The 57671-nt window shown below is 42.0% G+C and carries 56 protein-coding genes (1 of these 56 cut by a window edge); 27 read left to right on the forward strand and 29 right to left on the reverse strand.

What is annotated here, in order from left to right; genetic code table 11:
* From WA1_RS37885 to WA1_RS57590, 3 genes are all read right to left on the reverse strand, one after another.
* Positions 1-486, reverse strand: partial view of a hypothetical protein gene (locus WA1_RS37885; RefSeq protein ID WP_017747981.1) — the 5' portion only. It extends 33 nt beyond the left edge of the window; the window shows 486 of its 519 coding nt (coding positions 1-486); it begins with the start codon at positions 484-486; the stop codon falls past the left edge of the window.
* A 19-nt stretch (positions 487-505) separates the two neighbouring features.
* Complete coding sequence (locus WA1_RS37890) at positions 506-1060, reverse strand: hypothetical protein (RefSeq protein WP_017747982.1); 555 nt, start codon at positions 1058-1060, stop codon at positions 506-508.
* A 68-nt stretch (positions 1061-1128) separates the two neighbouring features.
* Positions 1129-1281, reverse strand: coding sequence for a hypothetical protein (locus WA1_RS57590; protein ID WP_158516745.1), 153 nt, complete (start codon positions 1279-1281; stop codon positions 1129-1131).
* Positions 1282-1475: 194 nt separating this feature from the next.
* Here WA1_RS57590 and WA1_RS37895 point away from each other — a divergent pair, with 194 nt between their 5' ends.
* Positions 1476-1685: a hypothetical protein gene (locus WA1_RS37895; RefSeq protein WP_017747983.1), complete on the forward strand. Its 210-nt coding sequence runs from the start codon at positions 1476-1478 to the stop codon at positions 1683-1685.
* Between the two features lie 2 nt (positions 1686-1687).
* Here the strand turns inward: WA1_RS37895 and WA1_RS37900 are convergent, their stop codons facing one another.
* From WA1_RS37900 to WA1_RS37915, 5 genes are all read right to left on the reverse strand, one after another.
* Positions 1688-5365: a WD40 domain-containing protein gene (locus WA1_RS37900; protein ID WP_017747984.1), complete on the reverse strand. Its 3678-nt coding sequence runs from the start codon at positions 5363-5365 to the stop codon at positions 1688-1690.
* Positions 5366-5885: 520 nt separating this feature from the next.
* Positions 5886-7286, reverse strand: coding sequence for an RNA-guided endonuclease InsQ/TnpB family protein (locus WA1_RS37905; protein WP_017747986.1), 1401 nt, complete (start codon positions 7284-7286; stop codon positions 5886-5888).
* A 148-nt stretch (positions 7287-7434) separates the two neighbouring features.
* Complete coding sequence (locus tag WA1_RS57595) at positions 7435-7674, reverse strand: hypothetical protein (protein WP_158516746.1); 240 nt, start codon at positions 7672-7674, stop codon at positions 7435-7437.
* Between the two features lie 324 nt (positions 7675-7998).
* The gene (locus tag WA1_RS60675; RefSeq protein ID WP_272819318.1) at positions 7999-8127 is read right to left on the reverse strand and encodes a hypothetical protein; all 129 of its coding nucleotides are present in this window, start codon (positions 8125-8127) and stop codon (positions 7999-8001) included.
* A 23-nt stretch (positions 8128-8150) separates the two neighbouring features.
* Positions 8151-9044, reverse strand: a complete 894-nt coding sequence (locus WA1_RS37915) for an NmrA/HSCARG family protein (RefSeq protein ID WP_017747988.1) — start codon at positions 9042-9044, stop codon at positions 8151-8153.
* 171 nt (positions 9045-9215) lie between these two features.
* Here WA1_RS37915 and WA1_RS60680 point away from each other — a divergent pair, with 171 nt between their 5' ends.
* The 5 genes from WA1_RS60680 (at position 9216) to WA1_RS37940 (ending at position 14528) form a co-directional block, all read left to right on the forward strand.
* Positions 9216-9503 carry a FitA-like ribbon-helix-helix domain-containing protein gene (locus WA1_RS60680; protein WP_033336524.1) on the forward strand — a complete coding sequence of 96 codons (288 nt, stop codon included), beginning with the start codon at positions 9216-9218 and terminating at the stop codon, positions 9501-9503.
* Positions 9500-9907: a type II toxin-antitoxin system tRNA(fMet)-specific endonuclease VapC gene (gene vapC, locus WA1_RS37925; RefSeq protein ID WP_017747990.1), complete on the forward strand. Its 408-nt coding sequence runs from the start codon at positions 9500-9502 to the stop codon at positions 9905-9907. The genes WA1_RS60680 and vapC overlap by 4 nt, the downstream gene beginning before the upstream one ends.
* 625 nt (positions 9908-10532) lie before the next feature.
* Entirely contained in the window at positions 10533-11390 is an 858-nt protein-coding gene (locus tag WA1_RS37930; protein ID WP_026135165.1) for a PD-(D/E)XK nuclease family protein, read from the forward strand.
* Between the two features lie 30 nt (positions 11391-11420).
* Positions 11421-12059, forward strand: a complete 639-nt coding sequence (locus WA1_RS37935; protein ID WP_017747992.1) for a GNAT family N-acetyltransferase — start codon at positions 11421-11423, stop codon at positions 12057-12059.
* 90 nt (positions 12060-12149) lie between these two features.
* On the forward strand, positions 12150-14528 hold the full coding sequence (locus tag WA1_RS37940; RefSeq protein WP_017747993.1) for a single-stranded-DNA-specific exonuclease RecJ: 2379 nt from the start codon (positions 12150-12152) through the stop codon (positions 14526-14528).
* A 42-nt stretch (positions 14529-14570) separates the two neighbouring features.
* Here WA1_RS37940 and WA1_RS37945 read toward each other — a convergent pair whose 3' ends face one another.
* The gene (locus WA1_RS37945) at positions 14571-15278 is read right to left on the reverse strand and encodes a YdcF family protein (RefSeq protein WP_017747994.1); all 708 of its coding nucleotides are present in this window, start codon (positions 15276-15278) and stop codon (positions 14571-14573) included.
* 690 nt (positions 15279-15968) lie between these two features.
* Here WA1_RS37945 and ctpB point away from each other — a divergent pair.
* The 3 genes from ctpB (at position 15969) to WA1_RS37960 (ending at position 19444) form a co-directional block, all read left to right on the forward strand.
* A complete protein-coding gene (gene ctpB, locus WA1_RS37950; RefSeq protein WP_017747995.1) occupies positions 15969-17309 on the forward strand; it encodes a carboxyl-terminal processing protease CtpB in 1341 nt (446 codons plus the stop codon).
* Between the two features lie 119 nt (positions 17310-17428).
* Positions 17429-18391, forward strand: a complete 963-nt coding sequence (locus tag WA1_RS37955) for a glycosyltransferase family 2 protein (protein WP_017747996.1) — start codon at positions 17429-17431, stop codon at positions 18389-18391.
* Positions 18392-18748: 357 nt separating this feature from the next.
* Positions 18749-19444, forward strand: coding sequence for a response regulator transcription factor (locus tag WA1_RS37960; RefSeq protein ID WP_017747997.1), 696 nt, complete (start codon positions 18749-18751; stop codon positions 19442-19444).
* Between the two features lie 502 nt (positions 19445-19946).
* Here the strand turns inward: WA1_RS37960 and WA1_RS37965 are convergent.
* Positions 19947-20228, reverse strand: a complete 282-nt coding sequence (locus WA1_RS37965) for an Npun_R1517 family heterocyst differentiation transcriptional regulator (protein ID WP_017747998.1) — start codon at positions 20226-20228, stop codon at positions 19947-19949.
* 1502 nt (positions 20229-21730) lie between these two features.
* Between WA1_RS37965 and ndhM the strand changes: the two genes are divergently transcribed.
* The 5 genes from ndhM (at position 21731) to WA1_RS38000 (ending at position 28840) form a co-directional block, all read left to right on the forward strand.
* A complete protein-coding gene (gene ndhM, locus WA1_RS37975; RefSeq protein ID WP_017748001.1) occupies positions 21731-22081 on the forward strand; it encodes an NAD(P)H-quinone oxidoreductase subunit M in 351 nt (116 codons plus the stop codon).
* A 109-nt stretch (positions 22082-22190) separates the two neighbouring features.
* Positions 22191-23528, forward strand: coding sequence for an esterase-like activity of phytase family protein (locus tag WA1_RS37980; protein WP_017748002.1), 1338 nt, complete (start codon positions 22191-22193; stop codon positions 23526-23528).
* A 401-nt stretch (positions 23529-23929) separates the two neighbouring features.
* Positions 23930-26302, forward strand: coding sequence for a PP2C family protein-serine/threonine phosphatase (locus WA1_RS37990; RefSeq protein ID WP_081403166.1), 2373 nt, complete (start codon positions 23930-23932; stop codon positions 26300-26302).
* 157 nt (positions 26303-26459) lie between these two features.
* Positions 26460-28046: a CHAT domain-containing protein gene (locus WA1_RS37995; RefSeq protein ID WP_017748005.1), complete on the forward strand. Its 1587-nt coding sequence runs from the start codon at positions 26460-26462 to the stop codon at positions 28044-28046.
* 146 nt (positions 28047-28192) lie between these two features.
* A complete protein-coding gene (locus WA1_RS38000) occupies positions 28193-28840 on the forward strand; it encodes a hypothetical protein (protein WP_017748006.1) in 648 nt (215 codons plus the stop codon).
* Positions 28841-28882: 42 nt separating this feature from the next.
* On the opposite strand, the gene WA1_RS38005 is transcribed toward WA1_RS38000, so the two are convergent.
* The 6 genes from WA1_RS38005 to WA1_RS38025 all read right to left on the reverse strand — a co-directional run bounded on the left by WA1_RS38005 (position 28883) and on the right by WA1_RS38025 (position 33403).
* Positions 28883-30301: a PrsW family glutamic-type intramembrane protease gene (locus tag WA1_RS38005; RefSeq protein WP_017748007.1), complete on the reverse strand. Its 1419-nt coding sequence runs from the start codon at positions 30299-30301 to the stop codon at positions 28883-28885.
* 174 nt (positions 30302-30475) lie between these two features.
* The gene (locus WA1_RS38010; protein WP_017748008.1) at positions 30476-31078 is read right to left on the reverse strand and encodes a DJ-1/PfpI family protein; all 603 of its coding nucleotides are present in this window, start codon (positions 31076-31078) and stop codon (positions 30476-30478) included.
* A gap of 168 nt (positions 31079-31246) precedes the next feature.
* Positions 31247-31702: a phosphate-starvation-inducible PsiE family protein gene (locus WA1_RS38015; protein WP_017748009.1), complete on the reverse strand. Its 456-nt coding sequence runs from the start codon at positions 31700-31702 to the stop codon at positions 31247-31249.
* 557 nt (positions 31703-32259) lie between these two features.
* Positions 32260-32424 carry a DUF7689 domain-containing protein gene (locus tag WA1_RS57600; RefSeq protein WP_158516747.1) on the reverse strand — a complete coding sequence of 55 codons (165 nt, stop codon included), beginning with the start codon at positions 32422-32424 and terminating at the stop codon, positions 32260-32262.
* A gap of 87 nt (positions 32425-32511) precedes the next feature.
* Positions 32512-32814, reverse strand: a complete 303-nt coding sequence (locus WA1_RS38020) for a KGK domain-containing protein (protein WP_017748010.1) — start codon at positions 32812-32814, stop codon at positions 32512-32514.
* 169 nt (positions 32815-32983) lie between these two features.
* A complete protein-coding gene (locus tag WA1_RS38025; protein ID WP_017748011.1) occupies positions 32984-33403 on the reverse strand; it encodes a helix-turn-helix domain-containing protein in 420 nt (139 codons plus the stop codon).
* Between the two features lie 210 nt (positions 33404-33613).
* On the opposite strand from WA1_RS38025, the gene WA1_RS61435 reads away from it, so the two are divergent.
* The gene (locus WA1_RS61435) at positions 33614-34768 is read left to right on the forward strand and encodes a hypothetical protein (protein WP_017748012.1); all 1155 of its coding nucleotides are present in this window, start codon (positions 33614-33616) and stop codon (positions 34766-34768) included.
* 260 nt (positions 34769-35028) lie between these two features.
* Here the strand turns inward: WA1_RS61435 and WA1_RS61440 are convergent, their stop codons facing one another.
* A complete protein-coding gene (locus WA1_RS61440; protein ID WP_336389853.1) occupies positions 35029-35181 on the reverse strand; it encodes a DUF2326 domain-containing protein in 153 nt (50 codons plus the stop codon).
* Positions 35182-35927: 746 nt separating this feature from the next.
* On the opposite strand from WA1_RS61440, the gene WA1_RS38035 reads away from it, so the two are divergent.
* From WA1_RS38035 to WA1_RS38045, 3 genes are all read left to right on the forward strand, one after another.
* Positions 35928-36140: a hypothetical protein gene (locus tag WA1_RS38035; RefSeq protein ID WP_017748013.1), complete on the forward strand. Its 213-nt coding sequence runs from the start codon at positions 35928-35930 to the stop codon at positions 36138-36140.
* Positions 36130-36630 (forward strand): DUF3850 domain-containing protein, encoded by a 501-nt coding sequence (locus WA1_RS38040; RefSeq protein WP_017748014.1) that lies wholly within the window; start codon positions 36130-36132, stop codon positions 36628-36630. Before WA1_RS38035 ends, WA1_RS38040 begins: the two co-directional genes overlap by 11 nt.
* A 248-nt stretch (positions 36631-36878) precedes the next feature.
* Positions 36879-37430, forward strand: a complete 552-nt coding sequence (locus tag WA1_RS38045) for an ATP-binding protein (RefSeq protein ID WP_017748015.1) — start codon at positions 36879-36881, stop codon at positions 37428-37430.
* An 82-nt stretch (positions 37431-37512) separates the two neighbouring features.
* On the opposite strand, the gene WA1_RS38050 is transcribed toward WA1_RS38045, so the two are convergent.
* The 5 genes from WA1_RS38050 to WA1_RS38070 form a co-directional block, all read right to left on the reverse strand.
* Complete coding sequence (locus WA1_RS38050) at positions 37513-37737, reverse strand: hypothetical protein (RefSeq protein ID WP_017748016.1); 225 nt, start codon at positions 37735-37737, stop codon at positions 37513-37515.
* A 218-nt stretch (positions 37738-37955) separates the two neighbouring features.
* Complete coding sequence (locus tag WA1_RS38055) at positions 37956-40148, reverse strand: molybdopterin oxidoreductase family protein (RefSeq protein WP_017748017.1); 2193 nt, start codon at positions 40146-40148, stop codon at positions 37956-37958.
* 142 nt (positions 40149-40290) lie between these two features.
* Positions 40291-41805: a NarK family nitrate/nitrite MFS transporter gene (locus WA1_RS38060; RefSeq protein ID WP_017748018.1), complete on the reverse strand. Its 1515-nt coding sequence runs from the start codon at positions 41803-41805 to the stop codon at positions 40291-40293.
* Between the two features lie 59 nt (positions 41806-41864).
* Positions 41865-43505 carry a ferredoxin--nitrite reductase gene (locus tag WA1_RS38065; protein WP_017748019.1) on the reverse strand — a complete coding sequence of 547 codons (1641 nt, stop codon included), beginning with the start codon at positions 43503-43505 and terminating at the stop codon, positions 41865-41867.
* Positions 43506-44311: 806 nt separating this feature from the next.
* Positions 44312-44518, reverse strand: coding sequence for a hypothetical protein (locus tag WA1_RS38070; protein WP_017748021.1), 207 nt, complete (start codon positions 44516-44518; stop codon positions 44312-44314).
* Between the two features lie 276 nt (positions 44519-44794).
* Here WA1_RS38070 and WA1_RS38075 point away from each other — a divergent pair, with 276 nt between their 5' ends.
* From WA1_RS38075 to WA1_RS38085, 3 genes are all read left to right on the forward strand, one after another.
* Positions 44795-45142, forward strand: a complete 348-nt coding sequence (locus WA1_RS38075) for an STAS-like domain-containing protein (RefSeq protein WP_017748022.1) — start codon at positions 44795-44797, stop codon at positions 45140-45142.
* A 3-nt stretch (positions 45143-45145) separates the two neighbouring features.
* Positions 45146-45766 carry a hypothetical protein gene (locus tag WA1_RS38080; protein ID WP_017748023.1) on the forward strand — a complete coding sequence of 207 codons (621 nt, stop codon included), beginning with the start codon at positions 45146-45148 and terminating at the stop codon, positions 45764-45766.
* 254 nt (positions 45767-46020) lie between these two features.
* Positions 46021-47310, forward strand: coding sequence for a HEAT repeat domain-containing protein (locus WA1_RS38085; RefSeq protein ID WP_017748024.1), 1290 nt, complete (start codon positions 46021-46023; stop codon positions 47308-47310).
* 61 nt (positions 47311-47371) lie between these two features.
* Here WA1_RS38085 and WA1_RS57605 read toward each other — a convergent pair whose 3' ends face one another.
* Positions 47372-47512 (reverse strand): hypothetical protein, encoded by a 141-nt coding sequence (locus tag WA1_RS57605; RefSeq protein WP_158516748.1) that lies wholly within the window; start codon positions 47510-47512, stop codon positions 47372-47374.
* Position 47513: 1 nt separating this feature from the next.
* On the opposite strand from WA1_RS57605, the gene WA1_RS38090 reads away from it, so the two are divergent.
* From WA1_RS38090 to WA1_RS38100, 3 genes are all read left to right on the forward strand, one after another.
* Positions 47514-48071: a Uma2 family endonuclease gene (locus WA1_RS38090; protein ID WP_017748025.1), complete on the forward strand. Its 558-nt coding sequence runs from the start codon at positions 47514-47516 to the stop codon at positions 48069-48071.
* A gap of 256 nt (positions 48072-48327) precedes the next feature.
* On the forward strand, positions 48328-49278 hold the full coding sequence (locus WA1_RS38095) for a LysR family transcriptional regulator (RefSeq protein ID WP_017748026.1): 951 nt from the start codon (positions 48328-48330) through the stop codon (positions 49276-49278).
* Between the two features lie 58 nt (positions 49279-49336).
* The gene (locus WA1_RS38100) at positions 49337-50401 is read left to right on the forward strand and encodes an anthranilate phosphoribosyltransferase family protein (RefSeq protein WP_017748027.1); all 1065 of its coding nucleotides are present in this window, start codon (positions 49337-49339) and stop codon (positions 50399-50401) included.
* On the opposite strand, the gene WA1_RS38105 is transcribed toward WA1_RS38100, so the two are convergent.
* The 6 genes from WA1_RS38105 to WA1_RS38130 all read right to left on the reverse strand — a co-directional run bounded on the left by WA1_RS38105 (position 50395) and on the right by WA1_RS38130 (position 56100).
* Complete coding sequence (locus WA1_RS38105; protein WP_017748028.1) at positions 50395-51297, reverse strand: MBL fold metallo-hydrolase; 903 nt, start codon at positions 51295-51297, stop codon at positions 50395-50397. The two genes, WA1_RS38100 and WA1_RS38105, sit on opposite strands and share 7 nt — an antisense overlap.
* Positions 51298-51308: 11 nt before the next feature.
* Positions 51309-51692 carry an aspartate 1-decarboxylase gene (panD, locus tag WA1_RS38110; protein WP_017748029.1) on the reverse strand — a complete coding sequence of 128 codons (384 nt, stop codon included), beginning with the start codon at positions 51690-51692 and terminating at the stop codon, positions 51309-51311.
* 127 nt (positions 51693-51819) lie between these two features.
* Positions 51820-52362 carry an inorganic diphosphatase gene (locus WA1_RS38115; RefSeq protein WP_017748030.1) on the reverse strand — a complete coding sequence of 181 codons (543 nt, stop codon included), beginning with the start codon at positions 52360-52362 and terminating at the stop codon, positions 51820-51822.
* A gap of 243 nt (positions 52363-52605) precedes the next feature.
* Positions 52606-52785 carry a TLTLP motif-containing protein gene (locus WA1_RS38120; protein WP_017748031.1) on the reverse strand — a complete coding sequence of 60 codons (180 nt, stop codon included), beginning with the start codon at positions 52783-52785 and terminating at the stop codon, positions 52606-52608.
* Positions 52786-53623: 838 nt separating this feature from the next.
* Positions 53624-54592, reverse strand: coding sequence for an Npun_F2552 family protein (locus WA1_RS38125; protein WP_026135166.1), 969 nt, complete (start codon positions 54590-54592; stop codon positions 53624-53626).
* 71 nt (positions 54593-54663) lie between these two features.
* Positions 54664-56100, reverse strand: coding sequence for an aspartate ammonia-lyase (locus tag WA1_RS38130; protein ID WP_017748033.1), 1437 nt, complete (start codon positions 56098-56100; stop codon positions 54664-54666).
* Positions 56101-56152: 52 nt separating this feature from the next.
* On the opposite strand from WA1_RS38130, the gene WA1_RS38135 reads away from it, so the two are divergent.
* From WA1_RS38135 to pgsA, 3 genes are read left to right on the forward strand one after another with little or no spacing between them, the layout of a single operon-like run.
* Positions 56153-56377: a type II toxin-antitoxin system HicA family toxin gene (locus tag WA1_RS38135; RefSeq protein ID WP_017748034.1), complete on the forward strand. Its 225-nt coding sequence runs from the start codon at positions 56153-56155 to the stop codon at positions 56375-56377.
* A 4-nt stretch (positions 56378-56381) separates the two neighbouring features.
* Positions 56382-56606: a type II toxin-antitoxin system HicB family antitoxin gene (locus tag WA1_RS38140; protein WP_017748035.1), complete on the forward strand. Its 225-nt coding sequence runs from the start codon at positions 56382-56384 to the stop codon at positions 56604-56606.
* Positions 56607-56644: 38 nt separating this feature from the next.
* The gene (pgsA, locus tag WA1_RS38145; RefSeq protein ID WP_017748036.1) at positions 56645-57193 is read left to right on the forward strand and encodes a CDP-diacylglycerol--glycerol-3-phosphate 3-phosphatidyltransferase; all 549 of its coding nucleotides are present in this window, start codon (positions 56645-56647) and stop codon (positions 57191-57193) included.
* Positions 57194-57671: the final 478 nt, after the last annotated feature.

The raw sequence follows: 57671 nt of genomic DNA on the forward strand, positions 1-57671 counted from the left end.
CATAATTTGCTCTTTCAATGAGTCTGCTGCGACTGTTGCAATCGTTTCCCAGTCTTCAATGGTAAGCATTTGTGTAATCAATTCGCGCAGTACTTCGCAGTTAGAGATAAACTCCTCGCCGAAAAGTTCGTCCCTTTGTAAAACAGTTGTTAGTTTTTCGCGCATATCAGGTGTGGGTTGTTTTAATTTTTGAAGTAAAAGTGCTCGTGCGGTTTTTGTAGCAGAGGAAGTAATAGTTCCTAAATTCCAATCACTGAGTAGCAACCGCACTTCGCGGTTGAGGGAAATACGTAAGGTTATTAACCGACCAAAAAGTTCGGGATTGAACATAAGTTCGCCCAAAGCGCTACCCCAATCTAAGCCGACACTGATATTACCACCGACTTCATCCTCAAACTCGACAGATTTTCTTAACCAATCTTCATTGAGTAATAAATCCATTGGACTTGAGAACAGTTCTTGATTGTTATCTTCCTGGTGACTCATGATTTTACCTTCGTTTATTTTACCGACGAGAACGCCATACCTCATACTCAAAGTAAATTAAGTCCTCGTAATCGTTATCTTTACCTAAATCAAGCATTCCTTGATTATCGTAAAATTTTTCTGCTCTTGGTAAAGAGTGTAAGCCGACTCTGCCCTCATAACCTAGCTCTAAACTACGACTTCTCGCAAACATTAAAAGTGTAGAACCAACGCCTCTAAGTTTTGGTGGGTTCTGAATTTCTAGACGGTTCCACGGCGCGCTAGCTATCCCATCAACATACACCAGGCGTTTTCCTCTCATTATTTGTGAACCATGCATTTCTACTTCTATCATCATTAACCCTTGGGTTTCGCCTTCATACTCGATTGCATAACCTTCGCGGTTGCCTTGCTTACTGATTATTGACTGAAGTTTAAACTCCCAGTCCCACCATTTATCTTCTTGTAAGTATTGCCTTAGCAGGTCTTTCCACTGCAAAGCATAATCGGAGGCATGTTTTTGCGTTAGTTGTAACAGGTCAGCTTGGACTATGAGGTTATCCTGTCCACTAATTAGTAGTACCTTACTTTGCACAAACCCTCTTATTCGCTTTGGGAATATCTTTATAATCGCATTGTCTCAAATAAGTACAGCTAATCTTTCTACACTACTTGCCCATCTTGACTGTACCACCTTCCATCAAACTCATTAAATTTTACCTGAATTGAGAATTGGCAAGTCACTAGTTTGAAGTGTGCCATAATCAATCGATCTAGATAAGCGTTCCATTCAGCGTAAGTTACAGGAGGTTTCATAAACGGCGTATCCGACGAATAACAAAAGTGGCTGATGGTATTAATTCCCAGGAAGGCAGTTCGTAAATATACTCTGACTTATCGATCGCAGTGAGTGGACAAAATTTATCACCACACAATTTAGTCTAAAAACTGGCTTAGAATGTAAGACAACACTAGAACTAGGCAAAGAACTTTTTTTTGATTTACATGCCTTGCAAAAAGTCAATCAAGACATATCTATTGGAGCCTATCTCAAAAATTTTAGTCAAATTAACCTTGGTCTTGACAGTCGAGCTTCTAACCTTAACTACGGCATTATCGTAAAACAAAATTTTAGCAATAACAATAGATATTTAGAAGCTCAAATTGGGATGGGAGAAAAGGGATTTGACGCTCGATTACAAGGAGGATTGCAATTTTGAGACTATTCCCTTTCTTCCACCGCCCCCAAAGCTTTTAAAGTTGCTTTTTGAGCCATAGTTAAACCTATAACCCCAGTAATATTCATCCTCTCGTAAGGTCTCAATGTTCGCAAAGTTTTAATACATTCACCCGTTAATACATCCCAAAGCTTAATAGTCTCATCTTGACCGCCACTCACTAAAGTCAGACCATCAGGACTAAACGCAACCGATCTTACCCGATTAGTATGTCCCTGCAAAGTTTTAAGGCATTCACCCGTTTGGACATCCCATAACTTCACCATTAAGTCATCACTACCACTCGCTAAAATATGACCAAACCCCTGCGGAGACGCTTCGCGATCGCGAACAGGGCTAAAAGCAACTGACCTTATCCGATTGGTATGCCCTTGTAAAGTTCTTAGACACTCACCCGTGCGAACATCCCATAATTTCACTGTTTGGTCTTCACTGCTACTAGCAATCTGGCGACCATCAGGACTAAAAGCAACTGACCAAAGCCGATTGGTATGCCCTTGTAAAGTTCTCAGACACTCACCCGTGCGAACATCCCATAATTTCACTGTTTGGTCTTCACTGCTACTAGCAATCTGGCAACCATTAGGGCTAAAAGCAACTGACCATATGCGACTGGTATGTCCTTGGAAGGTTTTCAGGCATTGACCCGTGCTAGTATCCCATAACTTTACGGTTTGGTCTTCACTACTGGTAGCTAAAGTACAACCATTGGAACTGAAAGTAACTGACCATACGCGATCGGTATGCCCTTGGAAGGTTTTAAGACATTGACCCGTGCTAGTATCCCAAAATTTAACTGTTTTGTCGTCACTACTACTTGCTATCTGACGACTATCAGGACTGAAAGTAACTGACCTTACCCAACTGGTATGCCCTTGGAAGGTTTTCAAGCATTGACCCGTTTGGACATCCCATAATTTCACTGTTTTGTCTTCACTGCTACTTGCTATTTGGCAACCATCAGAACTGAAAGCAACTGACCTCACCCAACTGCTACTTCCCTGCAAAGTTTTGAGGCATTGACCGGTGCGAACATCCCACAACTTTACCGTTTGGTCATCACTGCCACTTGCTAAGATGTAACTCAACTCCTGGGAGGAGTCTTCTCTTGTCCTATCGGAGACGCTTCGCGAACGAGACGCTTCTCTGCGAGACGCTTCGCGAACGCGAACAGGACTAAAGGCAACCGACTTTACCCAGCTGGTACTTACCTGCAAAGTTTTAAGGCACTCACCCGTCTGGAAATTCCATATCTTCACGGTTTGGTCGTCACTGCTACTTGCTATCTGGCAACCAAACCCCTGCGGGGATGCTTCCAAAACAGGACTAAAAGTAACAGACCTAACGCGCTTGCTATGTCCTTGTAGGGTTTTAAGGCATTCACCCGTGCGAACGTTCCATAATTTCACTGTTTGGTCGTCACTACCACTCGCTAGAATGTCACCAAACTCCTGCAGGGAAGAACCAAAGGCAACTGACCTAACATGACCGGTGTGTCCTTGTAAGGTTTTAAGGCATTCACCCGTGCGGACATCCCATAATTTCACTGTTTGGTTTTCACTACCACTGGCTAGAATATTGCCCATGGGACTGAAAGCAACTGACCAGACTCGGCTACCTTTCTCCTGTAGGGTTTTGAGACATTCACCCGTGCGGACATCCCATAACTTTATTGTTTGGTCCTCACTCCCGCTTGCGATTTGAGAACCATCAGGGCTAAAGGCAACTGACCAGATTCGGCTGGTATGCCCTTGCAAGGTTTTAAAGCTTTCACCCGTGCGAACATCCCATAACTTTATTGTTTGGTCTTCACTCCCACTTGCCAAAGTCTCACCATCGGGACTGAAGGTTACTGACCTGATCCAACCGCTATGTTCTGCACAGGTAAAAAGTAGCTTTCCCCCTTCCACTTGCCATAAATGAGTTTTCCCATCAGCATCACCTGTAGCCAAAAATTTTCCGTTTGGGCTAAATGCAACTGATGAGATACTCACTAATTTTTCAAAAAAAACAGACTTTGATAAATCGGTATTGGCAAAATTTACATTATGTAAATTGACTCCTTGTAAATAGGCTTGCCAAACAGTGAGATTGGAAAAGTTATAGCCGCTTAAATTAGTCTGTAACTGACAAAGCATATTGAGAACATTTCCACCTGCATATCCTGCTTCTGGTGGCGAGCGATCTTGCAGTTTCGCTAAAATTTGAGTTAGCTTTTCTTCAAGATTTTTAGGCGTTCTAAAAAGAGTTAACACCCTATCTATAATTGGTTGAAGTATAAGTTGAGTTTGAGTGTTTCTAGTATAATCTTTTGTAGTCGCTTCAATGAGAGCATGGCTCATAAATAAAGCGATTTCACCAGTTTTGATTTCTTGACAAACCTGTTCAACTAATTTGTCAGTCATGTATTCCAGCACGACTGGTTGAAGCGTAAACAATGCAAGACTTTTTTCAATTAAAGAACGTCGCCGTAACGATTCTAGCGCTTCTAGTAATTCTCTTTTTGAGACGAGACGTATAATATCATCTAATAACTCTTCTAAAGAAATTGTTTCCCGCTTAATTGCCAGCCAGTACATGATTTCTTTTTCTTGCTCTGACAAGCGCTCGAACTGCTGATCTAATAAATTACGCGTATCACCAAAAATTATCTCTCCTTGCTGAATAAAAACGGCGATGTCACCGCCAAATAACTCGCGAATTGGCTCAGCAACTAACTTTAATGCCAATGGATTGCCAGAATATTTTTCAACCAGTTGTGTCCATTCTGGTTGGGAGCCAAATAAACCTTTATCTTTCAGAATTTTTTGCCCTTCTGTTTGTCCCAAGCCAGATAATGAGAGCGTTCTGACTGGTGATGTCTCTCCTTCAAGAGGTGCGAATTCTTTCGGTTTTTCTCGACTGGTTAATATCAAGCAACTTTGATGAGGTTCTTCCCCTACCCTTTTTAGCAGTTCACCGTAACCCTCATATCCTTCTCTATAGTCGCCCGCGCGATCGCCCCCTTGCAAAACTGTCTCAGCATTATCCAGTACTAAAAGGCTTTGGTGCTTTCGTAAATAATGAATCAGCAGCGAGAGTCTTCCATCTACGGTGTCTGGTAAATCAGTTTCTTGCTCATCTGATAAAAATCGGATCAGGTTGGCTAAAAGTTCTTTGACTGGGGGTGCGTTGCGTAGCGATCGCCAAATGAAGGACTCAAAATTATCTTTCACTTCATCTACTAATTTTACAGACAAAGCCGTTTTGCCAATTCCACCCATTCCCAATAGTGCTAGAAGTTGGCAATTATCCCTAACAACCCACTGCTTGAGCAGAGACAGTTCTGCTGTCCGTCCGTAAAAGACAGACAAACTCGGTGCTTCACCCCAATCCTGGCGCTTGTGGACAATAGATTCCTCAGTATCAGTGGATGCTTGATACTCACATTGCAGAACTTGTTGTAACTTAACTATCTTCCCAGGACCACCACCACCGACATTAAATTTCTTATACACCTCACTTAATCTTTTACGGACTGCTTCGGGGCTGATACCCAGTTCCTTGGCAATTAAGGTTGGCGATTTTCCATCCACGGAAAGAAAAAAAACTTCTAGTTCGCTGCTAGACAATCCTCGTTTAGCAGCCAAAGCTTCCAGAAACTCAGCAGAAAGTATATTCATAATCTGCATTCATCAAATTGATATCTGCCTATGCTTCGTTAAAAAACAGAAAAATGTTAAATTTGCATCTCTCTAAAGTTAGATAAACATTTTTTTCATCAGAAATCAACTCTTCTCAATCCCACACTCTTCAAAAATATCAAAATAATTGCTCTTTAGAGAATTGAATACATATTTTGCAAGTATAAGCAAAGATGGCATATTTGTTGCTTGACTTTGTAACTTAGTTACTTTAAAGTGAGAATTAAGACCTTGTTGGTAATTAAATTAGTCAGTAAAGAGTAACTACAAGAAACTTAGTGAGTTCAAGCTAGTTACTAGCATGATATTGGATGTCCATATTTTGGATGGAGATGAAACAGCAGTTGCTGGAAAGTTACCAAATGTCAAAGTTTTCAGACAAAGTTGCGTTCAATCGTAACAATTCATACTCCAGAGACACTTTCTCTCTATTTGAGAGATAGGCTGTAACTTAGTACCAGTTACTAACCTTAGTTTTCAATCTCAAATCGTGAACTACCTACACCGCCAGCAAGCTGGTCGGTGTAGGCTTCTGGCACGCTTTTAACGTTTCCAGAACTTCCTTTGAGGTACTATTGGTAGTAGAGTCACCTACTACTGGATTCCCTCTACGGCGTTTTATTGTTGGGAACAGTCCCAGCCCAACACGCTTTAAATTGAGAGCGGCATTAATGTCGCGGTCAACCCAAAGCAATTCAAATTCATCCCAGTACTCGCGGATATCGCAATCAGTGAAGATAAACTCGTCACGATATGCGAGTAACTGAGACGTGTATGCAGGTTTTACTGCTATTGTCCTAGCTCCAGCTTTTCCAGCTATGTATTCCAGGATTTTAAAAAACTGTCCAAATGCAGCGTCATTCCAAGATTTGTTTAATCCCGATTTGGCTGACTGACCATTTGGTAAATACTTGCCGTCCTCATCCTGTTTGGCTTTGTTCCTTTTTGACAAAGCCTTTAAGTTTAAATCTTCGTGTGCAAAAACTTTTTTATTTGTCCGAACTACTGCATGAGCGGTCTTAAATGCGTGGTCTTTTCTTGCTCTAGCAATACGTTGATGTTCGCGTGCTTCCCTCTTGGCAAGTTTACGACGTGCTTTGCTACCTTTTTTCTTGGCAGATTTACGATTAGAAACTCTAGCCAGACGTTTTTCCGACTTCCTGAAAGACTTTAAAGAAGGTAACTTGGTATTCTCTGAAGTTGCCAAATAATCATCTTCATGTAGTACTGCGTCCAATCCCAAAGTGTTATCCCATGTTGGGACTATTTCATCTGGTGTGAAAACAGGTACATTCGGGTCTTCTAGACAAATTGTGATGTACCAGCCATCAGCTTTCAAAGTTAACAAAGCGTTTCTCAATACAGAACCATTGGGTAAAGGTCGATGTAAACGCACTTTAACCCAACCATCAAGCTTTGAAATTGACAAGAATAACCAGTTTTTTTCAATTCGTTCAATCGTTATAGCTTGTCCCTCAATCCTCATAGTACGATAGCGTGCCGCATTCTTAAAACGTGGCTTTCCACTACGTTTTCCGTTACTATCTCCTTGAATAAAACGAGAAAAAGCTTTGTCTACTCGCTTAGATACATCTTGCAATGTTTGAGAGGGAACGCGAGAAAAGTCTAACAATTCTCCAGAATGCCCTACTTTAAACAAGTCCTCTTTAAAAATAGGAAGCTGCTTCTTTTGAGAAAATAAATCTGGTTTATCTCGTAGTTGAGGCAATGGACAACTGATTATTGAACAAGCATCAATGCGATTACGGTTATTCTCCCACCAATCAAATCTATCTCCTAGTTGCTTGTTGTACCAGTATTGACAAATTCGCAACCATTCGTTGAACTCTAGTTTTTGATTGGTATCCGGATAAGCACGATACTGATAGTTAAGCAACATTTTTTATCACCTCCTCTGTTCCATCTATGATAGCATATCTGTGACAACATTGGGTAAACAAATATGAAAACAACTAGATTGAATGTACGGATGTCAGAACGAAGATTAAATAAGTTGCGATTATATGCAGCAAGTAAAGAGAAAACAGTCACTTCAATAGTTGAGGACTGGGTGGATCGTCTCCCCAACACAGAGATAAGCAATCAGGTTGCTGTCCGGGAGACCAAGCTTTAAAAAATGGGGCAGCCTTGAAAACAACTTTTCCATCTGTATTAGGGATTGTATGACCTATGAAGGCTGCCCCATTTTTCTTGCCTAATTCCACCTCACTCCCGCGTTCATCGTAGATGAACATAGGTCGGAGGACGCAACCTGATTGCTCGGTCATTCATCCCACGCTTCCGCTTCGCGGTAAGACGTGGGGCTTCTGCCCGATTAAGCTAAATTTGGAAAATTCCAACCCAGGTTCAAACCTTATTGCATCAAAGCACAAACTCTAGCCTGTAAATAAAACGGCTCTCTTTTTCGTGTTCCCTCTAGGTTGAAATTCCGTAGCACTCTCAATAAATTCAACTTCCAACTTAGGACAAGGCTATGAAAACTAATCTGACAAACGAGAATAGTTTACTTTTCAAGTGGGCTTGTAAGGTACTCAGGTATTTTTTGCTGGTTATCCTCGGCTTTGCAATAGTCTACATTCTTTCTCACGTTTTTAGTGTTTTTTCAATTCTTGAGTTTTTGTTCTCAGCAAGTGTATGGCAATGGATAGGTCGTGCAACCGTTTTCGTCTTTTGCCTACTTGCGATCGCGATGATTTACGAATCGTCGCGATAACAGTCATTGAGCTTAATCATGAAAAATTCATCATAGGCTCTCATAGGTAAGTTCTTTATTTGCCCAGTTACTTTCTGCCAGAAATTCACTAAATGTAGTCAAAAGCCCAGGAAACTCTTCCCGTAAATGCTGAACATCGGCTTGATAACCCTTGGTGCGATACCACTGAATCAAATCAAACAGTTCCTTTCGCAAGAGGAGCAAAAATATCCAAGCTGGTGTCTCTCTGTAGATCACTGGAATCCCTTGCGCTTTTGAGAAAGCTTCTGTCATTTGCTTTGGAGTTAGTACGTCGCCAGCAAGCTCAATGTCTTGACTAATGTAGTTAGAGGGATTCTTAATAACATAGGCTGCAACGCGACCCATGTCCTTAGTTGTAATCAGATGTATGGGTTTATCTGGCTGAATAGAGAATGGGAAAACGCCTTTGAGAATAGACGGGCGGGTGTATTTCTTCCAAAATTCCTCCATGAATAAGCAAGCCCGCAACATGGTTGTTGGTAAACCCGCCTCTTTCAACACCTGCTCCACCTTGTACTTCTGTTCAATATGGCTGATTCCAGAATTTCTGTCTGCTCCACCTGCAGAGTTATACACAAAGTGCCTGATGTCATTTTTCTTTGCAACTCGTGCAACTCTCTTTGCCCGATCCACTTCTTGTAGATCGGGTTTAGCAGAATCTGTAGAGGTGGCGTGGCAGTAAATAGCCGAAATACCTGCAAAGGCAACTTCTAGTGAAGCTTCATCGTCTAAGCTAGCCTCCACAAGCTCAACTCCTGCATCATTCATCTTGACTAAGGAAGGACGCTCAAGGTCAATTTTCCTGGTCATAGCACATAGGTTAGTCATTCCCTGTTCGAGAAATCCCTTAACGACATTTGCGCCAGTGCCTCCAGTAACTCCAATCAGCAAGATCTTATCCATTTTTTACACCTTTATCAGGAAAAGTTAGTATTAAAATTTACATAAAAATGAAAACATTCACGGTTTATAGTCACTTAATGTACTTGAACGTTGTCCCCGCCAATTCTCATTTTGTTGGCTTTGCTCAGCTAGAATAAGTCATAAACCTATCTTAAATTGAGGATGGGAGACATGGTTGAAGTTGTTATTCACAATTTAGATCCTACGTTGCTTGAGAAATTGGAAGTGCTTGCTCAGAGACATGGGCGATCGCTGCAAGCTGAGTTAAAGCATATTTTAGAGGAAGCTGTTCAAGCTGAATCTTTCAATCAAAACGAGAAGAAGACAGTTAGCAAAACACCAGCAGAGCTAGGTTGGAGTCCTGGCTTTTTTGAGAGGACTGCTGGAAAGTGGGAAGGGGAACCACTGACACGAGGCGAACAAGGAGAATATGAACAAAGGCTTTGGGAACTTTTGTGATTTATTTATTAGATACCAATACTTGCATACTATACCTTACTCGTCGGAATTCAATAATTGTTGACAAATTAACAAGCGCACCACGCCAAGATGTAGTGTTATGCGATGTTGTGAAAGCTGAACTCTATTATGGTGCTTACAGAGGCACTCGTCTTGAGAGTAATTTGGTATTGTATCAGGAGTTTTTCCGCGAATTTATCAGTTTGCCATTTGATGGTAAGGCAGCAGCAGTTTATGGACGCATCCGGGCACAACTTGAAAGTTTAGGAACTCCAATTGGTCCTAATGACCTTCAGATTGCAGCAATTGCGATCGCGAACAATCTAATTTTAGTCACCCACAATACCCGTGAATTTAGCCGTGTTCCTGACTTGCGCTTTGAGGATTGGGAATTACCATTATAAAGTTTGGCATCTATAAAGCACAACGATTGAGTGCCGATTCATCTTTAATACTATGATTAAGCTGGCAAGTTTTTGTATTAGCTTAAGTCCTTTGTATTAAATTCTTGAGCAATATTGTTTAAGTTAGTAGGTTTGTTTGATGAATTATAAAAAACGCTAACAGGGCCTTTAACAAACCAGCTTGTGTGGGTTCGCGCATTTATACGTACTTGGCAATTTCCACTATTTGACGTAATCAACGTAGTATAAGCTGGTTATATACTTCGTTATATATTACATATCCAGTACAAGTCTTTAACGTATCAATAAGCGCAACCAGACTCAGGCATTGAGTCCTAATCGAGTCCTATATAAGTTTTTCTAACTTTGTAGACAGCGTTTACAGCGTGAAGTTCAAGCTATATAAGCTTTTTGGTGATTTATATGTTTTCAAGTACATATAAGTAGTGTGCGAACCTACAGCAGTATTGACTGTGACACACCCTGAAATTACTAATCCTTATTAGGAGTTAACCACATCGTGCTACTCTCGTTAACCAGCTTTGTTCGTATAGCCGCAACTACAGTTGTTGAGGCTACTAATACAGGTCTTACAAGAATTCCCGAAAGCAGCTATCCTAAAAGAATGCTGTCAACTTCAAAACAACTATTACGACTTTCACAAGGACAACTCAACTTACTCGAACGTTGTCCCCGCCAATTTCAACACACTTACTTAGAACAACTTCATTCTCCCTCTAACCCAGAGCATGAGGAACGGCAAACTTTAGGTAGTCGCTTTCACCTGCTCATGCAACAGCGAGAAATGGGGTTGCCTATTGATTCTTTCTTAAAAGAAGATGCTCAATTACAAAGCTGGATGACAGCTTTTGCTAATGCAGCACCAGAAATTTTGACACCCTCCTCTCATACCCAAACCTTTCGTGAAAGCGAACATTACCGGACACTCCAAGTTCAAAATTATTTACTGGCGGTTATCTACGATTTATTGATTGCAGATAAAGAGCAAGCACAAATTCATGACTGGAAAACTTATCCAAAACCACCAAATAAAAGCAAATTAGAACAAAACTGGCAAACACGGCTCTATATGTACGTTTTAGCTGAAACTAGCAATTATTTGCCAGAAAATATTTCTATGACTTACTGGTTTGTCCAATTTGAAGATCAATTACAAAGTGTTAAATTTGTTTACAGTACCTTTCAACACCAACAAACTGCCAACAGGCTGAATCAACTCCTAAATCGGTTAACATATTGGTTAGGACGTTATTATCAAGGAGAATTATTTCCCCAAGAATCTGACGGTAGCAAAGCCTGTAACTACTGTCAGTACACGACACGGTGCAATAGAACACAAGCTATATCCGAGCAAACATCTGCGTTCGCTCTTAGCGCAAGCCGTACCCGGCTTATCGCAACCCCTGCTCTAGCAGCTACAACCTTACTAAATCTAGAGACTATTCAAGAGGTTAGCTTGTAAACTGCAGATAACTTTTAAATTTATTATTTTATGCATTTTGATGATAGTGACGCGGTTTATGTCCGCGAATTAGGAATAGACGATATTGCTCCTGTTTACCACTTGGGCGAAGAGTTATTTACCAGCGATTTATATCCTTACTTATATCGTTGCTGGGATGAATGGGAGGTGATAGGACTTTACAACACCGATCCAGAATACTGCCTGGTTGCCGAAGCTGATGGGCATCTTGCAGGATTTATTTTAGGAACCATTATTACCAAAGCAAGTTGGACATACGGATACATTTTATGGTTGGGAGTTAGCCCCAGATTTCAACGTTGTGGCGTGGGAGACAAACTAGTTGACAAAGTTGTTTCCCGTATGATAGAGGATGGAGCGCGATTCATGCTAGTGGACACAGATCCTGCCAATGTTCCAGCCGTGAAATTCTTCACCCGCAAAGGTTTTGGTAATGTCCGCCAACATATTTTCCTATCTATGAATCTTAGTAGGCACGAGTACTATGGCAGACTGATTGACTACGAGCATCAAAAAGCTGAAAGAGCAGGTTATAAGCGTTCTCGTCCCGCCATGCGTCCCCGCAAATCTGATGGAATCGCTAGTGAAATCGCCCTTAATACTTTGGTAGCTGAACCGGAGATTGAGGGAGTCGGGAGTGGAGAGTAGGGAGTAGGGAGTAGGGAGTAGGGAGTAGGGAGCAGAGGTAATAACTAATACTCAATCCAAAATCCACGCATCCAAAATCCACGCATCCCCATGCCAACACCACAACAGCAATGGATTCTTGCACAAACTGAACAACCGCCAGAATCCTTCATTCAGGCGGTGAAACAATACGCGCCTGCTTTGGGAGGACACTTTGCAGCGCAGTTGTTATGGCAAAGAGGAATACAAAATGAGGCAAAATTAGCTGCTTTTGTCAGTCCTCAAGCTTATCAATCGGCAAGTCCTTTTGAGTTTGAGCAAGAAATGTACTTGGCTGTACAACGGTTACAGCAAGCATGGGAAGATAAAGAACAAGTTGCTATTTGGGGTGACTTTGACGCTGACGGTATTACCTCCACTGCTGTCTTATGGGATGGATTGGGACAATTTTTTCCTCAAAACGAACGGTTAATTTACTACATTCCCAATCGTCTTACTGAATCCCACGGATTGAACTGTCAAGGAATTGATAAACTAGCGAAGCAAAGGTTTCAGTTAATTGTAACTTGCGACACTGGTAGTACCAATATCCAAGAAATTATTTATGCAAAACAGTTAGGTATAGATATTATTGTTACCGACCACCACACTTTACCAGCAGAACGTCCATCGGTAACAGCGATTATTAACCCACGATATTTACCAAACACTCACCCACTGTTTCATCTTTCTGGCGTAGCTGTAGCTTATAAGTTGGTGGAAGCTCTTTATCAAACTTTGCCAAGTGTTCCACAAACGTCTTCACTGGAAGATTTACTCGATTTAGTAGCCGTTGGGCTAATTGCGGATTTAGTTCAGTTGAGTGGAGATTGTCGCTACTTAGCACAATTGGGAATTCAGCGACTGCAAGAAGATTTTAAGAAAACACCGGAAATGCGCCGCCGTCCTGGAGTGGGACGCTTGTTAGAATTGTGTCAAAAAAATGGCGATCGCCCCACAGATATTTCCTTTGGGCTAGGTCCGCGAATCAATGCCGTGAGTCGCATTCAAGGAGATGCCAGCTTTTGCGTGGAATTACTGACAAGTCGAGACCACAAAAGAGTCAGCGAACTTGCGGAGATGACAGAACTCGCTAACGCCCGTCGCAAATCTTTACAAAAAGATGTTACCCAGCAAGTAGAGCAAAAGCTAGCCAGAATGGACTTATCAACCACTAGCGTTATTGTGCTGGAAGACCCCCAATGGGCTGTAGGTGTTTTGGGATTAGTAGCCGGACAAGTCGCGCAGGACACAGGGCGACCGACTATTCTTTTGAGTACAGAGATGGTAAGTCAAGGAGAGAGGGAGGGAAATTCCCTCACTCCCTCACTCCCTCACTCCCTCACTCCCTCCCCTCTTCTCGCTCGTGGATCTGCCCGTTCGGTTAATTCAATCGATTTGTACCAACTCGTCAAAGAGCAGGCACATCTTTTATATCGCTTTGGAGGACATCCTTATGCAGCCGGATTAAGTCTTCCAGTAGAGAATATTCTTTTATTTACAGAAGCAATCAACCAACAGTTACGGCGATCTTTGGCAGGTACAAACCTCACACCAACTATACAAGCCGACATAGCGGTGACAGTAGCAGATTTGGGAAAAGAATTATTTTTAGAACTGAAACTGCTAGAACCCTGTGGAATGGGAAATCCGGTACCAAAACTATTGATTCAAAACTGTTGGTTCGAGAACGCTTGGCATCGCAATCAGCAAGATTCGCGAGGAAAAAAGGTACAGTATATCAAAGCCGAGTTTGACATTCGAGATGATTCCACAAAAAACCCTTTTCCTGGAGTGTGGTGGGGACATTATAAGGATGAACTACCTCTAGGAAGGTGTGACTGCATAGCCGAACTCGACTACAACACCTTTAAAAAACGTTACGAAATCAGAATTGTAGCAGTACGTTCTTTACAGGAATCAGCTTTTAGCCAGCGATCGGCACTTATACTCGATTGGCGTAACACCCCTCCTTCCCCCCCTCCCCCCCTCTCCCCCTCATCCCCTCCCCTCCTTATCGAAAAATGTCCCACCAGTTGGGACGATTTACGAGCCTGGTTGAAACGTTCCCTTTACAATCAACAACCACTAGCACTTGCTTGGAGCAAACCCAAGAACAAACCACCAGAACAAATTTGGTTAACTCTAGTAGGGCTTGCCAAATACCTCAGCCGTACACATCAGCCAGTCACTCGCATTCAGTTATTAGACAAACTTGGTATAGGTGACCACGCATTACTGTTAGGGTTAAGAGGTTTAAAACACTTAGGTTTTAGAATCACGCGCCAAGACCGTGCTTTAATTTTTACTCAACACTCAAACATTGAATCAACCCTTGCAGAGGCAGCCATTGCCCAATTTTTAGTCGCTCTCAGAGAAGAACAATTTCAGCAACAGTATTTTGCAGATGTGCCTTTATCTACCGTTGAAGCGATCGCTAGCAGTAGTTAGTCATTTGTCATTTGTCATTTGTCATTCGTGTCTCCCTACTCCCTACTCCCTACTCCCTACTTTCCCCTGACGTTCGCACTTAAAACCCTGCTGTTGCCAAACATCCATCTTCACCTCAGCCAGTTTTGTGACGGAAGAACATTGCGGTTGAATGATGGGGCTTAACCCCGCCCATAATAAGCTGCGCGTTATATCTAATCCTGTTTTCAACCAAGACTCTTGATTACCAGGGACACCTTGCTCTTGAACAACTTCTGTTTCTACCCAAATACCTCGAGCACCAAAGAAAATCTGTGCCATCCATTTAGCTCTGGGCAAATGAGTAGGTGATGTAATCATTTTTACTTTATGCACTTTCCAATGACGTAAAATTGGAATACCATAGTAAAAATTCCCAAAAGTAGAATCTGCACATTTTTCTAACCAAACGTTTTGGATTTGGTCTGCTGCCTCCTGCTGAAAAATCAACCAAATACAGGGGTCTTGGGAACCGTGAGAGATAAGGATGGGAATTTGGGGGTATTGTTTTGCCAATTTGGCAACATAAATTTCTCGTCTTATGCTTCCACCAAGTACAAAAAAGGCATCTACTGGCTTGGAGGACGCAGAAATTAGGGTTATAGTGTTAAAAACCAGCAGGCTGGCTAGTACAAGGCAAAGTCCAAGAACTAGCCTTTGTAAAAATTGCCACTTTCTCCCGGACAGTATTGTCTTTGGGTTGAATCTACTGTTTGTTACTTGGCGTTTCATTAAGTACTTGATATCACCCTTTTTAGGTGAATTCTACTACACCGATCTAATTAGCTAAATGCTATCTTAATAGAGTCAGCACCCCGCACTAAAGTGACGGGGCTTCATGCCCCACCATTTTAGTTAGTTGCACCAGACTATCAGCCTTAAACAAGCTGGGTTCACATTAAGTGTTAAAGTTCTCACCTTGGGATGCGTTGCTAGTTCCAAGCTCTGAAATTGAGTAATTAAACAGTTTTACGAGGGGTAAGACAGTGTTGCTTGAAGAGTACCGGATGTGAACAGAGTCGAAGCTAACATCACTCCCGAAAGGGAAGGCTCGTAAGGGCAAAACTCGTATGCGTACAGAGAGAAAGATATCAGTTCATAATTGTCTGAGCGAAAGTACAAAACAAAAGTACACGGTATCAATCTCTCCAAGGCGGTATGGGTAACGGCAGTTAAAACTGCCCGCGTCGTGTTTCCTCCGTGGTCTAAAGACACACGGTTTCCACACTCCCGAAAGCTTTTAGATGAAGCTTGCGGAAAACGTGAGTTATGTTATAAGAACTGGTTGAACGGTGACTCAGTGTTCTTAAAGAAACATCAAGGAAAATTAATGAAGAAGGTTTACATAAACAGAAAAATCTATAGTCCCTGAAAAACCTGATTGCTACACTGTCAACAACACAATTATTCCAGCTAGTATACATGAATCAATCTGCAAAACGTCACTCGCCGCTCCAAGCAGCCCTGATTGGTGGAGCTATAGCTTCAACTGCCTCTCTTTCTGTATTTGGTCCGGTCTGGTGTCATTCGGTGCGTGCTGCACTTCAAGACAGCCCGAAAGCGATAGTTGATGAAGTCTGGCAACTGGTGAATCGTGAATATGTCGATTCTTCGTTTAACAGACAGGACTGGTTAGCAATTCGCCAGAGTTTGCTAAATAAAGATTATACCTCCCGTGATGAAGCTTATGTTGCTATTCGCGAAGCTTTGGAAAAATTGGGCGATCCTTACACTCGCTTTATGGATCCTCGACAGTACGAAGCCCTGACTAGCCAAACATCCGGGGAAGTCTCTGGAATTGGTATCCGGATGGAATTTAATGAAAAAACCAAGCAGCTCACTGTTGTAGAAGCTATTGAGAATTCTCCGGCGCTAAAAGCCGGCGTAAAAGCCGGAGACCTGATCTTAGCAATTGATGGCAAACCCACTCAACAAATGAAAGCGGAAGATGCCTCTAAGCTCATTCGCGGCAAATCCGGCACTATGGTAACTTTGCGATTGGGACGTGAAGGGCAGCAATCTTTTGACGTAAAACTAACACGAGCAACTATTGAAGTGCCGACAGTAAATTATACCTTAAAGCAAGAAGGTAAGCGGCGAATTGGCTACATCCGTTTGCGGGAGTTTAGCGCTCACGCATCAAGTCAAATGCGGCGGGCTATCCGCAATTTGAATGCTCAAAAAGTTGATGGCTTTGTGTTAGATTTACGCAGCAATCCTGGTGGTTTGTTACAAGCTAGTATTGAAATTGCTCGGATGTGGCTCGACAACGGAGCAATTGTTAAGACTGTAGACCGTAAGGGCGGTAGTGAGGAAACTAAGGCAAATCACACTGCTATGACAAATCGCCCCCTAGTTATATTGGTGGATAATAATTCGGCAAGTGCTAGCGAAATTCTCACAGGAGCACTGAAAGACAATAACCGAGCAGTCATTGTTGGCAGTCAAACTTTTGGAAAAGCTCTAGTACAATCGGTTCACGAACTTACAGATGGTTCTGGTGTCGCTGTCACCATTGCTCATTATTATACACCTAAAGGAACAGATATTAATCACAAGGGAATTGCCCCAGATATTAAATTAGACTTAACAGCAGCACAGCAGCGTCAGTTAGCGGCAAATCCCAATTTGCTGGGAACTCAGAATGACCCCCATTATGCGCGAGCACTTTCCATTCTATCCACTAACAGCCTTGCTCTGCCCGTACCACCAAAACAACCGTTACAGTCGTTGAGTAATAGCGCGAACGATTTGAAATTTTAGTAGGGGCGCGGCAGCCTTGCGCCCTTACAGTGGTTAGGGGCGCGGCAGTCTTGCGCCCTTACAGTGGTTAGTGGTAAACAACTCATGACTTTTGACCAATGACCAATGACAAATGACAAATGACAAAAGTTAACACAGCAACCACTAACTCTTTTTTACCAAAAGCTTCAGTAATTATACCTATTTATAACGGGGAAGCGGATTTACCAGAGTTAATATCAAATCTAGTAGATCAAACTTACCCAAAGGAGAAAGTAGAATATTTATTGGTAGATAACAACAGTAGCGATCGCACGACCAGTCTACTGCAAGCTGCTGCTGACAATAGTCCAATTACAATTCGTCCTTTAAGCGAAACTAAAATTCAAAGTTCTTACGCGGCTCGTAACGCTGGTATTCGCGCTGCGACTGGTGAGATACTGGCTTTTACTGATGCTGATTGTCGTCCGCAATCGGGTTGGTTGGAGTTACTCATTGCACCTTTTGTGAATCCAGATGTAGCGATCGTTGCTGGTGAAGTCTTGGCGCTGCACGGAACAACATTACTAGAACAACACGCAGACCGTCAAGACACCTTATCGCAGAAACACACCCTTGCTCATCCTTTTTATCCCTACGGTCAAACTGCGAACTTGGCAATTCGACGGGAAGCTTTTGAAAAAATAGGTTTATTTCGTCCTTATCTGACGACTGGTGGAGATGCAGACATTTGTTGGCGTATCTTACAGCACAATATGGGACGTTTGGAATTTGCTCCCGAAGCAATTGTCAAACATCGTCACCGCGTAACATTGAAAGAACTGGAAAGTCAATGGCGACGCTACGGGCGTTCAAACCGCTATTTACACGAATTGCATGGCGTGGAGTTAATGAGGGATATGAAGCCCGCAGAATATTTTTATCGAATAGGACGCTGGGTATTCAAGGAACTGCCAAGAGACACCATAAAAGCTTTGGTAGGTAAAGCTAGCCTTGTGGATATGTTGGGGACTCCTATTGGGTTATTTACGGCTAAAGCACGTGCAGCTGGACAAAAACATGCCCGGTTACCAGAAAACGCCAAAACCATTGAGTGGCTTTAACAATTTTGGATTTTGGATGCGTGGATTTGCTTGTGTTAATTTTTTATGAAATTTTCCTTTATACTGAGTTACGGTTATAACTTAGCCTCTAACAGTTGCAGACATAGTAAATAAATATACACAGATTTTCTTCAACTAGAAAAATTCGTTAACATACTCAAACTTAAAAGTCAAAACAAAAGATTTCTTCGTTATACCAAATTGAAAAAAGAATGCCACAGAGTAGGAGTGTGAAATTTAGTCTGGGTAATGCTTGCTCAATCCAAAATCCAAAATCTAAAATCCAAAATGGTATGAGTAGCTGATTGTCATCAAACTTCGCTAAATTGGAGAAAAGTAGCGCTAAAGGTACCGTAGATGGCAGGACAATTGTTACTGGTAGATGATGAGCCGGGATTGCGTGAAGCAGTGAAAGATTATTTGCAAGAGAGCGGTTTCAGCGTTCAGGTTGCCAGTAACGCCCGAGAGGGGTGGGAGTTAGTGCAACAGAACCTACCAGATTTGGTCATCTCAGACATTATGATGCCACAGGTGGATGGCTACCAATTCCTCAAGCAACTGCGGGATGACCCTCGTTTTCGGTCACTCCCCGTGATATTTCTGACTGCAAAAGGAATGACGACTGACCGCATTCAAGGTTACCAGGCGGGTGTTGATGCCTATCTGCCAAAACCTTTCGATCCTGACGAATTAGTTGCTATTGTAGAGAACTTACTGGAACGCCGTTCCTCTCGTACTCCCACACCGACTGAAGAGGGCGAAGCACCCAATATTACAGAACTGGCTAATCAGATTGCCCAAATTAAAGCTTTGTTAACTCAAAAAAATGCCATTTCTCAATCGCCAGCACCTTTTGCTATTGACTTAACTCCTAGAGAACAAAGCGTTCTCAACCTAGTAGCTGAGGGGCTAATGAATAAAGAAATTGCTCGGCGCTTGGAAACTAGCGTCCGAAATGTAGAAAAGTATGTTAGCCGTTTGTTTAGTAAGACTGGAACTAACAGTCGCACAGAGTTGGTTCGTTTTGCTTTAGAACACGGTTTGGCAAAGTGACACCTGACCAGTGACCAGTAACCAGTGACCAATTAGTCCCCGTATTAGAAAGTCGGGGACTTGAATAGTTTTCATAAGTTAAGTCATGGTGGAAGCACGTGTATAGGTGACCAGTTACGTATACGGTAAAAACCCCTGAATTTGAAACTGATTCATTATTCAAATCCCTCTCTTTTGGAAATTGGGATTGACTGCTCACTGGTCACTGGTTACTGGTTACTGGTCACTGTTTACGGTAGAAATGATTACCCTGAAATTTAAATTATTAGAAACATAATTCCGCTAAAAGGTGCGGATAACTGATATATCAAGTCTAAGTAGGCACCCACTGGTTTCCGTAATGCTGAGGGTGAAGGTAACTACTAGCTCTAGTACTAAGGTTGGTAAGGGCAAATAAAATAAGCCAAGTCATTGAGAGAACAAGTAAGCTTAGTGGCAAACTTAAAAAATTCACCTTTCTACACCCAAGGATAAGATTAGCCATGACATGGGATGTCGTTGACTACTGAGTGACGTCAGCCGCATTGCGTAAACGCATAAGCTGACGTCTCATTTGTGGAGAAGCTTTTAATTCGGAGACTTCCTGCGCCTTTACAGAAGCTTGTAACGTTTCTAAAAAGTCGTCAGAACCTTCAGTTAAAGCGTCTAGCAGTACTTGTAAAAGCTGATCGCGATCGCCTAAAAGACTTTTTTCCTCAATCAACCTAAATTTGAGATGTATTTCACACTCATAAACACCTACGTCGATGCTATTGACTTGGCGTGGTAATGCTTTGGAGTTCATAAATTTTAGGAGTCCTTCGCTAGTTGGTTATTTGGTTGAAGAGTGCTTAAACGTAAGCAGGTGTTCTTTATAATTTTTTCGACATCCAAAATGTTTGAATTAACGGTTTTTGTGTCTCAACAAACTTGGTCTTGCATTTTTCTCTCCTGTGTATTTTCCAGCCTGACTTTTTTTGTCGGTTTTTTGGTTTCTGCCCTAGCTATGGTTCAAGGAGACCATAAACTATTATTCAGTTTTTATGATTCTATACAATAAAGTTTCTGTAAGAAGTGGTTCTATCTTTTTAAAGGTTTTTACATCAACTTTATCTAAACGTCAATAACAGTTTGAGTTTTTACTGGATGGGCAGTGTTAATACGTAAGTAAATTCGCTGACTATTTTCTATCTAATGAAAGCCAAACATTGCGTTGACAGAATTCCGTAGAAATAACTAAATGTACAATTTTTTCATTTGACAAAAACAAGAGACATAAAAGAACAAAGCGAGTGGGTAAAATTTTTTCTGCTAAGAAACAATATTGACACAGATCAAATTATTCCAGTTAAATATTTAACCCCTGTTCTTTCCCTGCCTAACGAGACGCTTATGCTTGGTAGTTACACTTGAGAAACTTACCAGTAAAAGAGTACTACTCCTTTTTGTTAGATTGCAACACGGTTACAAAATTCTATTGGGCTAGAGCATCGGTACAGAAATCACAAAAACCAGGTTTCTTTGTAGAGACTAAGCATGGCTAGTCTGTACGCATACAAGATATCAAGCTTTGCAGGAGGGAGAAACCGGGTTATTTGCTCCCTTTTTAAATACTGTACCGATGCTCTAGGGGTTAAGGGCATTGGGCATTGAGAATAGGACATTGGGTATGGGAAAAGAATTATTCTCATGCTTGGCGGTGAAATTTTTGCCTTGGGACTGCTTTCACCTATCCCTCGCTGCCCTCTACTTCCTACCTTCTTCAAATGCCAGACCGCTACAACTCCTTTGTGGTTCCAAGCGAGACGAAAACAATCAATCCTCAAAAACTGACCAAGGGTCACTGCTCACTGCTCACTATCCTAAGTTTTGCGTTCAGCAATTCTGAGTTCTCCTCAAATCCTAGTTTAGAATGAGTGAGAGCAGATCACCGAATCATGAGGAGTACGTGAACTGGAGTAATGAGCGAGTAAAACGGAGTAATTCGTCTTACTGACTCCGCCATGACTCAACGAGTGAACCAGTTTCACTCGTTACCTGTAAGGGTTTCAGTCCGCTTAAAGGTCATGACTTAATAAGGTTAGCCAGCCTTAAGCGTCGGGGAAGGAACATGGCCACGTCACGATGGTGCAACACCGTAACCTACCAACAAGCCTTTAAGCAGTGTCGAGGCAAACAATACCCCGCTTTGGGTGCGCTCAAATGAGCAAACGGTGTAGTTTGGGGTGGCGGTTAAGTCCGATTCACCCCAGATCACTCCAAATAATCCCAAAATAATGAAACCTAGTAGCATGACTAAACAGATCCATGGACAATTCAATGCTAGTTAAGTCCACAACTCGGCACATCAAGATTTTTGCTGGTGAGATAGATCCGGAAGGGGAACTGGTTCCCAGTAGTCAGGTTTTAACCCTAGATGTTGACCCAGATAATGAATTTAATTGGAACGAAGATGCTCTTCAAAGAGTTTATCGGAAATTTGATGAATTGGTAGAAGCATATAGCGGTGCAGATCTGACGGACTACAACCTACGTCGCATTGGTTCGGATTTGGAACATTTTGTGCGAGGTCTTCTCCAGAAAGGCGAAATCAGCTACAGTCTCACCGGACGTGTTGTTAACTACAGCATGGGTCTTCCTCAAGTTGTAACTGACTAGAGGGATTAGGGAGTAGGGAGTAGGGAGTAGGGAGTAGGGAAATTACTAATTTCCAGTCCCTAACCCCTAACCCCTAACCCCTAACCCCTACCCCCTACCCCCATTCGCAATGTCCAAAATTCTCAGATTTGTGACTGTCCTGTTAATATTGCAGCCTGTATGGATATTTGTTGTTTCGCTTAACTCCTCGGTGAATGCGGCTGAACTTATCGGACGTGCTGTTTTAAGTGCTGATACTTTTGCCCCTGGACCAACTACGGGTCTTTTCAAGAAAACAAACCGCACGACTCCTTTTATCAACGCACAACCAGTACAGGGTTTTTCTGGTGCGATCGCTCTTGCCAAACAAGGTACATATCTGGTCATTTCAGATAACGGTTTTGGAGCAAAAGCGAATTCCCCCGACTACGTGTTGCGTATTTACGCAGTGGAACCGGATTTCGCGACAGGTAAAGTTTTTCCCGTCAATGTACAAACTGGTGAAAGACTTCAAAGCTTTAATCGTCAGAGTTTTATAGAATTAAATGACAGAAACAGAAAAGTTAACTTCTCTATTGTTGCCGATTTAACTTCTTATCCAAATAGTACAAATTCAGTCAGCAAGGTTATCAAAGATAATCGCTTACTGACTGGAGGTGATTTTGATACTGAATCTTTCCGTCAGCTTAACGATGGGACTTACTGGATTGGGGATGAGTTCGGTCCGTTTTTGCTACACGTGGGAAAAGATGGAGCACTTTTAGATTCGCCAGTTCCTTTGCCCATGCTTTTGAAAAATGATAAGTTAAATTATGTAAAATCTCCAGACCATCCCGATTTTGCTAATATATCAGATGATAAAGCAAGAGTAGCCGCCGCTAACCTTCCCGGTTCTAAAGGGTTTGAAGGCTTGGCACTAAACAGTAGCGGTACAAAACTTTATGCGATGCTAGAAGGGGCATTAGTGCAAGAGCCGCAAAAAAAACGCCTGTTAATATGTGAATTCGATCTAGCTAGCAAACAGTATTCTGGGAGAATTTTTCCATATCTTATGGAAGATGACCGTCACGCCATAGGAGATCTGACAGCTATCAACGATCAGGAGTTCATTGTTATAGAACGGGATAACAACCAAGGAGATCCTAACAACCCAGCATTTAAAACACCTGCCAAGTTCAAACGCCTCTACAAAATCAATATTACGAAGACGAATAAAGAAGGTTTTGTAGAGAAAGAGTTATTGGTAGATTTATTAAAAATTCGAGACCCTAAAGGAATCGGCGGTCAATACACTGTCAACGGTGTGTTTGCTTTTCCTTTTGTGACTATCGAGACTATACTGCCTGTAAATAACACAACATTATTAGTTGTTAATGACAATAATTATGCTGATACCAGGGGTCGGAATCCCAAACAGATAGATAACACAGAATTTATTTTAATCAAGATCGATCCTGTTAATTTTTGATGAAGTTTGTTGAATCGGTAACATTTGCTGAAGAAAATTTAGATAAACTTTCATTAAGAAAACTTACCACAGAAATGCGAAGTTTTTGATAATCTGGTAACAATAGCTTAATATCTTTATGTTTTTCAACTTACAATCATTAATGGAGAGGTGTCGAAATTAACTATATGCCTCAGACAACAGGGGTTATGCAAGTAAACTCAGTTCATATTGTTGCATACAGTCATGCAGACAGGGTATCTATTGCCATAGTAGGGCAAATTTTTCAGAACACTTTGCACCCTAGTTTTGTCCGCAAGTTAAAATCGCGATCCAAAATTGGATATATCAAAAGTGGTAAGAAGTACCGCTAAGTATATGCTGTTGAGAAAATGCCAATAGAGCCGATCGGTGCGAAGACTATGGAAAATGACGCGGCAATGCTCTGCCCAAATGAATCCTGTCAGACTCCAAACTCCCTGACATCAAAGTTCTGCCAAAAATGCTGTACACTTTTGCCCAAGCGCTATCTTTGGGCAGCAGCAGATGGTGTAAGCGTGGCTCAGCCAAAAGAGTTATTAGCCGATCGCTATTTAGTCATCAGCAAATCTGTTCTTTTAGATACTAAGCCTGGGAACCCGCCTCAAACACCAGATGTAGAAAGTTTGCCAGCAGTTAGACCATACCTAAGGTTATTTCCCTATCGGTTGTATCTACCGCAAGTGTATGGAGTATTACAACTAGAAGGAACGGCAAGCAGAGAAATCTTACTGCTAGAAAAACCACCACTCTGTACCAACGATACAGCCGACTTGTATGTTCAATTAGAAAGTGAGCTAACCACGGCTTGGCAAGCAGCAACCTCAATGCGCCAACTGAATTGGTTGTGGCAAATAGCTCATTTATGGCAACCTTTAGCGAGTGAGGGCGTAGCTTCAAGTTTATTGACCCCATTTGTGCTGAGAGCAGAAGGTCCGTTGGTGCGGTTGCTGGAACTGCGCTATGACAAAAAAAACCCCAGTTTGGCAGAATTGGGGGAATTTTGGCAGCAGCAATTAGGGGAAAAGACCAAACCGGCGATCGCGGAATATGTCAAGGACGTGTGTCGTTCTTTAATAGCTCAAGAGATTAAATCGGGAGAGCAACTCGTTGCAGTTTTAGACAAAGGGCTAGCAGAAGTTGGCAAGTGGCAAAAACCCACAATCAAAATTTCTACGAAAAGCGACATCGGACCCAATCGTCCGCGAAACGAAGATGCTTGCTACCCGCCTAGTGGAACTGTTGTCAGCAAACCACCACAACAAACAGCAATAGCGATCGTTTGCGATGGGATTGGCGGACACGAGGGAGGAAGTGTAGCGTCAAATTTGGCAATTGAAACAATCCACCAGCAGATGCACGATCTGGTCAACATTCCTCCCGACCACATCAGCCCTGCAAGTCTTCTAGAGGACTTAGAACGAGCCGCCGCCGTTGCCAACGACAAAATTAGCCAACGCAATGACAGCGAACACCGACAGGGACGTCAGCGCATGGGTACAACCCTAGTGATGGCATTGCCTGTTGCTCACGAAATGTACATTGCTCACGTTGGTGACAGCCGCGCTTATTGGATTACGCGAGCCGGTTGCTACCAGGTAACACTAGACGATGATGTTGCTTCGCGAGAAGTGCGGTTGGGCTATGCTACATACCGGGATGCCGTGCAACAGGGAGCATCTGGCTCATTGGTACAAGCTTTAGGCATGAGTGCCAGCAGTTCGTTACATCCAACTTCCCAGAGGTTTATCCTTGACGAAGATAGCGTTTTCTTATTGTGTTCGGATGGTTTGAGCGATTTTGACCGTGTAGAACAGTACTGGGAAACAGAAATTTTACCAATTTTAGAGAGAAATTTGGATATAGCCAGTGCTACAGGTAAATTAGTGGAAATCGCCAACAATCAAAATGGACATGATAATGTCACGATCGCTTTAGTCCACTGTCAAGTTCAATACTCAGAGCCGCAATCAGCGATCAAACCGGCGAGCGTGGATCTTTCTACTATAGGAGTCAACAATCGCCCCACTGTATTGCCACAAGAGCGCGACCACAATCAGAAAACTGAAGTAGCTACTGCCGAGCAGCATCCTAAATTCAATATTTCGCCACATCTGATAGTTCTTCCAATACTATTGTCGGTAGCTGCGTTATTAGGATTACTGGCATGGCAGCAAAATTGGTTTTCTCTTCTTGCGGGAAAAGTAAACATACCAAATTCTGGTGACATCTCACCACCATTCCCCGATCTTTCCAACAGCCCCTTAGGTGAGGATGCAAAAGTTATTATGACCAACCGCCAAGAGTCTTTCAAAACAATTACATCATCAGAGAGTAATATTAATCTTCCCTCAGGCAGTATTTTGCTAGAAATTCCGCCACGATTGGCAACAGCCAATAATCCAGCCAATCAAGCTTCGGATGACGTTTATCTTAAAGTTTGCTCTGTTGGCGGAACACCAAATCGGTCAAATTCCTCGGAAAGAGCGGATAACGATTTAGTGGTGAACTCCCCATCACCGCTTCCAAAAAACCAACTTTTGAAAGGGCAAACAGTCAAAATTGATGCCTCCAAATATAAAGATTTAAATTTTCCCCAAGCAACACAAACTCAACGGAAACAATGTCAGCCACAGTCATCCAAACCAAAAACGTCACCTGAAGGAGATTCATCTGGTGAAACGGAAGCTCCTGTACCTACGGCTTCCACTCAACCAAAACCAACTACAGGTGCGAAGAATTCATCAGAACAGTAGCACTGAGTCAAAAAATCGATAAACTGGTAGAAGCCTGAAAAATAAGGGTAATAACTTTAGATAAAAAACTTGAAGGGCATTCGTAAATTGCCTTTTAAAATTGTTATTTGAAATTATTGGACTTGACCTGTTTAGATTAGCGAAGATAAACGAATCCATGCCATCTTTAAACCTGGCGATCGCCCGCCTCGTTAGTACCGGCACCGACAGTTTTGCCATTTGGGTGGTGAATGCTCCCAACCCCAGTGGCTATGTTTTGCGTGACTGTCTGTGGCCTCCTCTTCTCTCCCAAGCTTGGCAAGAGTGGCAGGCGATGTTTTCCGGTCATAGTCGCTTGGATATTTCCCCAAGAACAACACCTCCACCAAAAACTCCACTTCCCCTTGATGCGATTACACCGCCTATCGGTCAAACCACCAGTTACAGCAGTCGTTTGATGCAATTCTTGGGCATTAGCTTGTGGAGTTGGGTGTTTGATGGAGCAATTCTCAATAGCTTTGAACACAGCCGTGGTTTGGCAGCTGGTCAACATACTCGGCTGCGAGTTCGGTTGGAAATTCGCGACCCGGATTTGATTGCCTTGCCTTGGGAAATTATGCAGCGCGAAGCAGGTCAATCAGCAATTTCACTTTCGCAACACATACTCTTTAGTCGCACCACCAGTCAAGTAGAATCTCTACCATATTTACGAGCCGACCAAGCACTTAACATACTTTTGGTTTTAGGTCAAGATGAAAAGCTGCAATTAGATAAAGAAGCAGCGATTTTAGAACAAACTCTTTCTAACGGTTCTCTCATAGGTAGTCATTACAGTGGCTATGCACCTTGCATGGTGACAACACTCCTGCAACCCACTCCACAAGAGTTGATTCAACAACTAGAAACGAAAGCATACAATATCTTGTTTTACGCGGGACACGGTCTACCAGGACCAGATGGAGGATTACTCTTTTTACGACAACAACCAGATTTAACCCTCAATGGTATGGAGTTGGCACAGGTTCTCAACAGTACAGGTGTAAAATTAGCAGTTTTGAATTCCTGTTGGGGAGCGCAACCCGCTCAAAGCAATCACCAGGCCATTCCTTACAGCAGTTTGTCAGAGGTACTCATACGTCAAGGGGTACCAGCCGTTTTGGCAATGCGAGACGAAATAGCAGACCGTGAAAGTCACACCTTTATTCAAGCCTTTGCCCATGCACTGCGATCGCGTAAACCCATTGATGAAGCTGTCGCAGAAGCCAGACAACAACTTCTGACAATTTACAAATTCAATCAACCCGCTTGGACTTTACCAGTCCTTTACCTACACCCAGACTACAACGGCGAATTGATTAGAAGTTTTGACGAAAGTATTACAGAACTCCCAGAAACCTCTATCCCCGGTATAGCTTCTATGCTTCCCAATGCTTCCTTAAGGTCGCTTTCTGTAGGAGGAAAAAGTTGGTCGCTTCGACCGGGAATCACTCGTATCGGTCGCACTACAGAAAATGATATTGTCATACCAGAACCTTCGGTTTCCAAACGGCATGCTGAAATTTTGTGTCGCAATACTTTTACAGGTGCTAGCCCAGTACGGACTTATTATCTGCAAGATTTATCCACTTATGGTACAACCTGGATTTTACGCACTAATGGTTGGCAACAAATCCACCGTCAGGAAGTCCCTCTACAATCTGGGATGCAGTTAAAGTTTGGAAGTACAAAAAGTCAACCTTGGGAATTTATTATTGACAATGCTTAACCTTAAATTGAAGTACGCATTCTCAACACAGCATCATTTGCCGGAAAAAAATTCATTTTTTCGGTAAATCTAATTCTTTTGCGGAAAACAGACTGAGGCAGCTGTAGCTGTCATTACCACAACATGCACAACAAGGAAGGCGACAAATGGTTAACAATATCAACAGTTCCAACACTTTCAAAACATCACCAGTAGAACTAGAACTCCTACATACACTCTTAGAAGATGAAGATGCTACATATCCTTGGAACCCCAGTGACGAACAATCTGATGACTACTATTTGCAAATAGAGCAGCAGTTCCAAATGGAGGATGTCCTTAATGAAGAACTGGCAATGCGCTCAAAAACTTTCTATAACAAATTAGATACACTCTGGTCTGGCTTATTTAATTCTGAACACTACAAGCATAATACAAAGTCTGCTTTTTTATCTGAACTTCAACAAACTTTACAAGCAAGTTTTGCCAATCGCATACCTCAAGACTGGCTCAAGAGTATTGCCCAAAAAGCAACCGAGATGTTTAATTCCACTCAACCCATTGGCGAACAACTCGTACAGTGCGTTCAAACTGTATTACCTCAATGGGATGCAGATGACCTGTTTGTTATGGCACGTCCCCTAGCATTTGCTATGAGAAGCGGCACAACTCAAAATGAAAACTCCGTAATTGATATGGTTGGAAACCGCGAATGGACAAATCTCTCAGAAATTGAAAAAGCCAAAGTTAGTATGGCGATCGCTTACTATGCGATCGACCAACTCAACAGCATTCAGGAAACACTTGACCAGTAACCAGTGACCAGTGACCAGTGACCAGTCAGTAAGAGAAGAGTATTACTTTCCGAGAAAACGTGTAGCAAAATTTTGCGATCGAGTTGGTGAAAGTGCGCGAGCCTTAAGAATTGCTGCCATCAAGAAGGCATAAGACAGCACACCAACAACAACTAATAGGAAGCCATTAAGCACGCCTGTTGCGTTCCATAAAGCGTGCAATCCAGATGCGGTCAAATAACCAACGAGTAGAATTTGCCAACTTTTAGAGGGTTTGAGAACTGCTAATCCAATAAAATAGCCAAAATAACCGCTATAAGCCATATGTCCGGCAACAGAACCTAAGATGCGTGGAATCAGGAGTTGTAAACCTACGAGTTGACCGGTATCTTGTCCTGATTCTTGTAGAACGGCTTGAGTAATTTGTGGCACGTATTGCCTGAGAGTTTCCGTCATAGTGAAACCAACAGCTGAAGCTGTTCCCAGCAAAATTCCATCAAGAGGTTCCGAAACACCTACACGTTCGCGCCATGGGGATGGTAAAACTTTGCCAATAAAATACGCTCCAAAAATCGGGATTGCTTTGAGCAATTCTTCCATCAAGCCAGCACCAAAAAACATCCGTACTAGCAATTCCGTAAAGGTAACAGATTCTTGTTCTGTAGGCAGGTTACCGGGCAAAATACCGCGAAACACAAATATAAATAAATCTAATATGGGAGTTCCCAAACGCTTCCAGGGATATCCCAAAACTTGTGCCGTAGTTAATGCCGAAATCATCAGCACCCACCAAGGCTTTTGCTTACCACACAACTGGTAGATAAAGTAGTAGGCAACAAAAGCTATGTAAGTTGCCACTACTTTTTGGTTCATGTTATTTGGTTGACCTACAGTCGCAAACATCAGTACCACGAATACAACCGTGATAATTCCTGGTATGAGGTAAGCTTTACGAGTTAGATCTTTCCCAGTAGAAATAATGGGAAACAGTTGTGTGAAACTAAGATAGTCTTGGCTGGGTGGGGGACTGGGATTGTAATGAGCTGTTAGCGATTGGTGCTGATTGGCAGGAGGAAGGGGGCTTGCACTTGTTTGAAAAACGACTGTAGTTTGGTAGTTGAGTTCGTACTCAAAAAAGAATTCTGGACCATCTGGACCTAGAGTGATGCGATCTCCTGACATCAATTGCTGACAACCCTGCAACCGTTGTCCGTTTAGATAAGTACCATTAGCACTACTTAAATCGCAGATTACCCAGCTACATTCTGCATCTGGCGATGAGGAGAGAGGACGAACAACTGCATGGCGACGTGACACCATGCGATACATCATGGCATCTAGAACAAGCTGGCAACTTGGGTCACGTCCAATGACTACTTCTTGAGTGGGAAGTAGCGAGTGTTGAACTTCTGACACAAAAGCAGCTCCTTTGCCAGTTACTTGCCGCAGAATTGCTTTCTGTCTTGCATTTTTGCCTGTCATCTAGTTACAGGGTATTTTAATCTATTATCTAAAATAATTCGCCAGTAAGACGAAACCATAACCACCTAATACCAAAATTTCTAAATACAATTTGGCTTACTTCATACAAAGATCGCAAGCCATAAAGTACAAATTTAAATGTGGACACCTCGATTGGGGATAAAGGTGGAAAAGCTAATCCACAGATGCTAGTTCTAAATGCTCGACTTTAGTCCCCAAAACCTTGAGAAATGCGGCTAACCAATGAGGATGAGCGGGCCAAGCTGGTGCTGTTACCAAATTACCATCAACAACCACTTCATCTACTGGAACATTTATATAAGTCCCACCAGCAAGGCGTATATCTGGGCTGCAAGCTGGATAAGCCGTGCATTTCTTACCTTGTAGAACATCAGCAGCAGCCAATAACTGCAAACCGTGACAAATGGCAGCAATTGGTTTATTTGCTTCAGCAAAGTGACGCGTTATCGCGATCGCCCTCGGATTCAGGCGGATATACTCTGGAGCGCGTCCTCCTGGAATAACCAGGGCATCATAAGTGCTGGGGTCTACTTCTGTAAAAGTGGCATTTAAGGTAAAGTTGTGACCCAGTTTTTCACTGTAAGTCTGGTCTCCTTCAAAATCGTGAACAGCAGTCCTGACTTTCTCACCAGCTTTTTTATCAGGGCAAACCGCATGAACCGTGTGTCCCACCATTTGCAACGCTTGAAAGGGAACCATTACCTCATAGTCTTCTACATAGTCTCCCACTAGCATCAGAAGTTTTTTGGCTGCCATGTCGGTATCCCCTGTGTCATGTTATTTGTCAATACTATGCTAAAGTGCATTTTATATGCAACTTGACAAATTGTTCAATCTTTTGTACGAAATGCATCCTATCCACAAAAGTTATGCGGGTAACTGTTGTTAACCCGCATAAATAGGTTTATCTAGACTCAATCATCTTTAATGTTTCGACTTACTGCTATTACGAATTATCCAATAACTGATAGACAAAGCCAGAATAGCAATTCCCAGACCTATAATATCAACACCCGTAACTTTTCCTAAATCCAGAATAATAATCTTCCTGGCAACAGCAATTAAAGAAGTCACAACGACTAATTCAACTTGAAAAATGTGCTTCCGAAGATAAGCAGTGATATTTTCTAAAATTTCTAAAGCAATTAAAATATTTAAGAATAAACCAAATATTTTATATAATGTAGCGTTAAACTTCCCGTAATCCGTAACAAACAGTTCGTCGAGAAGAAGTATTCCTAAATCCCCAACTGCTACCAGAATCACTATTACCAGTAAAAGAGATAAGACTTTAGATACTATCACTTCTATGTCTTCAACGAAGCGCACGAAATTATCTTCGCTTAAAGCTTCTTTGATCAGTTTAATAGCTCTCCTCATTTAAAAACTCCTGCAAGGTTGGAAACCACGCTTATTTAGAGCGCGGAGGTAAACCGAGTTCAAGGGTATTACACGTAGGGGGATAATGCGTTGTCAGATTGTTTGAACAAGTGTCACTTGGAGAGTGACGTGCAGCACTTATTTATATATATGATGGGCAATGCCCACCAAAAACCCTGTAGGGTAAGTGTTGCCTACTCTATACTACTTAAAATTTGTTATGACAAATTTAGGATTACTATAAACTTTTAGAGATGATTTATGAAGTACATTTAAAGACATCAATATTAAAGCACGAGATCGCATTAGGATGCAACGTGTGAGGGTGGATAAATAAGGTGGAAATGACATGAAAAACATATAAGACAGACTTAACAGATGCACAATTGCTAATTATTGAACCACTGATTCCACCAGCAAAACCATGTAGAAAACGAAGAACTATCAATATGCATGAAATAGTCCTAAAAAATTGGCCGCACTTAGGGTAAGATAAAGAGTTTTACCAAATGCGATTGCCCCTTCGCAAGCAACACCCCTCATTAATCTTGTCCAATTTAGTACTTTAGTAGCGATCGCTTTAAAATTTGCTTGACAGACTCGTACATTTCGCTTGTCAATCCATCTAGTTCATGCTCAATATCTTCCCATTGATCGAGTTTGCTCCACTTTCCGTTCGTGCAAATAAGAAGCAGTGGCGGTTGTTGGGAGTAAAGAGCCATGGTGTCAGAGAGCGATAAGCAAAGCTTAAGTCTTCGGCTATCGCATTGCTAGCAGTAGTTATGGCTCACCAATGACTAACGATCCCCCTACCCTTGCTCCCCATTGTGGATGATAGCTAACGACGGCTGTACTTCTAGTTGTTGCTCTGCCTTATCAGGAAAGAATTTCAAGCAAAACTGAATTTTTCCTTTACGCCAGCCACCGCCCGTCTGAGCAATTAGTACTTCACATTCCACCCCACCTTCAGAAAACCATTTTAACTGCTCGGGTGATACACGATCTTTTAGCGCTAGCTTAATTTCGCTGACTTTTGCCGTTATGCCTTTGGTAAAACCTTTTTCTGAAGGCATAGAAACGACATCATCACTGTTCAGGCTAACTTCACTCACAACTTTTCTCCATTAACGACATAGGCATCCAGACCAAGCCTGGTTACTTTAAGTCTTCCCCTAAGTGGTTGCTAACGTGTCACTTGGGATGAAAGCACTCTGAAAAAAGTTTTGTTATGCTCAAACCACTGCGATCGCACTTGAGTAGAACGAGTCCGTATGATGAAAATCAAGCTAACTCCTCACTAACCACTAACCATACAAGTTGAGCACTAGCTTTCGTTGTTCCATTGAAGTTAGATGATTGTTGGGTAGTGCTTGTATCTTCAGTAACCGAAGTCTCAGTTGAGATAGATGTTGGAGAAGGGCGATCTCCGTCAAAAGTGTACTCAAACAAGTCGTTAGGAGTGATGCTTCGGTTATCCCCTCTAGCTCGATAAGCAATTGTTAATGCATTGCACAAACTATTAATCACTCTGCCACTAATCTGCTCAATCTCATCAGTATTTTTGAGCTTAGAAATAGACGTGCGATGAATTCCTGAGATCTCGGACAGTTCTTTATTGCTAATTTTTTTCTCCGCCATCAGTATCCTAAGTCTCCATCGAATCATTTCTTGAGAGCCTTTTTGTCTTTTATCTACTCTCATAGTTTCTCTCCTTTATGCATTAATAGCTAGGTTGCCACTAGCTTCTCTAACAATTTATCATTTTTTGTAGTAAGCAAGATTCTTTTGCTGTAATATAAATTATATTGTAGCTTGCACGCTGCATAAAAAAACAAAACAAAAGGCGACCGCACTCATTCTTGATGAAAGGCGCGATCGCCTAGAAATCAAATTATATAACAGTTACTTATCATGCCACAACTTCAAGCTCTTGCGCCAAACGAACAAATTCTTGCTCAACGAGAATTAAACCAATACATCTTCGCCCAAGCCAATGCCATAGCCTCAGAAACCCCTGGTGATTCCTTTGATGCACTCGCATATGCCAGTCAAGACATCCTGACTCACGCCATAATGCTTGCTCAACAACAGGAGCATTTATCTAAGAAAGAGTATAAAAAGCTGCTTAAACAGTACGGTTGGAAAAATGAAGACCGAAAGTATTTGAAAGTGGCTGAAGTATTCAAGCACTTTGCGGCTCAAGATTTAGCGCAAATCGAGCCAGCAACGCTCTTCCGTTTGGCAAATAATCCCAAGAAGTATCAAAGCGTTATTGACCAGCTGCTCTCTTCACCAGAAATTACCCAACAAACAGTTCGAGACCTCATTGCCCTTTCTCGACAACCCAAGGAAGAAAAACCAGAACAACCGAGCATTTGGCGGCGGACGAAGAATGGGGAGCGTTACTGCCAAATTCCTCCAATTCACGAGACTGACGAACAGACTGGAACGACTTTACAAAAGATGATGGATGAAGAAGGCTTAACGGCACAGCGCATTATTGCTGAAGCGGTAGCTCTACGGCAGGCATACAAGGAAGGGCGGTTGGTGTTGGTGGAAAGCTCTGAGTTATCTGATGAAGAGGTTCGGGTTGAGAACTTTAACACGGACGCTAACACTGAGATGAGTGAGGACAACACGGAAGGTGAATGGACTTTCGAGCCAGAACCGGAAAAAGATGATTTTACGGAAGATTATGATACCGTCGTTGAACCCGAACCAGAACACTGCACCCAGTCTCCCGTTGAGCTGTTAATTGAAACGTTTCAAACTGCCAACATTTGGGAGGAAATAAGAGTTGCTGTGGCTGTTCGTGAAGATTACAAGCAAGAAGCATGGGCGGCTCTAACACCCTTGGAGAAGAAGCGGGTGAGAGAGTTAATGCCAATTGAGGTGAGGAAACTATCAGAGGCTAAGAAGGAGGGTTTGATTGTTAGTTTTAAAGAATTGAGAGAAGGAGTTTATCAGGTGCGGCGAATGGGAAACGAGCTTGGTGAAGTAGTAAGTACATCAAGGTTGGATGCTTTTTTGGCACAATTGAGAAGCAACGGGCAAAACTTTGCTTGAAGCTGAAACAAAAGTCAAGATGAGGACGATAATGATTGCAACTATGCGTGCGCTCATACATATTTATTCTGCGGTAAAAAATTGACTTAGGCTAGAATTAAAAGTTAGCGTTTTTGTATGACTCAACAGTCTTGCTTGGATTATAGTTGTAACTCTCAATATCTCCAATTGATTAGGATAGCTTTGGTTTGAGATAAAAGGCATACACGGGAGCACAGTTCTAGCATCTTCAACGCTTACACAGGTTTGGTTAACTGTGACTAAAAGCGAATGCTCAATAGTCCTCCCTCGTCATTATCATCGGTAAGTCTTAGCCTTACAAACGAATTAAAATCAAAGTCATCGGCAAATTCTGATGTGGGAATCATATCTGAGTTAAAAGTACAAATATTCTGTACTTTGAGAATATGCACCCTAACAAGATTTACGTGAAGAAATAGATAGATGGGCGATCGCAAACATTTATTTGTTTCTAGTGCTAATAGGACACGAAGAAAGAGTAGAAGGAAATCTGATAATTTTATAACGGAAAGGGAGTAGTTTATATATAATAGTAAAAGTTTTTATCGCCCTATGGCACTTTAGGAGTCGAAATATGGATAAATTTTATCTAAGCTAAATTCGTTTTCTTTCAGTTGGAAAGCTTAATATCTCATTGGCTTAATAAAAAAACTGGGTTTTTGGCATTACTGTACTGACGCTTTAGAGACTAGGGGTTGGGAACTGAGAAAGAGACATTTTCATCACCCTGTTGTTTTGATTTATCAGATGACATGACCGTCTATCTTGAAAATAAGAGTGTGGGATGTAGAGAAAGGTATTTTTATTTTTTTTGTAACCAATTTGTCATAATGGCTACTTAGTCAAGATTGTCAAATAATTTCTTAACGGCGTTTAGTTACAATAGTTAGCTTAACCCTTAGCTTACCTAGAGCGCCGGTCCACTAATATACGTTGACAAAAACGATATTATGTGTGATGGGAAAACGCTGATTTTGGACTAAATATTTGGGTTCGGTTTTTAGCGATCGCATTAAAACATAACGCTAAAATCGCCGATTTTAATAACCCCCATATTTTGCGTTTTACGTCAAGCACTTCTACTGGACCGGCGCTCTAGGCTTGGTAAAATTAATTAGTATACTTTTGAGCACAAACTATGGAAATTCAGACAGTCCTTTACATTTATTCATTTCCTACGTATCTACGGGAACAGCCACGAGTTAAAATTGGCAAAACTTCTGGGAGTATTGCTGCCGATCGTGACTTAATCAACAACGGTGTTCTTAATGGAACACCTCAAAGAATGCACAGCCTTCCTTTAGAACGTTGTAAAAAAGCTATTGAACTTGGAGGTCTTTATGCAGGCTAAATACATCAAAGTTCTAAGTATCAAGCGAGTTTATGCTGAACGTATTGTTGATGGTACTAAAAAACTTGAATTGCGAAAGCGTTCAATTGGAATAGAATTAGGGGATTTAATTCTTTTGTACGAAACTACACCTGATTCTGTCATTAAGGGAGGCTTTGTTGCTGATAAAACTATATCCTTACCTGTTTCTGAAATGTGGAGTAAGTATCATCCTATTCTAGGAGTAGACAAAGAGTTCTATGATATGTATTTTGAGAACTGTGAATTGGCATACGGTACTTTTATATATCAAAACTTTCTTTTCCCTGCACTGTCTCTGAAACAAATACAAGAACTTTGCCCTGGTTTTACACCACCACAAGCCACAATAAACTGGCGTAAGGATTGGTACATTCAGCCTGAATGGACTGATGCACTTAATCAGGGAAGAAATGGTTTAATGGAGGAAGGAAGACTATGTAAACAGTTAGATCTATTTGCCTTAAAGTAGATAAAGCTAATTAATATGATTCACTTTCATGGCTAAATAAAATGATGATGCACTCATTGTACTGTAAGGTCAAAAAGTAATAAAAAATCTTTATGGAAGTTAGAGTTATTTATTTAATTTAAGCTTATAGGCAGTATATTATAGGCAAAAATACCTTTGTTGATAGCTCTCATCTTATAAGTTTTTCAAGCCAAACATAAAATTGTTTTGAAATTTATCATTTCTATCAGCTTTAAAAAATAAACAACATGAGAAAACGTAAACTTATTTTTGTTGGTGGAGTACATGGTGTTGGGAAAACAACACTTTGTAAAGAGATAGAATCAAAATTTCATGTTGAGCATTTTTCAGCTAGCAATTTGATTTCAAGAGAGAAGCAAGAAGAACATCTTCTTAACAAACGAGTTGAGAAGATTGGTGAAAATCAAAATATTTTATTAACAGCAATAAATAAGTATTTAAAGAATGAAAATTGGTATTTACTGGATGGGCATTTTTGCTTATTAAATAAGGATAATGAAATTACTAAAATACCAGAATCAACATATGATGGCATTTGTCCCAATGCTATTCTTCTCTTAGTTGACAAACCAGAAGATATTTATGCTCGTTTAAGCTCAAGAGATAGTATTAAACATGATTTAGCTCTGCTTAAATATTTTCAAGAACAAGAAATTGGTTATGCTGAATACATTAGTGATAAATTAAATATTCCTTATCTAATTTATCACCTTACTGAAAGTAAAAACAAAGTATATACTTTTATTGAAAGTTTAGTGACTCAAGCAGTATCTGAATAAGAATTTTTCTGTCCTTTGTGATACGTCAGCAATCGCGTCCAAAACCTTCTCAATCAACTTTCCTGTGAACAACAACAAATGGCTAAAGCGATTTGCAACGCTCTTTATGCTCACTTAAAAAACCATCTATAAATACTAAAGCTTTAGAACTTTCTGCTGGATTCACATCAAGAGGTAACATAGCGTTGGCTCTGGTAGAAATGGGAGCATCTGGCGTAGTCACAAAAGGATTTTTCAGTCTGTTCCTATATCCACGTGGGTTGATGCTACCAAGCTTGCTAAAGCACTGCGAAATGCTACCGCTCATGGTGCTCTTTCACCTACCAAAGTTAAAGAATGGGGTTTTCGAGAGGTGTTTCTAACCCTACCCGATAATTTAGCGGAGATTGTCGTGGCTCGTTTGCGAAAATTAACGAGTCACTAAGTCTGCTGAGGTACAAATTTATCAGCGTCCATCTGCGTTCATCTGCGGTTAATTTTTCTTTCCATACCTCACGAAAGTGGGAATTGCCATATAATAAGCAATTACAAGTGTGCGGCTTGGCGTGATGGCTGACGTTGATAACTAGCAACTGTTAGATCGACAGTCACTGGAACAATCTGTACTGCACAAGCTTTTAATTCTGGTTGCAAGGAGTCAGGACAAGATTCTGGGTGAGTTAAAGCATTGGCTTCAGCATTATTCGCCCACAAAGCTCCCCAGTGCATGGGAACAAACACTGTACCAGGTGCGATCGCACGAGTCACTTTGACTGGAAACTTAGCTTTGCCACGACGCGATCGCACTTCCACCGATTGATTATCGTTCACGCGCAGAATCGCTGCATCGCGAGGATGAATCTCAATAAACGGTTCGGGATGCATTTGACGAATTTTTTCAATTCGACCTGTACGCGTTTGGGTATGCCAGTGTCCGTAAAGCCTTCCGGTTGTCAGCACAAAAGGATAATTGGGATCTGGGGGTTCAGCCAAACCTCGCGAGTGATACGCTGCAAATCGGGCGCGTCCATCTGGAGTGTGGAAACGTAAATCGGTGTAGAGCCTTTTAGAGGGAGTAGGGTTAGTACTGGAACACGGCCATTGAAGTGGACCTTGCACTTGAAGTCGTTCGTGAGTGATAGCTGTCATATCACAAGGGCGATCGCGAGTCAATTTGACAAACTCAGAGTAAACTTCACTTGAGTTAGCAAAAGCAAACTCTTTCACATAGCCCAGCCTGCGTCCAACTTCTGCAAAAATTTCCCAATCTGCTTTGGCTTCTCCCGGTGGCTGACGAAATGCCGGACATAAGGTCACTCTCCGCTCGGAATTGGTCATGACACCAGTTTTTTCACTCCACTGAGCTGCTGGTAACAAGACATGAGCATAAGCTGCAGTTTCCGTTGGATAGTAAGCATCCTGGTAAACAGTGAAAGGCGATCGCAACAACGCTGCTTTTGTTCGTTCTAAATCTGGCATACTCACAGCCGGATTGGTAGCAGCAATCCACAACATCCCTACAGCACCATTTTCCAGCCCAGTTATCATATCCCAAGCCGTTAAACCGGGTGTAGGTGAAATTCGTCCTGATGGAAGTCCCCACAGTTCCTCAACTTCTGCTCTATGCTGGGGATTTTTTACCAATCGGTAACCAGGTAACAAATGCGCTAAACCTCCCGCTTCGCGCCCCCCCATTGCGTTAGGTTGACCTGTCAGAGAAAATGGTCCCGCCCCTAGTTTCCCAATTTGCCCGGTCATCAAGTGGAGGTTAATAATTGTTCTGACCTTAGCCGTTCCTTCTGAGGATTGATTCACACCCATTGACCACAAAGACAGGACTCTCTGAGATTCACCCCAGTAACGAGCGGCTGTTTCTAAATCTTCGACACTAATCCCGCATTGATGAGAAACGACTTCTGGGGAATAATGGCGAATCACTTCTGCATATGAAGGAAAGTTACTCGTGCAATCCTCAATAAATCCAGGATCGATATAGCCCCAACGCATCAACAAATGAGCAATCCCGTTCAATAAATCGATATCTGTTCCAGGGCGAATCGCTAAATGTAAATCTGCAGCTTCTGCGGTTGGGGTGCGGCGCGGATCGACCACAATCATTTTGACTTTGCGATTCTTTTTGTGGTATTTTTCTAGCCTGTTAAAAATAATAGGATGACATTCTGCTGTGTTGGTACCAATTAAAAACGCACAGTCAGTTAATTCTAAATCTTCATAACAACACGGAGGACCATCCGAACCAAAGCTTTGAATGTACCCAGCTACCGCACTGGACATACACAAGCGAGAGTTAGCATCAAAATTATTGCTCCCCAAACACCCTTTTAAAAGTTTCTGGGCGATATAGTAGTCCTCAGTTTGAAACTGACCGGAACCATACATACAAATAGCTTCCGGTCCTTGAGTGAAGCGTACTGTTTGAATGCGTTTGACAATGATATCAAAAGCCTCATCCCAGCTAGCACGACGAAACTTTTGATCTAAAGATTCTCGTACCATTGGGTAGTGGAGTCTATTTTTATCCAAAGATTCTGCTATTGTGGCACCTTTAACACAAACCATTCCCTGGCTAGATGGGTGTGCTTTGTCTCCTCGCACTCGCCAAGTAGGAGTTCCCTGGCTATCTCTATGAGTTGGTTTGCCAAGTTGTGCTGGAGGTGATACTTCTAATCCACAGCCAACACCACAATAGGGACAAAGAGTTTTGGTAAATTCAGTCATGATAAAAATTAATATTTAACCGCAGCCTGTAGCTGACGCACGCAGATGGAGTCTACTTATGTCTTCATAGAGGGTATATAAATATACTCTCTATGAATGCCATCTGTTCGTGCGGTAGAATAACCTCGTTCGTGAAGGGATTTTATTCTTCTGCTAAAATTCCGGGATTGGGGACAGTCTTTTGAGTTTCTCTCTCTGGAGATTCTCCTTCATAAGCAGCAGCAAAGGAGCCTTTTGGTTCTTTTAAGAAGAAAGCACACAGACAAGCGCAAATCATAGCTGCTATACCCATTGTGGCAAATAGTGTTGATGGGTTGGTTAAACTGTAAATTGTGAGATAAACTACGCCACCAAAATTACCGTATGCTCCTACATTGCCTGCAATTTGTCCCGTGGCTTCTTTTTTAATCAAAGGTACAATACCGTAGGTTGCACCGCAGCCAGCTTGGGCAAAATATGCAGCAAACATCGTAACTGCGATCGCCAGTGGTAAAGGCCAACTGCTGTTAATGGAGTGTGCCATCAAATAACCTATAGAGATGCCAACACTAATAATAGTCATCGTCCATTTGCGAGAGCCAAATTTATCAGAAATTAACCCTCCACTAGGACGAGAAACTAAGTTTAAGAAGGGATAACTAGCCGCGATCATTGCAGCAGCCACGTGCTCTAAACCAAAGGTTTTTTCAAAAAATGCAGGGAGCATGGAAACAGCCGCAAGTTCGGAACCAAAGTTAGTGACGTAAGTAAATTCTAGTAAAGCTACTTGACCAAATTGATACCGTTCTGAAGGAGCGTAAGTTTTCTTACCAACAAGAAGCTCTTTATTCACTTGCCAAGCTTTGTAAGTTTGATAAGCAAATAATCCAGCTAACAGTACCCAAATCAAGTACATTTGAGCTTGATTGAAAAAGTGAATATTTTTTTGTGCTAAACGCCAAGCAAGTAAACCCAAGGCAAAAATCAAACCAAAATTCGAGAGAATCATTGCCCAGAAGCTTTTAACACTAGTCACTTCAAGAGCACCATTCTTCTTAGGAGTCTTATAGACTTTACCAGAAGGCGTATCTTGGACATTGTTGTAGTAGATTGCGCCATAGACTGCAGAGACAATACCTGTTAGGGCGATCGCAAACCGCCAGTTAGAAGCACCACCAGTCATAAAACTAGCAGCAACAGCAATCAGAGGTAAGCTAAATTCCGCCCCAAAAGCCCCAAAGTTACCCCAACCGCCATAAACACCTTGAGCAATTCCAATCTCTTTAGGAGGAAACCATTCCGACACCATCCGAATACCCACAACAAAGCCTGCACCTACAATACCCATCAGCAGGCGGCTGAGAACGAGATGGTGAAAGTTTTGTGATAATGCTGTTGCAAAACAGGGAACAGCAGCAAACATCAGCAGCAATGAGTAGGTAATTTTAGGACCAAAACGATCCAAAAGCATACCAATAATAATGCGTGCTGGAATGGTCAGAGCAAGGTTGCAAATACCCAACGTTTTTATTTGCTCTGGTGCAAGATGAAGTTCCTTCCCAATAGTTGTAGCGAAGGGAGCAAAGTTAAACCAACAAACAAAAGTCAGAAAGAAAGCAAACCAAGTTTGGTGCAGAATCCGATAACGCCCTTGAAACGATAATAATCCTTTAAGCATGGTAAAAAAATTGTTGTGAAGAGTTCTTTGTCACTGGTCACTGGTCACTGGTCACTGATTTAAACTGTTACAGCTTCTCGCAAACGTGCGTCAAAGTGTTCAATAATCAGTTCGCGTAAAACTGGTAACAAGTCCTCGCAGGGAATTCCTTTAGCAACACACGATCCCAGGTGAGCATCTTTGCCAACTTTGCCACCCATATATATGTCAACGCCTTCCACTGCTTTACCATTTTTACGAGCTTTGGTTCCCATCAAACCAATATCTGCCACTTGAGGCTGTCCGCAGGAGTTCGGACAGCCTGTCCAATGAATTCGCACAGGATGAGTGACTTCTAACTCCATTTCCAGTTCTTTAATCATCGCTAATGCACGATTTTTAGTTTCGATGAGAGCAAAGTTACAAAATTGTGCGCCCGTGCAAGAAACTAATGCTCTTGTTAGAGGAGCTGGGTTAACACTAAATTTCTCTAGAAGAGGCTCAGTTAATAAGGTTTCTAACCGCGAATCAGAAACGTCTGGGATAATGAAGTTCTCTTCTACAGTCAGGCGAATTTCTCCACTACCATAAACTTCCGCTAAACGAGCCATGTCAAACATATCTTCGGCATATAATCGACCAACAGGAACGTGCAAGCCTACATAGTTTAATCCTGGTTGTTTTTGCTTGTGGACTCCGATGTGGTCGCGTTTTTCCCAGTCAATTTCATCCTTTGCTGCTGCACTGGGCAATGGTGTGCCTAACTTACGTTCAACTTCGTCACGGAATTTTTCTATGCCCCACTCATCAATTAACCACATCAAGCGGGATTTTAAACGATTCGCACGCGAGCCATTGTCACGAAAAACTTCCAAAACGGCTCTACAGACAGCGACAACATCCTCAGGCGGAACCCAAGCATTCAAAGGGATTGCTGCTTCACAACGTTTGGCAGAGAAAAAGCCTCCCACTAGGATGTTAAAGCCAAATCTTTTTTGGGGAGTGGTGAGTAGGGAGTGGGGAGTAGGGGAAGAAGAAGTTGTCACAGTTTCTTCTCCATTGCCCATTGCCCATTGCCCATTGTCCTCTTTAAAAGCGGGTACAAAAGCCAAATCGTTGATTTCAGCGTGAACAGAGTTATCACGTCCACCAGTAATCGCAATGTTAAACTTCCGTGGAAGGTTGGTAAATTCAGGGTTTCCTTCGCCATTGTTGGTGACCATATCTTGTATTTGTTGCACCAACTCTCGTGTATCGAACAATTCCTCTGCATCCAACCCTGCGACAGGATCGCCTGTGATGTTGCGGACGTTGTCCATCCCTGACTGCACACTGGTTAAGCCCACTGAATGGAATTTCTCAAATATGTCTGGAAGGTCTTCAATACGAATACCCCGCAATTGAATATTCTGTCTGGTGGTAATATCCGCGCTACCATCGTCGCCGTAACGTTGTAGGACTTCCGCTAAGACACGCATTTGGTCGCTTGTGATAATACCGTTGGGCATCCGCAACCGCATCATAAACTTGCCAGGGGTGACAGGGCGAAAAAATACGCCTACCCACTTAAGTCTATGGTCGCGGTCGGTTTCATCCATTGCTTCCCAACCTAGAGACGCAAATTTCTCTATTTCTGCCTTAACACTGAGTCCGTCTTTTTCGGCTTTGAATTTTTCAAACTTATTTAAGCTGGCTGTGGAGGTAGATACTTTGTCAGTCATAATCTCACTCTGATTACAAATTGTTGGTTTTGGCTGACTTTTTGTGCCTTCGCGAAGCGAAAACCGATCATAGTGCTTATCGCAGTTCTATTTAAATGAGATACAGTTTCAGTATTGAAAATGCCTACAATCAATATTTACCGATTTTGGATTTTAGATTTACGATTTTGGATCGATCCCACAGATGAATTTGGGAGCTTGAAACTAAAAATTGTATTTAATCCAAAATCCAAAATCTAAAATTGTTGCGGTCATTAAATCATGACAAATTTGTCATCCTATGTATTTTATAAATTGCCTGATTCACTTCAACTATTTATTTCGTTAACGATTTATACCCACCTAATTTAAGCGCGTCCAGTGATTCAAATCGTATATTCTGTTACAGAATTAGATGAGCAATGAATAAATTGTATCGTCATGATGCAATATTTACATAATGTAATATTTGCATAAAAACAAGCAGAGAACAGAAATCATACATCTCTTCTTAAACAATTCTCAGAAACCCGGTATCTGGGAGATACCGGGTTTCTTTGTCTCACGAATAATTTAGGAATGCTATATAACTGATAAGTTTTTTCTATGACCAATTATTTTCTAATGCAAAATCTAAAATTTACTAGTTCAATCTGCTGCATCATCATGAGCAAAATATTCATAGAAGTCTTTTGTATCCCGATCGGCAAAAATGACTCAGGACTTACGCAAAAATTGCTAGAAACCTTGATTTATCGAACCGCCAAGACGCCAAGAGCGCCAAGAATTCGTAGAGCGTGCGTAAGTCCTATGACTAACTCACTTCCTTATTCGTAAAAAGAACCCATGACTTCAGCATCTGTAGCTAAATTCAGTTCTTTTTGAAGAGGAACTTTCGATTTTGTAGTGATTTTTTCACGAATTAACTTTGATGCGATTTCAATCACTTCCAAACCTTCTTCAGTCGTCATCTTTTTTAGCGCTTCCAAGACTTCTGCTTTGGTTATAACTAAATTTTTCTTAGATGCTAGCATGCACTTCATGTTAGATCGCCTTAAATGATTGCTCCATGCGATCGCGCAAAGCACCCGCTCTTCTGGAGCATCCCATTTCCTGGGGTTCGCCTACTACTTACGGTAAAATGTGTGCTAAATTGAGTACAACTTTAGGGTACTTTTGTTGTACTTCACAGCTTTATCTGTCGATTTAGATAAAATGAAATTGCGTTTCGGTGCCATGAGTCTTATTACTGCCTAGCTTGCTGAAGTTCCCCAACCCAAGAAGCCACTGTTTTAAAGGGAGATATAGAAATGATATATAAGATTTACGATATCGTGGGAAAATACGCTATTACTGCTGACGGTGGGCAGAAGGTATATGACCAGATTCATCCAAAACTGCTTGCTGGTAATCAGGTAGAGTTAGATTTGACTGGGGTTAAAGTTTTTGCGTCTCCATTCTTTAACTTTGCGATTGGTCAACTTTTAAAGGATATTGGAGCAGATGACCTTAATCGCTTGCTAAAATTTACGGCTCTAAATAACAACGGGCAGAATGTTTTAGAGCGAGTCATCGCCAACTCTAAGGAATACTACTCTAATCCACAATACCGAGAGGCTGTGGATACTGTGCTAGAGGAGTACTTAGCTAATTTCTAGTATATGGCTGTTATCCTCAATGTTCAGGCAGATGTCATTGATATTGGAACTGATATGCCAAGACAGAATGATATTTTCCTTGTAGATACCAACGTCTGGTTTTGGCAGACTTATATAAATGCCGGATTTGGTGCTAAAGGCTACCAAATTCGCAATTATCCTAACTATCTCAACCAAGCTCTTTCCAATGGTGCCACATTAACCTACTCCGGACTTATATTAGCTGAACTTGCTCATATTATTGAGAGAACTGAGCGTGATATTTACATCCAATCTCATGGTTCTTTAAAACCCAAGGAATACCGTCATAACTTTCCAGGCGAACGAGTAAAAGTTGTGTCAGAAGTTCAGTCTGCTTGGAGTCAGGTCAAAGCACTTGCTGTTCCTGTCAATCTAATAGTAGATGACGCAACAACCGATGCAGCCTTAGATCGATTTAAAACTCAAGCTGTTGATGGCTACGACCTGCTGATTCTCGAAGCCATTAATAAAGCTGGCGCAGGACAAGTCAAAATTATCACAGATGATATGGACTACGCTGTTGTTCCAAACATTCAAGTTTTTACAAGTAACCGCGAAGCCATCCAAGCTGCTACTATGCAGAGTAAGTTAGTGGTGCGTTAGGTGGTTGACTGCATCATCTCTTCTACGACTTCTTTAGCAAGCGCATTCACTAACTAAGGCATTTATCCAAAGCATTCTAGTCTATAAGTTCCCAAATCTCAATCAGCACAAAGCACCCATCTCTCTGGAGCATCGCAATTCCTAGGGTTCGCCTACTACTTACGGTAAACTGTACGCGTACTATTTATCAAATCGGGGTTTTGTGATTCTCATGCAAGTGATTAAAATTAATTAGTCAAGCGTGTTTGGGAAGTATGGCAATTGTGAACAACATCAATCAGCTAGTGTTACAGGCAGAAGAGGCGTATGAAGCAGCCGATTGGTCTTTGCTGATTCAAAGTTTGCAACAGTTGACTCTGGAAGAAAAGTCAGAATATCCTGAAGAAGAGAAAAATCAAGAACGTTTGTTGGAATTAGCACTTTCAGCCCTAGAAAGTGGAGATTTTCAACAACGCTGGGAAATTGCTAAAGTATTTCCCCGCTTGGGCAAAATTGTTATCCCCGAACTCATTGCTATTTTAGAAGATCGAGACGCAGAGGAAGAATTGCGCTGGTATGCAGCAAGAATTTTAGGTGATTTGAAAAGCCGGGATGCGATCGCGCCTTTGATGGAATTGCTGAAAACCAATGAAAATGAGGAAATAAAGGAAGTCGCTGCGACAGCACTGGAGCAAATGGGTAAAATCGCGATCGCGACCCTGACAGAAGTGTTGGTACAAGACGACATTGGTGAGAACAGTTCTTACCACAATCCAATTCATGTTGAAGAAACACGTCTTTTGGCGGTGAAAGCACTTGCTTGCGTTCGACAAAAAGAAGTCATCCCACCTTTATTAAGTGTCGCACAAGATCCACAGGTCACAATACGAACTGTAGCGATTGAAGCGCTGAGCAGCTTTCACGATCCTCGTGTCCCACCAGTGCTTTTAAATGCTTTGGATGATGTAGCCGCTCCAGTGAGAAAAGAGGCTGTGCTGGGTTTAGGTTTTCGCCGCGATTTGTGTTCGGAATTGGACTTGGTGGCGAAACTCCAACAAAGGCTTTACGATTTTAACTTAGACGTGTGTTGCTCAGCTGCCATCGCTCTTTCTAAAATGGGTAGTGACACTGCAGCACAGCACTTATTTCAGGTCCTAGTATCGCCTTATACACCAACTCGGTTGCAATTGGAAGCTATCCGAGCTTTAAGTTGGGTTGGGACATTATGGGGGATAGAGTATTTGCAACAAGCATTCTATCAGTTGGAATTGCCAACTTTGTGGCAAGAAATTGTTACGGTTTTGGGAAGAGTCAGCCATTCAGCACTGAACGATAAAGCAACAGAAATTCTCCTCGATATTGTGCAAAAAAACCATCCATCAGTTGAAATTTCGAGTATTAAAAGCGCGATCGCTTTGTCCTTAGGTCAACTAGGGAACAAGCAAGCAATAAGTACATTAATACAAATGCAAACAGATCGAGATGCACAAGTCAGATTGCATGCAATTGCGGCACTGAAAAATTTATCTCCCGATAATTGTGGAGAAAGTAAGGGACAAAGCTGAAACTTTGAGGCAAAACTTATGACCCAATCCACTCCCTCACAATCCGATCTAACACATCATACTACTCCGGATTGTCAACGACTAATGGAACTGATAGAAGCTGAGGATGCAGCATCCCGCGTATTTTTAGTGTCGAGGGGATAGCGATCGCAGCGACCAAGTACACCTCAGCTAAAATTAAAGAAATAGCGATCGCGACCATTATGCTTACTATTGAGGAATTACAAGAATTACAAATAGAGCATCCAGATTGGCAAATGGAATTAGTGGATGGGAGTGTTGTTGTCATGGGACCATCCGATTACGAGTCAGACGAAATCGGTACCGAGCTCGCACGACAAATCGCAAATTGGGTACGTCCTCGCAAATTAGGAAGAGTAACAGGTTCCAGTGCTGGATTTATTTTGCCAACTACGAATCCTTCTCATGTTCGGGACTTACGTGCTCCTGACGTGTCCTTTGTCAAAGCCGATCGCTTAAAAAAGACCAAGCGCGATTTCGTACAGATAGTTCCAGACCTAACAGTTGAAGTAAAGTCCAAAACTGACCGCGTTAAGGTTCTGGTAGAAAAAATTCAACTTTTCCTAGAACTGGGGAGTACTGTCGGCATCCTGATTGACCCCGATGAGCGAACTGTCACGGTTTATCGACTCGGTCAAAGCCCCACAATTTTGAGGGATAACGACCAGTTGACGCTACCAGACCTGTTACCGGGATGGGAATTGAAAGTATCAGACCTGTGGCCGCCTGAATTTGATTAACTTAAGCACCAGTACAAACTCACCAGAACCATTTTGGGCAACTGCTACCCCTCAAGAACGAGCAGAGTATCTCATGCAATAGGTACAGAGCCATCAAGATGGTCTTAACTTGCCTGATGAAGCACTACGTCGAGAAAGTATTTAGGACTGATGACACTAACAACTTAAAAGCATTCTTGTAGCACACTGTACCAATTTGTGCGGGAAAGTACGCTACTTTAATGAGAGCCATAAGTGTAATTCAGGCTACATAAAAATGCGACTAGAGCAGTTGCAAGCCTTTCTGGCGATCGCAGAATCTGGCAGTTTCCAAGCAGCAGCACGAAAATGTGGTGTGACCCAATCGACAATCAGTCGCCAAATCCAGGCACTGGAAGAAGATGTGGGATTGGAACTGTTCCATAGAACGAGTCAAGCAAAGTTGACACTAGCAGGTGAGCGCTTACTTCCCCGCGCTCGTAAAATCTGTCAGGAGTGGCAAAGCGCCACACAAGAAATAGGTGATTTGCTGGCTGGAAAACAGCCAGAACTTTGTGTTGCGGCAATTCACTCCTTGTGTGCTTATTACTTGCCACCAGTTTTGCAAAAATTCTGTCATGAGTATCCAGAAGTGCAATTGCGGGTAACATCGTTAGGTAGTGACCGAGCATTAAAAGTCCTGAAAGATGGATTGGTGGATTTGGCGATTGTCATGAATAATCGCTTTTTGACCGCCGGTAAAGAAATGGTGGTTGAAGTCCTTTATGATGAACCAATAGAAGTTTTAACAGCAACAAATCATCCCCTAGCGCAATATGAAAGCATCCCCTGGTCAGAACTCGTTCGTTACCCACAAGTCGTGTTTAAAGACGGTTATGGGATGCAGCGTTTAGTACAAGATAGATTTGAGCGATTAGAAGCTCATCTACAAGCAGCTTTAGAGGTAAACACCCTTGATGCTTTCAGGGGAGTAGTGCGTCAAGGAGAACTCGTAGCTTTGCTACCTTCTTCAGCACTCGTTGAAGCTCGCAATGACCCAACTCTTGCTGTGCGAACTCTTGCTTCCAATACCAATAGTTCTGCATCTGACAATTCTAGTTTTACTCGCCGGGTGGTTATGGTAACAACTCACGATCGCCTGCAAATACCCCCAATCAAACATTTTTGGCAATTGGTCAAAGACAACGTCCCTCCACAAGCAGAATCTGTCTTGTGTTCTGCTTCTTAACAGTGACCAGTGACCAGTGACCAGTGACCAGTGACCAATGACCAATGACCAATGACCAATGAGTACAGTATTTAGGGAATTATTAAAAAAGGTAGGCAGTGGGGAACACACCTCTGAGAGTTTAACTCGTGCTGAAGCAGCCACAGCAACAAAAATGATGCTACTCGGAGAAGCGACTCCAGCCCAAATAGGCGCGTTTCTCATTGCTCACCGAATTAAACGTCCCACAGCAGAAGAGATAGCGGGTATGTTGGACACATATCATGAATTGGGACCAAAATTACAACCAATTACCAGCGCTCGCAGAGCGATTGTTTTGGGCATACCTTATGATGGTAGAACTCGCACCGCTCCTATTAGCCCTGTAACAGCTTTGCTACTTGCAGTATCTGGACAGCCAGTGGTGATGCATGGTGGCGATCGCAAACCCACCAAGTACGGGTTACCATTAATAGATATTTGGCAAGGTTTAGGTGTCGATTGGACTGGGTTGTCGTTAGAAAAAACTCAGCAAGTCTTTGAGCAAACTGGAATAGGATTTATTTATACTCCTCAGCATTTTCCCTTAACTGAAAGTCTTTGGGAATATCGCGATCAGCTAGGTAAGCGTCCACCGTTTGCGACAATGGAATTGATTTGGTGTCCTTACGCGGGGGATGCTCACATTATTGCCGGATTCGTTCATCCACCTACAGAAGGTTTATTCCAAACGGCACTGGCACTACAAGGAATAACTTATTTTACAACAGTAAAGGGTTTGGAAGGGAGTTGCGAGTTACCACGCGATCGCACGGCTATCATTGGTTTGGGAGGAGCAACACCCAAGGAAACGGGTATATCACCCATAGAGCGATTGCATTTAGTTGCTCGCGATAGCGGCTTTGCTATGAAAAATGTACCTCTAGATTCTTTGGAAGAACTGGTTGCGAATATAAAGGGAGTTTTGGATGGAAAACCTTCAGAACTGATGGATACAGCTTTATGGAATGGAGGATTTTACCTCTGGCGTTCTGGAATTTGTTCGGATATGCAAGAGGGTATAGCCAAAGCAAAAAAATTATTAACGAGTGGTGTAGTTGCTGAGAAACTGCAAAAACTTATAACACTGGTCACTGCTCACTGATTACTGGTCACTGTTAAAACCAAGCCCTCACGAGCTAAGATGGCTTTGGGGAAAATGGACTGAACCTCTGTTTGCACTTTATCTAGAAAATTATCACCATCATCTGGATGATGGTGAGAAATGACAAGTAATTTAACATCAAGATTTTGCGCTAAATCAACAGCAGTCCTCCAGTAAATTTCTGCGTGCTCGTGGATTCGTATAGATGGAGGCGTGTAGGTTGCATTAGCAATCAATAAATCTACGCCTTTGGTCAGTTGTGCAATGTGTTCTTTATCTGTATCACTTAAGCTCTGATGTAAATCTGTAATGTAAGCAACACTATACTCTTGCCAAGTGACTCGGTAGCCTACTGATTTTTGGTGATGATTAATTAATGCTGTTGCGATGGTAATATCATCTACCTTAAAGACCTTACCAGGGGCAAAATTATGGAAGTGCAAGTCTGATTGCATAATTTGTAATGGGTAGGGAAAGTGCGGTTGGAGCATTTGATCGCAAAGACATTGTTTGATAGAAGCTCCATTCAAAGCAGCTGTCCCATAAATATGGAAACAATTTTCTGCCAGAAATGCAGGTGTAAAAAAGGGAAACCCTTGAATGCGGTTTGATTGGGAGTTGCTAAAGAATAAATGAGCTTCTACCGTCTTTTGCTGCCAACTTCTTCCAAGTAAACGTAAACCAGTACCCCCATCAAAAATTAAATGTTTTTTGCCAACTTGCATTTCTACACAAGCCGTATTACCACCATATCGACTGGTGTTGTTACCTGGGCTGGGAATCAAACCCCGCACGCCCCAAAATTGTACTAAAAAGTTTGGTGCTTGTTTTTCAACTTCAGTAAGTTGCTCTTGAGTTGAATGGTTTTGGAGAGGCGACAGTTCAGAGTTTGGCATATTTGTCAAAATTAAGTCCTACTGAGCAGATCGTCGTAACGCCGCACTTCCATTAGTCGGTTTTGTTCATCCACAAGGACTACGGTGGGAGAGTGAGTTTTTAACTCTTCCAAACTGAACTGCCCGTAAGACATTATAATCAAGCGATCGCCTATAATGCCTAGACGTGCTGCAGCTCCATTCAATTCAATTGCTCCAGAATTGGCTGGCGAAGGAATTGCATAAGTAGTAAAACGCTCGCCATTGTTAATGTTCACTACATGCACGTACTCGTAGGGCAGGATACCAGCTTTATCCATCAGAAGTCGATCGATGCTAATACTTCCCACATAGTTAATATTTGCTGCTGTGAGAGTGCAATTGTGAATTTTTGCTAAGAGGAGCGTGCGCTGCATTGCAAAACAGGTATTAGGTATCAGTTATAAGTTTAAACTATAACTCAGGGAGTAAGGAGTAGAGAGTAGGGAGAAAAGAAAGCAATTACAAACTCTTCCCTAACCCCTAACCCCTAACCCCTAACCCCTATTTAGCTTCAGAATCTGAATCCCGACCTTTTTCGCTACCAGCTTTAACACACTTTTCTACCAATGGTGAGACTGTCTCAACATCCTGCCATCCGAGGATTTCTGTAACCTTCTTTTCCAAATTTTTGTAAGTGCGGAAAAATTCTTCTATTTCAGCCAGTCTGTGTGGCGCAACGTCTTTTAAAGATTTGACGTGAGCGTATCGGGGGTCTTTGTCGGGAACGCAAAGAATTTTTTCATCGCGATCGCCACCATCAATCATCTCTAACATACCAATTGGTCGTGCGGCAATCACACATCCTGGGAAGGTTGGCTCATCCATAATGACAATGCCATCAAGCGGATCGCCATCATCAGCTAGAGTGTTAGGTACAAAACCATAGTCATAAGGGTACTGTACCGAGGAATAGAGAACTCGGTCTAGAGCAAAAGCCTGTAGGTCTTTATCATATTCGTATTTGTTTTTGCTTCCGCCGGCAATTTCAATCAAAACGTTTAACAGACCTGGTTTAGGCTGAGATGGAATACGAGATAAGTCCACGACAACACTCCGTTTGCTTACTGTAAATTACGAGGGCTACACGCATAGCTCCCAGTGTAAGATTCTATCCCTAGTAGGTCACAAGAAGAAAGCGCCCAGGATAGAGGACAGAGGGCAAAGTTGATTAAATCGAAGATATCTATTCGTAGGGAAGCATAGCAGCATAGCTGTGGTTAGTGAAGGGATTTCACCACTAACCACAGTAGGAGTGCAGAACCTTGCACCTCTACGAAGCACTAACCACTATCTTTTCATTTGGTACGTCACGGGTTGCCCAGAGGTATAGATGTTGCTTGAAGAATAGTGAGCGATAATAAATAGAGGTAATGTCAAAGTCAGTAAACCAATCCCAGTTCCCACAATATCTGCCAATCGATGGGAATATGTGTCGCTTTGGTTGACAGATTGAGAATTTGAATTCATAAAAATTGAGGTTAGATACACCACTTGTAGTTTCCCTCTTTTCTAGAGAGGCTTGCTGTTATTTTAGCTATTTTTTTACATCAATCTCTGTATTAATAAAGAATATCAATCATTTTTTAAACTTGGTATACCACTTTTTTTGATACAGAAAATACTTGATAAGAAGCTAAAAATTAATTTATGTTTAATTAATAGCAACAAAGAAATAAGCGTTTCTATTGTAATCTTTGCTCTACGCGCAGTCTAGTAACATAGCATTAAGATTTACAAACTTGAATCGTGTTTCTACTGTTTTTAAGACAGAGCATCAGCGTTATTCATCTAGCTACCGATACCAAAAAACCTTCGTTCAATGGCATTTTTGCTTTCCTTTTCGTTATTTTTTACTTGATTAGATTCCATACTTTTACTAATCTCTTAATATATTTTATTTCTTTAAGAAAAAATTATCGTTGTTTTTTGATACTTCAGACCGTTAGGAACGATATAAGTTTTTTAACAATAAATGAATACCGAAAAAATACATAGGAAATAGAAGTACTGAGAGGTATTTATCAGTGATTCCACTCATAAAGAGTTTTTAAGGTTAAGTGAGAAAATCTGATGAATATACCTTTTCAAGACAGCCATTCACGGGAAAATCCCACAACCAATCATGAAAACCCCTCTTCCCCCACTCCCCACTCCCTACTCCCCACTCCCTATATTTAAGGATGGAAAAAAACCGCCACTAGATTAGGGCGGTCTGGTTAAGCAATCGGAGGGTACTTTCAGCTTACTCTGCCAATTTTGGAATTGTTGTAACAGAGTTTGCACTTATGGGCATAAGGCATGGGGGTTAAGCTTTATAAGCACTCATGGGTTCTTTGATAAATTTAATGTAAAGATGTTTGAACGTAGACTTGATAACGCGAGGCATACCAAAGTCAATGGGTACAAACTTATCTGGTAACCGCCAATCGTCTATCTTTAACAAGCCGGGATGCAGATTGGGAAAGTGAATCTCATCAAGTTCACCAACCAACCCCAACCGCTTGGATGCAGCAACGGTTGGTACTTGTTCTGGTTGGATGTTCAAGATTTCCACTATTGCTCTATCCAAAGCAAAAATATCTGATGATGCCCCTAATATTCCCAATGCACGGGGTTCTCCTCCACTCGGTCCGTTGCCTTCATGACCGATAATGCCATCTACAATGGTCAAATCGGGATTAATAACCCTGGCTGTTTCCACCAACATTTCACCAAATCGCTTTGCGTCTTTCCCGGCTTCCATATGCCACCAGGCTTTCATTTTACCTGGAACGCAGCCAAACAAGTTTTTTACCGCTAAGGTGAGTACCAACTGAACGTGAGACTTTACCTTGGGTAAGTTAATTACGACATCTGCTTCCATCGCTTCTTTAGACAACAGCAGGTGGTTAAACTCGGAGCTAATTGTTTGATAGCGATGTCCGTGAAATTCAACTATTGGCAATTTGAGTTCTTCTAGAACTGGCAGATATCCGCTTGCTACTGCTACTCCTCTGGCACTGCCAAAAGCAGGGCTATCACCCAAAAAAGGTTGACCACCAGCTTCAATCACCATTTGGGCTACGGCATAAACGAGTTCGGGGCGAGTGGTACACTCTTTCCCAGGACGTGCGCCTGTGAGTAAGTTGGGTTTGAGTAAAACGCGGTTCCCCGGTTTCACAAACGCCGCTATTCCTCCTAAGGGTTCTAGCAGTGTTTCCAATGAATCTCGTAATGTGTCACGTTCGTATGAACTTGCACGAATTAAGCTGACGGATGGTGTTTGAGTCGGCATAGTTAAATAAAGAACAACAAGGAAAGAGTAAAGAAGGAAGACAACATGACTTTATCTTCCCCCTTTCTTCGTTATTCCGACTTGCCGTCCTGCACAGTTAGAGGCACAATTGCACTCATTTGTTCCAGGTTTAATACGTTGGCTAATTCTTCTTCACTCATCAACCCCCGTTCTAAGACTATCTGACGTAAAGACTGTCCTGTTTCTAAGGATTCTTTGGCAACAGCCGCCGCATTTAAGTAACCTATATGGGGATTTAATGCTGTGACTAGGGCTAAACTCCCTTCAGCGTATGCCAAACAACGTTCTTGGTTGGCGGTAATTCCTTGGATACAACGTTCGGTTAAAACCGCAATGGTGTTGCCAAGAATTTCTATGCTGTGAATGAGGTTATAGGCAATGAGGGGCATCATGACATTCAGTTCTAGTTGTCCTGCTTGTGCAGCTAGAGCGATCGCATGATCGTAACCCATTACCTGAAAGCATACCATTGATGTCATTTCTGCCATAACAGGGTTATACTTCCCTGGCATGATTGAGGAACCCGGTTGAACTGGAGGTAACTGAATTTCTTTTAAGCCCGTTTTTGGTCCGGAATCCATCAACCGCAGGTCATGAGATATTTTGATTAGGTCTTGAGCTAAATTGCGTAAAGCACCAGAAACATTGACAAATGGTGCCATACTTTGCATTGCTGCCATCAGGTGTGGTGCTGGTTCTAGGGGAAAGTTAATGATTTCTGAAATCGTTTGGACTACATATGCTCGATACTGGGGATGAGTATTTAACCCCGTACCTGCTGCACTGCCTCCCAAACCCAGTATCATTAGGTCAGTAGAAGCTGTGTATATCCGATTTTGGTGTTCTGTGAGGATGTGCGCCCATGCACGAAAGTTTTCACCCAAGCGCACAGGTACAGCATCTTGCATGTGGGTTCTGCCAGATCTGACGACATCTTGGAATTCTTGCGCTTTGTCTTCGAGCGCTGCTATGGCGTTTTCTAATGCTGGGTGTAGTGTTTTTGATAATGCCAGTAAGCCACCAATACGAATTGCTGTGGGAATCACATCGTTGGTAGACTGCCCGTAGTTCACGTGGTCGTTCGGGCTAACACGTTTGTAATTGCCTTTTTCTTCTCCAAGAATTTCTAGCGCTCGATTCGCTAAAACTTCGTTAACATTCATGTGATGGGAAGTCCCAGCACCAGCTTGGTAGACATCTACCACAAATTGGTCGCGCAATTTCCCTGCTAGTACTTCATCTGCAGCTTGCACAATTGCCTGACTTATGTCTTGGGGGATACACCCCAGTTCGCCGTTGACAATAGCTGTAGCTTTTTTGATGATAGTACACGCATCTACGTAAGTGGGTAAAGGCTTAATGCCGCTTATAGGAAAGTTTTCTGTTGCCCGCAGTGTTTGAATGCCGTAGTAAGCGCTACTTAGTATAGAGCGATCGCCCATTGAATCGCGTTCTATTCTCACGTCTAAATTCATTGATTGAGTCATGATGAAGTATCTATGGCATGATATTCAGTAGTTACGTTCCAAATTTCTCACTTTGCCTAAGAAAATTCGGGAACTGAAAGCAATGCTCTTGAAAACCGGATTTACCTATAGACCCGGTAAAGGTAGTCATACCGTATGGAGTCATCCAAACCTACCTTACAGTCTTACTCTTTCTGGTAAAGATGGAGATGATGCAGGGCGATATCAGGAAAAAGATGTGAGAAACGCACTGAGAGATTTGCAAGGGTTGGAGGAACCAGAGAACGAGGGAGAGTAAAAAAATGAAACTTCATTACAGCATTATTATTCAATGGTCAATAGAGGATTGTAAATACATTGTCAGCTTACCAGAGTTCGGTCCTTACGCGCATACTCACGGCAACACTTATGCCGAAGCTCTCAAGAATGGAGAAGAAGTTTTAGAGCTTTTGATAGAAGAATACCAAGCACAAGGAAAACCACTACCAGAACCGGTGACTGCAAATACGACTTTTCAGTTCGCTTGACATCTTTTGAACACAGATCGAACTGAGAGCTAAAATCTATGACTTTACCAAACTGGATTACCTTCTCTCGCTTATTAGGAATACCATTTCTGCTGTATCTTTTGTATAGTCCCGATCCAAAATTACAGTGGATTTGTCTGGCAATTTTTCTGGTGGCTTCTCTTACGGATTGGTTAGATGGTTATTTAGCCCGAAAACTCAATCAAATTACCGATTTGGGTAAGTTTCTCGATCCGTTGGTAGATAAGTTTTTGGTACTCGCACCTTTACTCGTGTTGATTGAGCTAGGAAGAGTTCCTGCTTGGGGTGTATTTCTTATTTTGGCACGAGAATTGGCGATCGCAGGTTGGCGCATCAGTCAACCTAAAGTTACGGGAGCTAATATTTGGGGAAAGCTCAAAACTGTCAGTCAAATTGTAGCGATCGCACTTTTAATCGCCCCTTTACCTGAAGAGTGGCGTTTGCCTTCTCTTACCGCTTTTTGGATTTCCGTTGCTCTGACGTTAATTTCTGGGATTATTTATCTTTTGCCGTCGAATAATAGTGACACTTCAGACAGTCAGAAAACTGAGGTTGAGAAAAATTGAGCTATTTCTGCCAAAGCATCATTTTCAATAGGAAGAAACTGTTCTTACTTTGTTACACTTCAGTTGCGATGATATTGGAGTCGGTACATAGACAAATTTCATTTCTCCTCATCTGCTGTTTTGAACCATAGGCAGGAGTTTTTTATTCATGGAGGAAAAAATAGGTGGTAGATGCAATTGCCCAAAAAGCAATCTTGCGATTAACCCAAATTATTCATGTTGGAAAAAATATCATCATCTAGAGCTAGAGTATGTGACTAAAATCACGATACCTTGACACTTGCATCACATTACTTAAGTCAAAAAGATGGTTCATTTTATTCTTTAAACTAAAGTGACTTTAGTGAAAACAAAACATTTTTGTTAATTGTTATGAGTGTAGGATATTGCATGAAAAAATAATGAAAAAATAATGAGAGAAACCTCATGATGTATGAAAAATTTTTTGATAGTCTAGAATTATGGAACGCAAAGGCAA

This window comes from Scytonema hofmannii PCC 7110 (assembly GCF_000346485.2).
GTDB lineage: Bacteria > Cyanobacteriota > Cyanobacteriia > Cyanobacteriales > Nostocaceae > Scytonema > Scytonema hofmannii.

Excerpts from the sequence above, each read along its gene's own strand:
- WA1_RS57590 (WP_158516745.1), bottom strand. The coding sequence starts at position 1,281 with ATGAAACCTCCTGTAACTTACGCTGAATGGAACGCTTATCTAGATCGA.
- WA1_RS37900 (WP_017747984.1), bottom strand. The coding sequence starts at position 5,365 with ATGAATATACTTTCTGCTGAGTTTCTGGAAGCTTTGGCTGCTAAACGA.
- WA1_RS37905 (WP_017747986.1), bottom strand. The coding sequence starts at position 7,286 with ATGTTGCTTAACTATCAGTATCGTGCTTATCCGGATACCAATCAAAAA.
- WA1_RS57595 (WP_158516746.1), bottom strand. The coding sequence starts at position 7,674 with ATGACCGAGCAATCAGGTTGCGTCCTCCGACCTATGTTCATCTACGAT.
- WA1_RS60675 (WP_272819318.1), bottom strand. The coding sequence starts at position 8,127 with ATGACTGTTATCGCGACGATTCGTAAATCATCGCGATCGCAAGTAGGC.
- WA1_RS37915 (WP_017747988.1), bottom strand. The coding sequence starts at position 9,044 with ATGGATAAGATCTTGCTGATTGGAGTTACTGGAGGCACTGGCGCAAAT.
- WA1_RS60680 (WP_033336524.1), top strand. The coding sequence starts at position 9,216 with ATGGTTGAAGTTGTTATTCACAATTTAGATCCTACGTTGCTTGAGAAA.
- WA1_RS37930 (WP_026135165.1), top strand. The coding sequence starts at position 10,533 with ATGCTGTCAACTTCAAAACAACTATTACGACTTTCACAAGGACAACTC.
- WA1_RS37935 (WP_017747992.1), top strand. The coding sequence starts at position 11,421 with ATGCATTTTGATGATAGTGACGCGGTTTATGTCCGCGAATTAGGAATA.
- WA1_RS37940 (WP_017747993.1), top strand. The coding sequence starts at position 12,150 with ATGCCAACACCACAACAGCAATGGATTCTTGCACAAACTGAACAACCG.
- WA1_RS37945 (WP_017747994.1), bottom strand. The coding sequence starts at position 15,278 with ATGAAACGCCAAGTAACAAACAGTAGATTCAACCCAAAGACAATACTG.
- ctpB (WP_017747995.1), top strand. The coding sequence starts at position 15,969 with ATGAATCAATCTGCAAAACGTCACTCGCCGCTCCAAGCAGCCCTGATT.
- WA1_RS37955 (WP_017747996.1), top strand. The coding sequence starts at position 17,429 with ATGACAAAAGTTAACACAGCAACCACTAACTCTTTTTTACCAAAAGCT.
- WA1_RS37960 (WP_017747997.1), top strand. The coding sequence starts at position 18,749 with ATGGCAGGACAATTGTTACTGGTAGATGATGAGCCGGGATTGCGTGAA.
- WA1_RS37965 (WP_017747998.1), bottom strand. The coding sequence starts at position 20,228 with ATGAACTCCAAAGCATTACCACGCCAAGTCAATAGCATCGACGTAGGT.
- ndhM (WP_017748001.1), top strand. The coding sequence starts at position 21,731 with ATGGACAATTCAATGCTAGTTAAGTCCACAACTCGGCACATCAAGATT.
- WA1_RS37980 (WP_017748002.1), top strand. The coding sequence starts at position 22,191 with ATGTCCAAAATTCTCAGATTTGTGACTGTCCTGTTAATATTGCAGCCT.
- WA1_RS37990 (WP_081403166.1), top strand. The coding sequence starts at position 23,930 with ATGGAAAATGACGCGGCAATGCTCTGCCCAAATGAATCCTGTCAGACT.
- WA1_RS37995 (WP_017748005.1), top strand. The coding sequence starts at position 26,460 with ATGCCATCTTTAAACCTGGCGATCGCCCGCCTCGTTAGTACCGGCACC.
- WA1_RS38000 (WP_017748006.1), top strand. The coding sequence starts at position 28,193 with ATGGTTAACAATATCAACAGTTCCAACACTTTCAAAACATCACCAGTA.
- WA1_RS38005 (WP_017748007.1), bottom strand. The coding sequence starts at position 30,301 with ATGACAGGCAAAAATGCAAGACAGAAAGCAATTCTGCGGCAAGTAACT.
- WA1_RS38010 (WP_017748008.1), bottom strand. The coding sequence starts at position 31,078 with ATGGCAGCCAAAAAACTTCTGATGCTAGTGGGAGACTATGTAGAAGAC.
- WA1_RS38015 (WP_017748009.1), bottom strand. The coding sequence starts at position 31,702 with ATGAGGAGAGCTATTAAACTGATCAAAGAAGCTTTAAGCGAAGATAAT.
- WA1_RS57600 (WP_158516747.1), bottom strand. The coding sequence starts at position 32,424 with ATGGCTCTTTACTCCCAACAACCGCCACTGCTTCTTATTTGCACGAAC.
- WA1_RS38025 (WP_017748011.1), bottom strand. The coding sequence starts at position 33,403 with ATGAGAGTAGATAAAAGACAAAAAGGCTCTCAAGAAATGATTCGATGG.
- WA1_RS61435 (WP_017748012.1), top strand. The coding sequence starts at position 33,614 with ATGCCACAACTTCAAGCTCTTGCGCCAAACGAACAAATTCTTGCTCAA.
- WA1_RS38035 (WP_017748013.1), top strand. The coding sequence starts at position 35,928 with ATGGAAATTCAGACAGTCCTTTACATTTATTCATTTCCTACGTATCTA.
- WA1_RS38040 (WP_017748014.1), top strand. The coding sequence starts at position 36,130 with ATGCAGGCTAAATACATCAAAGTTCTAAGTATCAAGCGAGTTTATGCT.
- WA1_RS38045 (WP_017748015.1), top strand. The coding sequence starts at position 36,879 with ATGAGAAAACGTAAACTTATTTTTGTTGGTGGAGTACATGGTGTTGGG.
- WA1_RS38050 (WP_017748016.1), bottom strand. The coding sequence starts at position 37,737 with ATGAGCGGTAGCATTTCGCAGTGCTTTAGCAAGCTTGGTAGCATCAAC.
- WA1_RS38055 (WP_017748017.1), bottom strand. The coding sequence starts at position 40,148 with ATGACTGAATTTACCAAAACTCTTTGTCCCTATTGTGGTGTTGGCTGT.
- WA1_RS38060 (WP_017748018.1), bottom strand. The coding sequence starts at position 41,805 with ATGCTTAAAGGATTATTATCGTTTCAAGGGCGTTATCGGATTCTGCAC.
- WA1_RS38065 (WP_017748019.1), bottom strand. The coding sequence starts at position 43,505 with ATGACTGACAAAGTATCTACCTCCACAGCCAGCTTAAATAAGTTTGAA.
- WA1_RS38070 (WP_017748021.1), bottom strand. The coding sequence starts at position 44,518 with ATGCTAGCATCTAAGAAAAATTTAGTTATAACCAAAGCAGAAGTCTTG.
- WA1_RS38075 (WP_017748022.1), top strand. The coding sequence starts at position 44,795 with ATGATATATAAGATTTACGATATCGTGGGAAAATACGCTATTACTGCT.
- WA1_RS38080 (WP_017748023.1), top strand. The coding sequence starts at position 45,146 with ATGGCTGTTATCCTCAATGTTCAGGCAGATGTCATTGATATTGGAACT.
- WA1_RS38085 (WP_017748024.1), top strand. The coding sequence starts at position 46,021 with ATGGCAATTGTGAACAACATCAATCAGCTAGTGTTACAGGCAGAAGAG.
- WA1_RS57605 (WP_158516748.1), bottom strand. The coding sequence starts at position 47,512 with ATGGTCGCGATCGCTATTTCTTTAATTTTAGCTGAGGTGTACTTGGTC.
- WA1_RS38090 (WP_017748025.1), top strand. The coding sequence starts at position 47,514 with ATGCTTACTATTGAGGAATTACAAGAATTACAAATAGAGCATCCAGAT.
- WA1_RS38095 (WP_017748026.1), top strand. The coding sequence starts at position 48,328 with ATGCGACTAGAGCAGTTGCAAGCCTTTCTGGCGATCGCAGAATCTGGC.
- WA1_RS38100 (WP_017748027.1), top strand. The coding sequence starts at position 49,337 with ATGAGTACAGTATTTAGGGAATTATTAAAAAAGGTAGGCAGTGGGGAA.
- WA1_RS38105 (WP_017748028.1), bottom strand. The coding sequence starts at position 51,297 with ATGCCAAACTCTGAACTGTCGCCTCTCCAAAACCATTCAACTCAAGAG.
- panD (WP_017748029.1), bottom strand. The coding sequence starts at position 51,692 with ATGCAGCGCACGCTCCTCTTAGCAAAAATTCACAATTGCACTCTCACA.
- WA1_RS38120 (WP_017748031.1), bottom strand. The coding sequence starts at position 52,785 with ATGAATTCAAATTCTCAATCTGTCAACCAAAGCGACACATATTCCCAT.
- WA1_RS38125 (WP_026135166.1), bottom strand. The coding sequence starts at position 54,592 with ATGCCGACTCAAACACCATCCGTCAGCTTAATTCGTGCAAGTTCATAC.
- WA1_RS38130 (WP_017748033.1), bottom strand. The coding sequence starts at position 56,100 with ATGACTCAATCAATGAATTTAGACGTGAGAATAGAACGCGATTCAATG.
- WA1_RS38140 (WP_017748035.1), top strand. The coding sequence starts at position 56,382 with ATGAAACTTCATTACAGCATTATTATTCAATGGTCAATAGAGGATTGT.
- pgsA (WP_017748036.1), top strand. The coding sequence starts at position 56,645 with ATGACTTTACCAAACTGGATTACCTTCTCTCGCTTATTAGGAATACCA.